General features: G+C 68.0%; 60 protein-coding genes (1 of these 60 running past the window's edge). 24 read left to right on the plus strand and 36 right to left on the minus strand.

Annotated features, from left to right (window positions below):
* The first annotated feature begins 68 nt into the window (after positions 1-68).
* From TY25_RS15110 to TY25_RS15125, 4 genes are all read left to right on the plus strand, one after another.
* A complete protein-coding gene (locus TY25_RS15110) occupies positions 69-1,022 on the plus strand; it encodes a glucosyl-3-phosphoglycerate synthase (protein ID WP_042256764.1) in 954 nt (317 codons plus the stop codon).
* 223 nt (positions 1,023-1,245) lie between these two features.
* A complete protein-coding gene (locus TY25_RS15115; RefSeq protein WP_370466188.1) occupies positions 1,246-1,779 on the plus strand; it encodes a (2Fe-2S)-binding protein in 534 nt (177 codons plus the stop codon).
* The gene (locus TY25_RS15120; protein WP_042256768.1) at positions 1,776-2,774 is read left to right on the plus strand and encodes an FAD binding domain-containing protein; all 999 of its coding nucleotides are present in this window, start codon (positions 1,776-1,778) and stop codon (positions 2,772-2,774) included. The genes TY25_RS15115 and TY25_RS15120 overlap by 4 nt, the downstream gene beginning before the upstream one ends.
* Positions 2,771-5,014 carry a xanthine dehydrogenase family protein molybdopterin-binding subunit gene (locus TY25_RS15125; RefSeq protein ID WP_042256769.1) on the plus strand — a complete coding sequence of 748 codons (2,244 nt, stop codon included), beginning with the start codon at positions 2,771-2,773 and terminating at the stop codon, positions 5,012-5,014. Before TY25_RS15120 ends, TY25_RS15125 begins: the two co-directional genes overlap by 4 nt.
* A 215-nt stretch (positions 5,015-5,229) precedes the next feature.
* Here the strand turns inward: TY25_RS15125 and TY25_RS15130 are convergent, their stop codons facing one another.
* From TY25_RS15130 to sigE, 8 genes are all read right to left on the minus strand, one after another.
* Positions 5,230-6,306: an XdhC family protein gene (locus tag TY25_RS15130; protein WP_042256770.1), complete on the minus strand. Its 1,077-nt coding sequence runs from the start codon at positions 6,304-6,306 to the stop codon at positions 5,230-5,232.
* A gap of 143 nt (positions 6,307-6,449) precedes the next feature.
* Positions 6,450-6,665, minus strand: coding sequence for a hypothetical protein (locus tag TY25_RS15135; RefSeq protein ID WP_042256773.1), 216 nt, complete (start codon positions 6,663-6,665; stop codon positions 6,450-6,452).
* Between the two features lie 22 nt (positions 6,666-6,687).
* Positions 6,688-7,260 (minus strand): hypothetical protein, encoded by a 573-nt coding sequence (locus TY25_RS15140; protein WP_146154143.1) that lies wholly within the window; start codon positions 7,258-7,260, stop codon positions 6,688-6,690.
* A 150-nt stretch (positions 7,261-7,410) separates the two neighbouring features.
* On the minus strand, positions 7,411-8,268 hold the full coding sequence (locus TY25_RS15145) for a hypothetical protein (RefSeq protein ID WP_014987956.1): 858 nt from the start codon (positions 8,266-8,268) through the stop codon (positions 7,411-7,413).
* Positions 8,269-8,369: 101 nt separating this feature from the next.
* Positions 8,370-8,786, minus strand: a complete 417-nt coding sequence (tatB, locus tag TY25_RS15150; protein WP_014987955.1) for a Sec-independent protein translocase protein TatB — start codon at positions 8,784-8,786, stop codon at positions 8,370-8,372.
* 293 nt (positions 8,787-9,079) lie between these two features.
* Positions 9,080-10,630 carry a S1C family serine protease gene (locus TY25_RS15155; protein WP_081868885.1) on the minus strand — a complete coding sequence of 517 codons (1,551 nt, stop codon included), beginning with the start codon at positions 10,628-10,630 and terminating at the stop codon, positions 9,080-9,082.
* Positions 10,631-10,640: 10 nt separating this feature from the next.
* Positions 10,641-11,033, minus strand: coding sequence for a zf-HC2 domain-containing protein (locus TY25_RS15160; RefSeq protein ID WP_042256775.1), 393 nt, complete (start codon positions 11,031-11,033; stop codon positions 10,641-10,643).
* 62 nt (positions 11,034-11,095) lie between these two features.
* Positions 11,096-11,752 (minus strand): RNA polymerase sigma factor SigE, encoded by a 657-nt coding sequence (gene sigE / locus TY25_RS15165; protein WP_014987952.1) that lies wholly within the window; start codon positions 11,750-11,752, stop codon positions 11,096-11,098.
* A gap of 299 nt (positions 11,753-12,051) precedes the next feature.
* On the opposite strand from sigE, the gene TY25_RS15170 reads away from it, so the two are divergent.
* The 3 genes from TY25_RS15170 to TY25_RS15180 all read left to right on the plus strand — a co-directional run bounded on the left by TY25_RS15170 (position 12,052) and on the right by TY25_RS15180 (position 13,638).
* A complete protein-coding gene (locus tag TY25_RS15170; protein WP_370466187.1) occupies positions 12,052-12,684 on the plus strand; it encodes an O-methyltransferase in 633 nt (210 codons plus the stop codon).
* 130 nt (positions 12,685-12,814) lie between these two features.
* Complete coding sequence (locus tag TY25_RS15175; protein ID WP_042256777.1) at positions 12,815-13,048, plus strand: hypothetical protein; 234 nt, start codon at positions 12,815-12,817, stop codon at positions 13,046-13,048.
* 371 nt (positions 13,049-13,419) lie between these two features.
* Entirely contained in the window at positions 13,420-13,638 is a 219-nt protein-coding gene (locus tag TY25_RS15180; RefSeq protein WP_042256778.1) for a hypothetical protein, read from the plus strand.
* A gap of 40 nt (positions 13,639-13,678) precedes the next feature.
* On the opposite strand, the gene TY25_RS40585 is transcribed toward TY25_RS15180, so the two are convergent.
* From TY25_RS40585 to glgC, 4 genes are read right to left on the minus strand one after another with little or no spacing between them, the layout of a single operon-like run.
* Positions 13,679-14,830: a DUF6545 domain-containing protein gene (locus TY25_RS40585; RefSeq protein ID WP_146154144.1), complete on the minus strand. Its 1,152-nt coding sequence runs from the start codon at positions 14,828-14,830 to the stop codon at positions 13,679-13,681.
* 14 nt (positions 14,831-14,844) lie between these two features.
* The gene (locus TY25_RS15190) at positions 14,845-16,026 is read right to left on the minus strand and encodes a DUF6545 domain-containing protein (protein ID WP_042256779.1); all 1,182 of its coding nucleotides are present in this window, start codon (positions 16,024-16,026) and stop codon (positions 14,845-14,847) included.
* Between the two features lie 15 nt (positions 16,027-16,041).
* On the minus strand, positions 16,042-16,542 hold the full coding sequence (locus TY25_RS15195; protein ID WP_081868886.1) for a hypothetical protein: 501 nt from the start codon (positions 16,540-16,542) through the stop codon (positions 16,042-16,044).
* A gap of 36 nt (positions 16,543-16,578) precedes the next feature.
* Positions 16,579-17,793, minus strand: a complete 1,215-nt coding sequence (gene glgC / locus TY25_RS15200) for a glucose-1-phosphate adenylyltransferase (protein ID WP_042256782.1) — start codon at positions 17,791-17,793, stop codon at positions 16,579-16,581.
* 138 nt (positions 17,794-17,931) lie between these two features.
* Between glgC and glgA the strand changes: the two genes are divergently transcribed.
* Complete coding sequence (glgA, locus tag TY25_RS15205) at positions 17,932-19,089, plus strand: glycogen synthase (protein WP_042256835.1); 1,158 nt, start codon at positions 17,932-17,934, stop codon at positions 19,087-19,089.
* A 165-nt stretch (positions 19,090-19,254) separates the two neighbouring features.
* On the opposite strand, the gene TY25_RS15210 is transcribed toward glgA, so the two are convergent.
* The 9 genes from TY25_RS15210 to TY25_RS15245 all read right to left on the minus strand — a co-directional run bounded on the left by TY25_RS15210 (position 19,255) and on the right by TY25_RS15245 (position 27,036).
* A complete protein-coding gene (locus tag TY25_RS15210; RefSeq protein ID WP_042256783.1) occupies positions 19,255-20,106 on the minus strand; it encodes a putative RNA methyltransferase in 852 nt (283 codons plus the stop codon).
* Positions 20,093-20,260: a DUF3117 domain-containing protein gene (locus TY25_RS41660; protein WP_011211259.1), complete on the minus strand. Its 168-nt coding sequence runs from the start codon at positions 20,258-20,260 to the stop codon at positions 20,093-20,095. Before TY25_RS41660 ends, TY25_RS15210 begins: the two co-directional genes overlap by 14 nt.
* A 141-nt stretch (positions 20,261-20,401) precedes the next feature.
* Positions 20,402-21,007, minus strand: a complete 606-nt coding sequence (locus tag TY25_RS15215) for a DNA-3-methyladenine glycosylase I (RefSeq protein ID WP_042256785.1) — start codon at positions 21,005-21,007, stop codon at positions 20,402-20,404.
* Positions 21,004-21,330, minus strand: a complete 327-nt coding sequence (locus TY25_RS15220) for a DivIVA domain-containing protein (RefSeq protein ID WP_029902227.1) — start codon at positions 21,328-21,330, stop codon at positions 21,004-21,006. Before TY25_RS15220 ends, TY25_RS15215 begins: the two co-directional genes overlap by 4 nt.
* A gap of 81 nt (positions 21,331-21,411) precedes the next feature.
* Positions 21,412-22,548 carry an Mrp/NBP35 family ATP-binding protein gene (locus TY25_RS15225; protein ID WP_042256787.1) on the minus strand — a complete coding sequence of 379 codons (1,137 nt, stop codon included), beginning with the start codon at positions 22,546-22,548 and terminating at the stop codon, positions 21,412-21,414.
* A gap of 19 nt (positions 22,549-22,567) precedes the next feature.
* The gene (locus TY25_RS15230) at positions 22,568-23,419 is read right to left on the minus strand and encodes a lytic transglycosylase domain-containing protein (RefSeq protein ID WP_042256789.1); all 852 of its coding nucleotides are present in this window, start codon (positions 23,417-23,419) and stop codon (positions 22,568-22,570) included.
* A gap of 113 nt (positions 23,420-23,532) precedes the next feature.
* Entirely contained in the window at positions 23,533-24,780 is a 1,248-nt protein-coding gene (locus tag TY25_RS15235) for a lytic transglycosylase domain-containing protein (RefSeq protein WP_081868887.1), read from the minus strand.
* Positions 24,781-25,193: 413 nt separating this feature from the next.
* Positions 25,194-25,757, minus strand: a complete 564-nt coding sequence (locus TY25_RS15240; RefSeq protein WP_042256793.1) for a DUF1003 domain-containing protein — start codon at positions 25,755-25,757, stop codon at positions 25,194-25,196.
* Positions 25,750-27,036, minus strand: a complete 1,287-nt coding sequence (locus TY25_RS15245) for a magnesium transporter MgtE N-terminal domain-containing protein (protein ID WP_042256794.1) — start codon at positions 27,034-27,036, stop codon at positions 25,750-25,752. The genes TY25_RS15240 and TY25_RS15245 overlap by 8 nt, the downstream gene beginning before the upstream one ends.
* A 51-nt stretch (positions 27,037-27,087) precedes the next feature.
* Here TY25_RS15245 and TY25_RS15250 point away from each other — a divergent pair, with 51 nt between their 5' ends.
* The 3 genes from TY25_RS15250 to TY25_RS15260 are packed head-to-tail and all read left to right on the plus strand — an operon-like array spanning position 27,088 to position 29,145.
* Entirely contained in the window at positions 27,088-28,056 is a 969-nt protein-coding gene (locus TY25_RS15250; RefSeq protein WP_042256795.1) for an HpcH/HpaI aldolase/citrate lyase family protein, read from the plus strand.
* A gap of 12 nt (positions 28,057-28,068) precedes the next feature.
* The gene (locus tag TY25_RS15255) at positions 28,069-28,560 is read left to right on the plus strand and encodes a YflT domain-containing protein (RefSeq protein WP_014987935.1); all 492 of its coding nucleotides are present in this window, start codon (positions 28,069-28,071) and stop codon (positions 28,558-28,560) included.
* Positions 28,561-28,563: 3 nt separating this feature from the next.
* Positions 28,564-29,145, plus strand: coding sequence for a suppressor of fused domain protein (locus TY25_RS15260; RefSeq protein WP_172595715.1), 582 nt, complete (start codon positions 28,564-28,566; stop codon positions 29,143-29,145).
* An 18-nt stretch (positions 29,146-29,163) separates the two neighbouring features.
* On the opposite strand, the gene TY25_RS15265 is transcribed toward TY25_RS15260, so the two are convergent.
* On the minus strand, positions 29,164-30,240 hold the full coding sequence (locus TY25_RS15265) for a magnesium and cobalt transport protein CorA (protein ID WP_042256796.1): 1,077 nt from the start codon (positions 30,238-30,240) through the stop codon (positions 29,164-29,166).
* Between the two features lie 64 nt (positions 30,241-30,304).
* On the opposite strand from TY25_RS15265, the gene TY25_RS15270 reads away from it, so the two are divergent.
* The 4 genes from TY25_RS15270 to TY25_RS15280 all read left to right on the plus strand — a co-directional run bounded on the left by TY25_RS15270 (position 30,305) and on the right by TY25_RS15280 (position 35,090).
* The gene (locus TY25_RS15270; protein ID WP_042256839.1) at positions 30,305-31,159 is read left to right on the plus strand and encodes a PHP domain-containing protein; all 855 of its coding nucleotides are present in this window, start codon (positions 30,305-30,307) and stop codon (positions 31,157-31,159) included.
* The gene (locus TY25_RS41665) at positions 31,156-31,422 is read left to right on the plus strand and encodes a hypothetical protein (RefSeq protein WP_081868888.1); all 267 of its coding nucleotides are present in this window, start codon (positions 31,156-31,158) and stop codon (positions 31,420-31,422) included. The genes TY25_RS15270 and TY25_RS41665 overlap by 4 nt, the downstream gene beginning before the upstream one ends.
* 51 nt (positions 31,423-31,473) lie before the next feature.
* A complete protein-coding gene (locus TY25_RS15275; protein WP_042256797.1) occupies positions 31,474-33,273 on the plus strand; it encodes an FAD-dependent oxidoreductase in 1,800 nt (599 codons plus the stop codon).
* A 596-nt stretch (positions 33,274-33,869) separates the two neighbouring features.
* Positions 33,870-35,090, plus strand: coding sequence for an NAD(P)-dependent malic enzyme (locus tag TY25_RS15280; protein WP_052382985.1), 1,221 nt, complete (start codon positions 33,870-33,872; stop codon positions 35,088-35,090).
* 82 nt (positions 35,091-35,172) lie between these two features.
* On the opposite strand, the gene TY25_RS15285 is transcribed toward TY25_RS15280, so the two are convergent.
* Complete coding sequence (locus TY25_RS15285; RefSeq protein ID WP_042256799.1) at positions 35,173-35,394, minus strand: hypothetical protein; 222 nt, start codon at positions 35,392-35,394, stop codon at positions 35,173-35,175.
* 41 nt (positions 35,395-35,435) lie between these two features.
* Positions 35,436-36,329, minus strand: coding sequence for a glycine betaine ABC transporter substrate-binding protein (locus TY25_RS15290; protein WP_042256801.1), 894 nt, complete (start codon positions 36,327-36,329; stop codon positions 35,436-35,438).
* A 244-nt stretch (positions 36,330-36,573) separates the two neighbouring features.
* Here TY25_RS15290 and TY25_RS15295 point away from each other — a divergent pair, with 244 nt between their 5' ends.
* The 6 genes from TY25_RS15295 to TY25_RS15320 all read left to right on the plus strand — a co-directional run bounded on the left by TY25_RS15295 (position 36,574) and on the right by TY25_RS15320 (position 42,488).
* Positions 36,574-37,458, plus strand: a complete 885-nt coding sequence (locus tag TY25_RS15295; RefSeq protein ID WP_172595743.1) for an ABC transporter substrate-binding protein — start codon at positions 36,574-36,576, stop codon at positions 37,456-37,458.
* 11 nt (positions 37,459-37,469) lie between these two features.
* The gene (locus TY25_RS15300; RefSeq protein WP_042256802.1) at positions 37,470-38,621 is read left to right on the plus strand and encodes an ABC transporter ATP-binding protein; all 1,152 of its coding nucleotides are present in this window, start codon (positions 37,470-37,472) and stop codon (positions 38,619-38,621) included.
* A gap of 16 nt (positions 38,622-38,637) precedes the next feature.
* A complete protein-coding gene (locus tag TY25_RS15305) occupies positions 38,638-39,306 on the plus strand; it encodes an ABC transporter permease (protein ID WP_042256805.1) in 669 nt (222 codons plus the stop codon).
* Between the two features lie 19 nt (positions 39,307-39,325).
* Entirely contained in the window at positions 39,326-40,042 is a 717-nt protein-coding gene (locus tag TY25_RS15310) for an ABC transporter permease (protein WP_042256806.1), read from the plus strand.
* A gap of 200 nt (positions 40,043-40,242) precedes the next feature.
* A complete protein-coding gene (locus TY25_RS15315; RefSeq protein ID WP_042256808.1) occupies positions 40,243-40,935 on the plus strand; it encodes a PadR family transcriptional regulator in 693 nt (230 codons plus the stop codon).
* Between the two features lie 74 nt (positions 40,936-41,009).
* A complete protein-coding gene (locus TY25_RS15320; RefSeq protein ID WP_042256809.1) occupies positions 41,010-42,488 on the plus strand; it encodes a DHA2 family efflux MFS transporter permease subunit in 1,479 nt (492 codons plus the stop codon).
* A 51-nt stretch (positions 42,489-42,539) separates the two neighbouring features.
* Here the strand turns inward: TY25_RS15320 and TY25_RS15325 are convergent, their stop codons facing one another.
* The 5 genes from TY25_RS15325 to TY25_RS15345 all read right to left on the minus strand — a co-directional run bounded on the left by TY25_RS15325 (position 42,540) and on the right by TY25_RS15345 (position 49,440).
* Positions 42,540-44,126, minus strand: a complete 1,587-nt coding sequence (locus TY25_RS15325) for a molybdopterin-dependent oxidoreductase (RefSeq protein ID WP_042256842.1) — start codon at positions 44,124-44,126, stop codon at positions 42,540-42,542.
* Positions 44,127-44,239: 113 nt separating this feature from the next.
* The gene (locus TY25_RS15330; RefSeq protein ID WP_042256811.1) at positions 44,240-46,033 is read right to left on the minus strand and encodes an AMP-dependent synthetase/ligase; all 1,794 of its coding nucleotides are present in this window, start codon (positions 46,031-46,033) and stop codon (positions 44,240-44,242) included.
* A 118-nt stretch (positions 46,034-46,151) separates the two neighbouring features.
* On the minus strand, positions 46,152-47,066 hold the full coding sequence (locus TY25_RS15335; RefSeq protein ID WP_042256813.1) for an alpha/beta hydrolase: 915 nt from the start codon (positions 47,064-47,066) through the stop codon (positions 46,152-46,154).
* Positions 47,067-47,080: 14 nt separating this feature from the next.
* Positions 47,081-47,911 carry an SDR family NAD(P)-dependent oxidoreductase gene (locus TY25_RS15340; RefSeq protein WP_042256815.1) on the minus strand — a complete coding sequence of 277 codons (831 nt, stop codon included), beginning with the start codon at positions 47,909-47,911 and terminating at the stop codon, positions 47,081-47,083.
* Entirely contained in the window at positions 47,908-49,440 is a 1,533-nt protein-coding gene (locus tag TY25_RS15345) for a flavin-containing monooxygenase (RefSeq protein WP_042256818.1), read from the minus strand. Before TY25_RS15345 ends, TY25_RS15340 begins: the two co-directional genes overlap by 4 nt.
* 68 nt (positions 49,441-49,508) lie before the next feature.
* On the opposite strand from TY25_RS15345, the gene TY25_RS15350 reads away from it, so the two are divergent.
* Positions 49,509-50,156, plus strand: a complete 648-nt coding sequence (locus TY25_RS15350; protein WP_042256819.1) for a TetR/AcrR family transcriptional regulator — start codon at positions 49,509-49,511, stop codon at positions 50,154-50,156.
* 512 nt (positions 50,157-50,668) lie between these two features.
* Here TY25_RS15350 and TY25_RS15355 read toward each other — a convergent pair.
* Complete coding sequence (locus TY25_RS15355) at positions 50,669-51,046, minus strand: winged helix-turn-helix transcriptional regulator (protein WP_042256820.1); 378 nt, start codon at positions 51,044-51,046, stop codon at positions 50,669-50,671.
* A gap of 97 nt (positions 51,047-51,143) precedes the next feature.
* Between TY25_RS15355 and TY25_RS15360 the strand changes: the two genes are divergently transcribed.
* Together TY25_RS15360 and TY25_RS15365 are read left to right on the plus strand one after the other, a co-directional pair.
* Positions 51,144-51,551, plus strand: a complete 408-nt coding sequence (locus tag TY25_RS15360) for a RidA family protein (protein WP_042256822.1) — start codon at positions 51,144-51,146, stop codon at positions 51,549-51,551.
* A gap of 112 nt (positions 51,552-51,663) precedes the next feature.
* The gene (locus TY25_RS15365; protein ID WP_042256843.1) at positions 51,664-52,293 is read left to right on the plus strand and encodes a histidine phosphatase family protein; all 630 of its coding nucleotides are present in this window, start codon (positions 51,664-51,666) and stop codon (positions 52,291-52,293) included.
* Between the two features lie 3 nt (positions 52,294-52,296).
* Here the strand turns inward: TY25_RS15365 and TY25_RS15370 are convergent, their stop codons facing one another.
* The 6 genes from TY25_RS15370 to TY25_RS15395 form a co-directional block, all read right to left on the minus strand.
* Entirely contained in the window at positions 52,297-52,815 is a 519-nt protein-coding gene (locus TY25_RS15370; RefSeq protein ID WP_146154145.1) for a hypothetical protein, read from the minus strand.
* 237 nt (positions 52,816-53,052) lie between these two features.
* Positions 53,053-53,499, minus strand: a complete 447-nt coding sequence (locus tag TY25_RS15375; RefSeq protein WP_042256825.1) for a contact-dependent growth inhibition system immunity protein — start codon at positions 53,497-53,499, stop codon at positions 53,053-53,055.
* 6 nt (positions 53,500-53,505) lie between these two features.
* Complete coding sequence (locus TY25_RS42665) at positions 53,506-53,907, minus strand: SCO4402 family protein (RefSeq protein ID WP_146154146.1); 402 nt, start codon at positions 53,905-53,907, stop codon at positions 53,506-53,508.
* Entirely contained in the window at positions 53,883-55,250 is a 1,368-nt protein-coding gene (locus tag TY25_RS43655; RefSeq protein ID WP_081868890.1) for a hypothetical protein, read from the minus strand. Before TY25_RS43655 ends, TY25_RS42665 begins: the two co-directional genes overlap by 25 nt.
* Positions 55,251-55,253: 3 nt before the next feature.
* Positions 55,254-55,553, minus strand: a complete 300-nt coding sequence (locus TY25_RS15390; RefSeq protein ID WP_042256828.1) for a WXG100 family type VII secretion target — start codon at positions 55,551-55,553, stop codon at positions 55,254-55,256.
* Positions 55,550-55,721, minus strand: the 3' portion of a protein-coding gene (locus tag TY25_RS15395) for a WXG100 family type VII secretion target (RefSeq protein ID WP_042256830.1). The gene runs 161 nt beyond the window's last position; 172 of the gene's 333 nt are visible here — the last part of the coding sequence; the start codon falls outside the window, past its right edge; the stop codon is at positions 55,550-55,552. Before TY25_RS15395 ends, TY25_RS15390 begins: the two co-directional genes overlap by 4 nt.

Raw genomic sequence — 55,721 nt, forward strand, 5'->3', positions numbered from 1 at the left:
CGGGTAGTGGACATGATCGCCGCCATCCAGGGCATCCGGCCCCCAGCACGCACCCTGCGAGGTTTGGTATGAACTTTCACCACCCCCACAGCCGCGAGTACAGCCCGCCATGGGCCACGACGAACACCTGGGACACCCCGAGCTGGTCGGTGGACGAGCTCGTCGCCGCCAAGGCGGGCCGCACCGTGTCGGTGGTGCTGCCCGCGCTGAACGAGGAGAACACCGTCGCCGACGTGGTGGCCAGCATCCGGCCGCTGCTCGGCACCCTGGTCGACGAGCTGATCGTGCTCGATTCCGGCTCCACCGACGCCACGGCCGAACGGGCCCGCGCTGCGGGCGCCGAGGTGATCACGCGGGAGCAGGCGGTGCCCGAACTCGACCCGGTACCCGGCAAGGGCGAGGTGCTGTGGCGTTCGCTGGCCGTGACCAGCGGTGACCTCATCGCCTTCGTCGACTCCGACCTCATCGACCCCGATCCGGCGTTCGTGCCCAAGCTGCTCGGCCCGCTGCTCACCGTCGACGATATGCACCTGGTCAAGGCCTACTACCGCAGGCCGCTGCGGCAGGGCGGCGCGGTGGACGCGCACGGCGGCGGCCGGGTCACCGAGCTCGTCGCCCGGCCGTTGCTCGCCGCGCTGCGGCCCGAACTCTCGCAGGTGCTGCAGCCGCTGGGCGGCGAGTACGCGGGCACCCGCGAACTGCTCACCGCCGTCCCGTTCGCGCCCGGCTACGGCGTGGAGATCGGTCTGCTGCTCGACACCTACGACCAGGTCGGCCTGTCCGCGATCGGTCAGGTCAACCTGGGGGTGCGCACGCACCGCAACCGGCCGCTGGCCGACCTGGGCGTGATGAGCAGGCAGATCCTGGGTACCGTGCTCGGCCGCAGCGGCGTCCAGGACTCCGGCGCCGCACTCACCCAGTTCCCGCTGGTCGGTGACGCCTTCACCGCGCACAGCACCGAGGTGTCGCTGGCCGACCGTCCGCCGATGAACACGCTGCGCCCCGCCTGGGCCGCAGCCTGAACCAAGCCTGATCCGCGAACCCGGGCGCCCTCGGCCGCCCGGGTTCGCTGCTGTCCGGACCACGTGGTGCCGAATTCACCGGCTGCCGAGCCGATCTGAGGCCGCGATGTGGTTCGCGAGCAGGTTTGCTGAACAGACGCTACGATGTTTGCCAGGTCTTACGTTCGCATGCTGTATTTCGAGATACGCGTCCGCCGCGCGCTCATGAGCAGGAGATACGTTTATGACTATTGGTGAGCTACCCAAGCAGGACACGCGTCAGCCGGAGTTTGCCGGTCCCGATTACACGTTGGCCACGCTGCGGGTGAACGGTCACGATTTTCCGGTGGCCCTCGAACCCCGGGTCAGCCTGCTCGACGCCCTGCGCGAATATCTGCGCCTCACCGGCACCAAGAAGGGCTGCGACCAGGGCGCCTGCGGCGCCTGCACGGTGTGGGTCGACGGGAAGCGCGAATTGTCCTGTCTCACTCTCGCATTGAGTGTGCAAGGCCGAGAGGTCACCACGATCGAGGGGGTCGCGGAGGGGGACGAGCTGCATCCGGTGCAGCGCGCGTTCATCAGCTGCGACGGCTTCCAATGCGGTTACTGCACGCCCGGTCAGATCATGTCGGCGATCAAATGCATCGAAGAGGGCCATACCGGCAGTGACGAAGAGATCGCCGAATGGATGAGCGGCAATATCTGCCGCTGCGCCGCCTATCAGAACATCCGCGACGCGATAAAGACCGCGGAGGGTGAAATGGGGCAGACCCGATGAAGCCCATCGCCTTCGCGCGCGCCGAAACCGTGGACGAGGCGCTCATCGCGGTCGCTGCCCGTCCGAACACCGTATTCCTCGCCGGCGGTACGACTCTGGTGGATATGCTGCGCATCGGCGCGATGGAGCCGGACAACGTCGTCGACATCAACCGGCTGCCGCTGACCGAGCTGGAGCACACCCCGGACGGCGGGCTGCGCATCGGCGCGATGGTCCGGATGAGCGAGGTCGCGGCCGATCCCGGTGTGCGGGAACGCTTTCCGTTCCTGTCGAGCGCGCTGTGGAAGGGTGCGTCCGCGCAGATCCGCAATATGGCGTCGATGGGCGGCAACCTGATGCAGAAGGTGCGCTGCCCGCAGTTCCGCGATATCGCCTACGCCTGCAACAAGCGCGAGCCCGGCAGCGGCTGCGGCGCCCTCGAAGGACTGCACCGCGGCAATGCCGTATTGGGCACCAGCGAGCACTGTTTCGCGATGCACCCCTCCGATATGGCGAACCCGCTCACCGCGCTCGATGCCGTGGTGCAGGTGCAAGGGCCGCGCGGCATCCGCAGCATCCCCTTCGACGACTTCTTCCTGTTGCCCGGCGCCACACCGCATCTGGAGCATCCGATCACCAGTGACGAGCTCATCATCCGGATCGACGTGCCGCCCTTGCCGTTCGCGAAGAACTCGCACTACCTGAAGGTGCGCGACCGCGAATCCTATGAGTTCGCCGCCGCTTCCGCGGCCGTGGCACTAGATCTGGCGGACGGTGTCGTGCGCGATGTCCGGATCGGCCTCGGCGGCGTGGCGACCAAACCGTGGCGGGCCAGAATGGCCGAGGATCTACTCACCGGCCAACCCGCGACGAAAGAGAACTTCGCCGCGGCGGCGGCCACCGAACTCGCGGCCGCCGACGACAGCCACCCGATGAACCGGTTCAAAATCGCACTGGCGCAACGCACCCTGGTGCGCACCCTGGAAACCGTCGCGGCGCGAGGAGAGCGGAAATGAGCGCGCCCGCCGCCGAGAAGCTGATCGGTCAGCCGCGCGACCGCATCGACGGGTACGCCAAGGTCACCGGCGCGGCGCGCTACACCGCCGAGATCCCGATGCCGAACGCCGCGTACGGCGTGCTCGTGGGCGCCGAGATCGGTAACGGCACACTGACTTCCCTCGACATCAGCCGCGCACTGCGGGCCGGCGCGGTGGCCGTGTTCACCCACGAGAACCTGCCGCGGGTCACCACGGTGCCGCTGGTGCCCTCACTGTTCGGCCATCCCGCGCCCGGACAGACCTTCTTTCCCATGCAGGACACCACGATCCACTACTTCGGCCAGCCGATCGCCGTGGTGGTGGCGGATACCTTCGAGGTCGCCCAGCAGGCCGCCCGGTTGATCGAGGCGACTTACGACGAGCAGCCCGCCCTGGTGCGTTTGGACGACGGGCGCGACGAACAGTATGTGCCGGAGAAGATCTTCGCCGGGTTCGTCCCGGCCACTCAGTCGCGCGGCGACTTCGCCGGTGCGGCCGCAGCCGCAGCGCACACCGTCGACGCCACCTTCCGGTTCGCCGCCAACCACCACAATCCGATCGAATGCTCGGTCACCGCCGCGATGTGGAACGGGGATTCGGTCACCGTCTACGACGCCACCCAGGGCATCGTGGCCAGCCAGCTGACCATCGCGGCACACCTCGGGATCTCGCCGAGCAAGGTGCGGGTGGTGACGGACTACGTCGGCGGCGGTTTCGGCGCCAAAGCGATGATGTGGCCGCACGTTACGCTCGCGCCGCTGATCGCTCGGGAGCTGGGCCGGCCGATCCGGGTGATCCTGAACCGGGAGCAGATGTTCTACGGCACCGGGTTACGGGAAGAGCAGGAGCAGCGCGTCACGCTGGTGAGCGACGCCGAAGGCCGGTTCACCGGACTGCGCCACCACAAGCTCTCCCTCACTTCGCATTTCGACGACTGGGCCGAGCCCTCGCTCGAGGTGGCGAGCAAGGCCTACGGCATCCCGCACTGGGAGGGGCAGTATCGGCTGATCAAGGCCAACATCATGACGCCCACCTTCATGCGCGGCCCCGGCGAGGCCTCGGGCATGGTCGCGCTCGAATGCGCGATCGACGAACTCGCCACCCAGCTCGGCGCCGACCCGGTGGAACTGCGCCTGCGCAATCACGCCGCGGTCGATCCGGAAAGCGGAAACCCGTGGAGCTCCGACGGTTACCTCGATTGCCTGCGGCAGGCCGCGGAGCGGTTCGGCTGGGACGGACGTCAGCAGACGCCGGGTTCGCACGTCGACGGCAACTGGCTCATCGGCTGGGGCGTCGGCACCGCGGGGTACCCGGTGTACGAACCCGGCCAGCCGCAACGCGCGCACGCGCGGTTGCGTTCGGACGGGTCGCTCGTGGTGCAGGCGGGCACCCAGGAATTCGGCACCGGTGTCGCCACGGCGATGACCCAGGTCGCCGGGGACGCGATGGGAATGCCGTTCGACCGCATCCGATTCGAGATCGGCAACACCGACTATCCGAACGTGGCGGCGACTGTCGGGTCGATCGGCGCGAGCGCGGTGAGTTCCGCGGTGCACAACACCTGCTCCGATCTGCTCCGGCAGCTCATCGACGTCGCGGTCGCCGATATCGATTCCCCGTTGCGCGGTCGCACGCCCGACGAGATCGAAGGCGTCCACGGGAGGTTGCGGCTGCGCGACGATCCGTCGGTCAGCGATTCGTACGCCGACGTCCTCGAGCGCAATCAGCTTTCGGATATCGAGACGACCGGCGGCTGGCGGCCCGCGACGACGCCCGCGCCCTACGGAAAGATGAGCTTCGGCGCGCAGTTCGCCGAGGTCGCCGTCGATCCGGAGCTGGGGTTGATCCGGGTCCGGCGCATGGTCGGCGCGTTCGCCCCGGGGCGGGTGCTCAATGTGAAGCTGGCCCGCAGTCAGGTGCTCGGCGGCATGAATTGGGGCCTGTCCCAAGCACTCATGGAGGGCAGCGTGCCCGATATCCGGGACGGCCGGTGGGCCAACGCCTCCCTGCTGGAATACCTGCTGCCGGTGAACGCCGACGCCCCCGCCGTCGACATCTCGTTCGTAGAGGTCGACGACTCGGTGGTGAACCCTTTGGGCGTCAAGGGCATCGGCGAACTCGGCATGATCGGTGCCGCCGCAGCCATCGTCAACGCCGTACATCACGCCACCGGAAAACGCCTGCGCGACATCCCATTGCGCATCGAACACCTGCTCTGAGCACAGCCGACGCGGATCGAGCACCGGCACTTCGGGTTTCGTCCGGGTGCGGTGGATGATCCGTCGTGCTCGTGTGCGCCAGGACGGGCGGGGCTGAGTGTGGTGGGCGCGCGGCGCGGCTGAGTGTGGTGGGTGCTCGACACGGCAAGGTTCGGCGGGCAGTAGACGGCCGCGCCGGATCTCGGACGCCGAGGGCATGCGCGGTGCGGCCGGGGTCAGCGGTGGATGGGGCCGTCGAGGCGGTCGAGGGGGCGGGCTGAGGCGGCGCTGCGTTCGGCGAGGATCTGGGCGGCGATGGAGATCGCGGTCTCGTCGGGGGTGCGGGCGTTGAGGTCGAGGCCGAGCGGGCTCTTCAGGCGGGCCAGGCGGCTCTCGGTGACTCCCGCCGCGCGTAGGCGCTCGGTGCGTTCGGCATGGGTGCGCCGGGAACCGAGGGCGCCGACGAAACCGAGGTCGTCGAGGTCCAGTGCGGCCGCGATGGTCGGTACGTCGAACTTGGTGTCGTGGGTGAGCACGCAGACCACGGTGCGGCCGTCGACCCGCCCGGCCTCGTGCTCGGCGCGCAGATAGCGGTGCGGCCAGTCGACGACGACCTCGTGCGCGGCCGGGAATCGGGCTGCGGTGGCGAAGGTTTCACGCGCGTCCACGACGGTGACCCGATAGCCGAGCTGTCGGCCGGTACGGCTGAGCGCCCGGACGAAATCGTTGGCACCGGCCAGGATCATCCGGGCGGGCGCGGCGAAGACCTGGACGAACACCCGTGGCCGCGGCGAGCTGTGCACCTCGCATTCGTCCGCACCCACCAACCCGCTGCGGCCCGCGTCGAGCAGCGCGCGAGCGTCCCGGTCCACCCCGTGCCACGGTTCGGCGCTGTCCGAGTACACCAGGTGCCACGCACCGGCCGCGTCCATCCGGGTGGCCAGCGCGACCGGCGTGCCCGACTCGAGGTCCTGTCGCAGCCGGGTGAGGATCGGGATCAGGTCGCGACCGACCGGCTCGACGAACACCTCGATCTCGCCCCCGCAGGTCAAGCCGACCGCGAGGCCGTCACCGTCGGCATAGCCGAACCGGTCGGTCACCGGTTGACCGGTGTCGAGCACCTGCCGCGCGGACTCGACGACGGCCGCCTCCACGCAACCACCCGAGACGGACCCGAGAACCGCGCCGGCGTCGGTGACGATCATCGCGGCGCCCAGCTCACGCGGTCCGGGACCGGTGGTATCGACCACCCGGGCCAGCGCCACCGGACCTTGCGCCAGCGAAGCGATGAGTTGCTCGAGCATTGCGCGCATCGGCACGTACCTCCCTCGAGCTGAGCGACGGCAGTGTTGCCGCCGTACTACTCAGGGTAGCTATCCGGAAGCTATGTGACCGCTTACGCGGTTCGCCCTGCGGTTTGCGCTGCGCTGGGGCATCGGCGGGCACCGCGGCGTGGTCAGGAGGATTCTTGCAACGCCTCGGGGACCGGCAACTCGACGAGTCGTTCCTCGGCCTCCGGCGCGCTCGGCGAGTTCTCCTCGGCGAGTCGCGCCTGCAGGGCGGCGACGGTGAGCTGGCCGTACGGTGCGGTAGGTCTGCGCAGGACGGTCACGACAAGGACGAGCAGGCCGAACACCAGTACGGTGCCGCCGACGATGATGAGCGGGTTCATCACTGCCTCCTCGGGTGACGCGTCAGTCGGTCGTTTCGCGGAGCACCAGATCGGTCGGGACCGTGCCGGTGCGGAAATAGTTCGCGAAGATCGCGGCGGTTTCCTCGGCCGTCCACACTTCGTCCGGGTAGATCCACGGTGCGGGCACACTGTCGGGCACCTGGACGCAGATGCCGGGCTCGCCGTCTCGGCTGCCCGCCCGGCCGACGGTGAACCGCCGGGTGACGGCATCGACGGTGTGGCAGAGCTCGACGACCACCGCATCGGCGGAGCCGGTGCACAACAGGTAGTTCGCGCCCGGCGCGGCGCTGATCGCCGGGCTGATCTCGGTGGAGCGCATAGCGTCGGGCAGTCGGGTCAGCTGCACCGAGTAGCGGTGGTGACCGTCGAGCCTGCGGAGCGGGCGCAGGTAACTTTCGATCGTTTCGCCCGCGCCGACGAACAGTTTCAGCCGATCGCTGTAGGTGACCCGATGGGTGGTGATGGTCGGTTCGGTCGCATCGACGGCGGCCGGACTCGTCGGTGCCTGCGGATCGCGCCGCACCGTGCGGACCGTCGGCGCGGAACTGGCTGCAAACGAACCTGGAACACTCATCGGAACTTCACCTATCAACGCTTAGTTATCTTCTAGCTATTCAACCATCGCATCGAGAATTCCCGAATGGAAGAGCGGCGTGACCTGTGCCACATCTGCGGGCGCTCAGGTATCAGGCCACGGCCCCGCAAGGCGCCGGACGGGTCGCGGTCAGCGGCGCAGACCCGGTGCGGGCAAACGGGTTTCGGGGTCGTGGCGGTAGACCGGCGTGAGTAGTTCGGCCTCCAGCGGCTCACCGGTCGCGCGGTCGAACCGGCACGCGACGAGCACCGAGAACAAATGGGTCGCGGCGCGTTCGTGCAGCGTGGCCAATCGGGTGGCGAGCAAACGGATGGCACCGAGGGAACCCGGCGGGTGCATGCCGTCGATCATCAGCACCGTGCCGCGCCCGTCCGGCCGCGGCAATCGGGCCAGATACGCGATGTCGTGAGGGTCGGGACCGCCGGGCCGATAGACCCGCCGGGCCGCGCGGTCCTCGATCCCGCGCCGCGCGTCGCCCGCGCGGGCCACGGCCCGGCGCAACCGCGGGTCCGCCGCGATGAGCTGGCGCAGGCTGGGGGACAGCTCGGGGCCGCCGAGCACGATCAGGCCATCGCGACTCAGGTCGACCGGCCTGCCCGGCAGGAAGTGTTCGATCGAAGCGGTGAAACCGAGTTCGCGGAGCAGCTCGACCAGCCGGTGCGGCGCCGCCGGATCGGGCGCGCCGATCACCCGGCCCGCCCGCACCTCCGGCACCAGTACGGTCAGCGTCCCGTGCCCGAAGAACAACCCTTCCGGTGCGGGCCCCTGGGTGCTGACCTGATGGATTCGCGCGCGGGAAAGCCCGGCTGCCGCACCGATTCTCGCGAACGTCCAGCCTTCGGCGTGGAGTTCCCGGATCACCGCACGGCGAATCCTGGTGAGTTCGTTGATCGTCTGCTGGGCCGCCGCCACCCCATCGGTGGCCGCCTTCAAACGCTCGACCTTGTCTTCGATCGCGAAAACTCGCGCCACGTCATCGGCCGACATGTGCGAAGTCTAGACAGCTGGACACGCCAAGGTGTTTAGCTTTCTTGACACTGAGCCCTACTCGTGACTCGTATGGGCCAGTTCGATGATCTTGTGAGAGTTCAGGTGGCGTCGGTATCGATCGGCGGACGCTCGTTGCGCTCCAACGGTTTTTCCAGCTTGGGCATCGGATAGTCCGGCATCGCGCCGCCGGTGCCGTAGATGTCCTTCTTGTCGGGCAGCGCGCTCTCCAGATTCTTCAGGATCGAATCGTCGCCGTTGAGAAGGTGTTTGGTGACCATCGAGCGCGGAGTCATACCGCGCAGTTCGTTCAGGTCGGCCAGCGGCTTGCGCAGGTCCTCGAATTCCGGGCCGAGTTCGTCCTTCAGCTGCGCGGTGGCGCCGCTGGCGTAGTCGCGCACCTGGCGCAGGCTGCGCGTGGTCCAGCGAACCGCGCCGGGCAGTCGCTCCGGTCCGAGGATCACGAGGGCGGCGACGAGCAAGATCATCATCTCGCTCCAGCCGATGTTGCTGAACACGGTTCCAGGCTACCCGGCCATCCCACCAGCGGCTCAGTTGGATTCACAGCTGGGGAACCCCGCGGATCCGGCCGCCGCGATGCCAACGAACCGTGCAGCCGCCGTGGAGACGACTGGCCGCCCGATGCCCGGAACGACTACGCGTCGATCAACGCCCGCGCGCCGTGGTCGCGGCCGCCGGAGTGGTGAGAGCTATCTCACAGGGCCGTGGGTGAACTGGGGAGACCCCTGCGGCGGACGCCATGCGGTACTGGAAGATTCACAGTTCCGTGGGGCGGGTCGGCACCATGTTGTCAGTCCGACTGCAAGGTGACCGGCACGTCGACCCGCCTGCCGTCGCGGATCAGCTGGACGGTCACGGTGTCGCCGATCTTGTTCAGTTGCACGGCGAGAACCAGCTCGTCACGCGAGGTCACCTCGCGATCGCCGACCTTGACGATGACATCGCCCTCGACGATGCCGGCCTTGGCCGCCGGGCTGCCGGGCGTGACATCGGCGACCCGGGCGCCGGACATCACCTCGTTGGCCACGTTCTTGGTCTGCGCGCTGACGCCGAGCTGGGCGTGATGCATGACGCCGTCGCGGATCAGGGTCTGCGCCACGTTGGTCACCTGATCGATCGGGATGGCGAAACCGAGGCCGACCGAGCCGCCGGATTCACTGCGGATCGCGGTGTTGATGCCGACCAGCCGGCCCTCCATGTCGACCAGTGCGCCACCGGAGTTGCCGGGGTTGATCGAGGCGTCGGTCTGCACCGCGTCGATCACGGCCTTGGTATCGCTGCCCTCGCCCTCGAGGGCGACGGGGCGGTGCAGCGCGCTGACGATGCCGGAGGTGACCGTCTTGCTCAGCCCGAGCGGCGAGCCGATGGCGAGCACCTCGTCGCCGACCTGGATGTTGTCGGACTTGCCGAGCTTGGCCACGGTGAGGTTCTTGACGTCGACCTTGAGCACCGCGAGATCGGTCTTCGGATCCCGGCCCACGATCTGCGCGGGCACCTTCGTGCCGTCGGAGAAGGTGACCTGGATGGTGGCCCGGTTGGTCTTGTCCTGGGCGGCCATCGACACCACGTGGTTGTTGGTGGTGATGAAACCCTGGCCGTCGATCACCACGCCGGAACCGGTCGCGCCGTTGTCGCCGACGGTGACCCGGATGGACACCACCGCCGGCAGCACCGCGTTGGCCACTTTGGCGATCTGGCTGTGCGGCTGCTCGGTGTCGGCGCTCTGCTCCAGCGTGACCTTGCGCGAGGTGAGCGTCGAAGCCTGCTCGGCGGTCAGCCTGCCGACGAGGCCGCCGAGCACACCGACCGCGAGCGCGAGGACGGCGAGCAGAGCCAGCGCCTTGGGCGCGACCCGGGAGCCGAAAAGCACCTCGCGGGCGCTCAGGCGCCGCGCCTCCGGCAGGGGTTCGGCGGTGGGGGTAGGCACTGCGGGAGCGCCCAGTCGGGCGGCAGCGGCGGGATCACGCCACGGATCGACCGGGCCCGCGACGGTCGCGGTGCCCTCGGCCGCGTCGGGGTCGCGCTGCAACAGTTCGGTCGAGCCTTCCGGGCGGCCGAAAGCCTCGGCCAGCACCGCGTCCGGCGGACGGTTCTGCAGATCCGCGCCCGCGACCGGCGCGGCGCCCCGGGGCAGCGGTTCGGCGAACGAACCCGACTGCCCGGACGGCCTGCGGAAGGCGCGGGCGGTATGCGTGTCGACATGCGGGCGATAAACCGGGCGCGGACCGAGTACGGGCGCGTCCGGCGGCCGCAGGTTACCCCTGGGCGCCGAATCCGATTGCCTGCCCTGGACGCGATCCGGGGTCTCGGGCGATCCGGTATTCGTCGATTCCGTCGTCACGGCCCAAACTCTACTTGCGCCACCAGGTTGTCCACCGGGTCGCGGTGAACGAATCGGTCAGGAATCCGAAAACTGCCTCGTTACGCGGAGTCGCGTGGGAACCGTTGGTGGATTGATTCGTCGCGCCGCCCGGCAATTCGGCCAGCGGAATACGGTTCAGGCTGTCGTGCAAGCCGGTCGGCAACTGGATGGGGCCGGACTGACGCAGCGCGATCCGGGCCTGCTGCTGCGCGTCGACCTCGGCCGCGCACTCCGGGCACTGGGAAAGATGTTGGGCGGCACGCAGATAGGCATTCATCCGCAACTCGCCGTCCACATAGGCCGCGATCGCCTCGCTGGCCAGATGCTCGGTGGGACGGAATCGAGGCGGACGACGACCGGGCGTACTGGAGTCGCCACTCATTCGGTGTTCACCCTTCCAACCGACATCATCCGATCCGTAGGGCGATGCCGGCGTTGTCCGGCTCACCCGATATTCGCTTCAGCGGCGAACCGCTGCTCACTTCCATTATGCGCAAGGTGGTCACGCAATGCCTGCCGCCCACGATGAATCCGGCTGCGCACGGTGCCGAGTTTCACCCCGAGCGTAGCGCCGATCTCCTCGTAGGACAGCCCTTCGATGTCACACAGCACCACCGCGGCGCGGAATTCCGGGGCCAGCGAATCCAGCGCGGATTGCAGGTCTGGATCGAGCCGAGCGTCGTGGTAGGCCTGTTCCGGGTCGGGACCTTCGGAAGGCACCCGATCGTAATCTTCGGGCAGTGCTTCCATCCGGATGCGATTGCGGCGCCGGACCATGTCCAGGAACAGGTTCGTGGTGATGCGGTGCAGCCAGCCCTCGAAGGTGCCCGGCTGGTAGTTGGACAACGAGCGGAACACCCGGATGAACGTTTCCTGGGTGAGATCCTCGGCGTCCTGCGCGTCGCCGGAAAGACGGTAGGCCAGGCGATAGACCCGGTCGGCGTGTTCGCGGACCAGATCGTCCCAGGACGGCATCGCCGACCGGTCGCCGGTGGCATCGAAAGCAGCGGTACCGGTCAGGTCGGCAGCCTCGGCGGCGTCGGACTCGATCGGCAGGATCTGCTCGGGCAGGGTGGCGTACTCACGCGCCGCATCGACCATGTGGATGGGGCTACCTCCTACTAGGGACCGGTAAACTCGGAACCACGCTCCGATCCGAAATCTCTTTCGGACCTGGAACCGTTACGTACGGATACAACCGACAACCTGTCTGTCGTTGTTCCCGCGTCCCGCGTCGATCCGGTCGGTGGTCTTGCGTTGGCCCCTACTCTTTCCTGTCCTGATATGGCCTGTGTATGGAGATGCTGAGGGCTGGCTGAGAAAAATCGTCCCGCAGATTGCTCGGCGGGGCGTGTTGTTCGGAACGCGGATAACCGGCGGCCAGCACTAACCTCATAGGCGTGGCATCGAATTTGGAGCGAAATCTCGCCTACGTGGAGGAATCCGTCGTGGAAGACGAGATCCTCGTCAGCGCGCGTGAACGGGCCACCGAGCTCGGAGCGGTACCGGTGCCGCCCTCGGTCGGCGCGCTGCTCAGCATGTACGCCCAGCTGCTCGGGGCCAAGGCGGTGGTCGAGGTGGGCACCGGGGCGGGCATCAGCGGTCTGTGGCTGCTCGACGGCATGCGCGAGGACGGCACGCTGACCACCATCGACTCCGAGCCGGAGCATCAGCGTGCCGCCAAGGAGGCCTTCCGCGCCGCGGAGATCCCGCCCGCGCGCACCCGGTTGATCAACGGTCGCGCGCTCGACGTGCTGCCCCGGCTCGCCGACGGCGCCTACGATCTGGTGTTCATCGACGCCGCGCCGCTCGAGCATCCGCAGTACGTCGGTCAGGCGGTGCGACTGTTGCGCGAAGGGGGTGCCATCCTGCTGCACAACGCGTTGCTCGGCGGCCGGGTACCCGATGCGGCACAGCGTGATCCGGCCACCCAGGCGGTGCGCGCCGCGACCCGGGCGATCGCCGAGGATCCGGAACTCACCAGCGTGCTGATCCCGGTCGGCGACGGATTGCTCTGCGCCTCACGGGGTTAGCATTCGCGCAAAGCCGTCCAGGTGCCGCGCACTTCGTGACAGTTGCTGTGTGACTGCGTGATTCGCACTTGCTGATTCCACCGCTCGGCGCTGGGTATACCCCGATCAGCCTGGCGGCGGAGGTAAAGCAATGCGTGGGTACGAATATTTCGAAATCGGCCATGTCGGCCATGTGGTGACCGAACACCGCTCCAGTTGGCTGCGGCCGACACTACTGATTTTCGGCTTCGTCATAGTGGCCGCGATCCTCGTGATGGTGGTCGTGAGTAATACCGATTTCGATACCGGCCCGACGAAAGTGACGCCACCGCCCGGGCCGTGCGAGCCGTTCTGTACGGCGCCTGCCGCGCCGCCGGTCCGATAGTTCCGCGCTCCGGTCCGCGCGCGCCGCGGCGCCGCGCGACCCGATGCTGAATTCGGTTGTCGCACTGGGTATTGCCTGACCTGCTGTGGCGTGGATCACCAGTCCTGAAGTCCGGTCCCCGATGTACGATGTCCGGTTCGCCTTCGGGTGTTCGTGTGCGAGCAGGGAGGCCGCACACGGACGCGCCCCGTCGGCGTTCGGCACCCGTCGGTGACCGACCCGGGAGGGGTGGGCCGGTCACCGACCGCGTCGCCGTCGCAGGTGCGCGAAACGGCAGCGCCACGGCGATCCGAGGCGCATGCTGCTCACAGCACGAACCGGTACCGCACCGGTACCGCCTGTTCCGGGCCTGCGGAAGAGGTGCGACCCGAGTGATCTACTACTTCTTGAACAACAACAACGAGGACAACGATCGCCGCCCGATCCACTGGGGCGGCGCGACGATCGCCTTCGCCCTGGTCCTGCTCGGCGCGATCCTGATCGTTTATCTGGTCAGCACCGCAGACTTCGGTGACTCGTCCAGGAGCACCGTCCCCCGCACCCCCGGCTCCTGCGCCCCCTTCTGCACCGCCACCCCCGTCCCACAGTGAGCACCGGCTGATCGCCGGAAATCGGAACCCCGGATTTCTGTCACGTCGCCCTGCTCTCCATGGCGTCGCCGACCAACGCGCGGGCCCGGGACCACTGGGCCGCGACGGCGGCCAGTTCGGCGGCCTCGTCGGCCAGGCTGTCCCCGGTGGTGTGCAGCAGCGAGTGCGTGCCGGTCGGCGCCGCGCCCCGGGACTTGGCGGTGCAGGCGAGCGACAGCCGGACGGCGAGATCCAAAGCGTCGCGTTCCCGTTCGCTGCGAGCGGTCGCGGCGATCGTCGCGGTCAACCGCGGCGGTGGCGACGCGGCGTAGCGGGCGAGCAGCAGCGCGCTGTCGCGGATCTCTATCACGGTGCGATGCAACAGATACCGGCTCTGTCGCGCGCCCAACGGTACCGCGGTGCGATGCACGATCTCCGGGCAGGCGGCCGTCAACTCGGACCACAAGGGCTGCAAGCGCTTCCGGCGGCGGGACCAGGTGTCGAGCCCGACGAGTTCGAGCAGCCAGGCCACCGCGGGCATGCCGCCGATGCCGATGAACACCAAGGCCTGCAAGAAGATCGCGTCTCGATCGACCGCGATCTGCGCGTCGGTCAGCCAGTTGTCGCGTCCGACCGCGCGCTGTGCCGCGGCCACCAATGTCAGGGTCAGGATCAGGGCAACGGTGTAAGCCGTCGCCAATACCGCGATGTGCAGCGCGAATTCGCGTCGCTGCAACCGCTTCCCGATTTCCGCGGTGCAGACTCGGACGAAGAAGAACACCATCCAGTAGGACAACGGGGCCAACGCCAGCCAGAAGCCGAACTGTCCCCATCCTTCCTGCTCGTAGATCGCCTCCGGACGGGGGCCGTGCACCACGCCACCGCAGAGCAGTGCGATCGCGCACGACATCGCCGCTACGCCGTAGACGAGTGCGGGGGAATACGGGCGGTCCAGCATGGCCGCCGCCAACAGCAGGCTCGCCGCGGTGGCGAACATGAATCCGATTGCGCCACACTGGTAGATCAGTCCCTGATCGAGGCTACCTCCGGTGAGCGAGATGATCAGGTCGCGCAGGGTGGGTTCGTGGGTCAGCACGATCGCGGTGATCAACGCGAATTGCACGGTGATGCGCCGATCGATCAGTCTCGCGTGGAACCGGATCAGTCGAACCGGCAACAGCAACAGGGAGCACAGGGCAATGGGCAGAGTCACCGCCGTGGGCATCGCTACCGCCGCTCGACCACCGCGGCACCCGCCACGAGCGCGCGAGCCCGGGACCACTGGGCGGCGACGGCGGCCAGTTCGGCGGATTCCTCGGCCAGGTTGTTGCCTGCGTTGTGCTGTAGCGAGTAGGTGGCGGTCGGCGCGTCGCCACGGGTCTTCGCTGCGCAAGCACGCACCATGCGGACCGCCAGATCGAGGGCCGCACGTTCCGGATCGGTGTGCGCCGCCGCGGCGATCTCGGCGCGTAACGATGCCGGCGTGGGGGAGGCGTAGCGGGAGAGCAGGAGCAGGCTGTCCCGGATCTCGATCACGGTGCGATGCAGGAAGTAACGGCTGCGCTGTGGGCCGTCCGGGGTCGAGGCGCGATGCACGATCTCGGGGCAGGCAGCGGTGAGGTCGAACCACAAGGGCAGCAAGCGCTTTCGACGGCGCGACCACAGGTCCAGCCCGGCCGCGTCGATCAGCGAGGCCAGCACGGGGACGGCGGCGATGCCGAAGAACGGCAGGATCTGCACGAAGACGGCGTTGTGGTCGATGGCCAGATGCAGGTCCGTCACCCAGTTCTGGCGGCCGAGACCGCGTTGGACCGCGGCGATCAGGTTCAGGCTGGTGACGGCGAAAACCGAGCAGGCCGTGGCGAGCACCATGGCGTGGATGGCGCGCTCGCGGCGGTCGTGCTGCCGTTTGCGCATCTCGATCGCGCACACCCCGCCCAGGTAGCAGACCATCCAGTAGGTCATCGGCGCGAGTGCGAGCCAGAAGCCGAGCTGGCCCCACCCCGGACGCAGGTACATCGCGTCCGGGTCCGGCCCGTGCGCCAGTCCGTCGAGCCGCAGCGCCACCAGACTGGAAATCGCCGCCAGCCCGTAGACCACCGCGGCCGGCTGCGTGTGCCCGAACATCGCGGCCGCCAGCAGCAGGCTGGCGGCGACGGTGAACATGAAGCCGATCGCGCCGAACTGGTAGATCAGGCCGTTGCTCAGCAAGCCACCGGTCAGATCCGAGAGCAGTTGCCGCAGGGTCGGCTCGTGCGTGGTGGTGATCTCCGTGAGCATCGCAAGCAGGATGTTGTAGCGCCGGTCGACCAGTGTGTCGCGAAACCGGGCGAGCCGCAGCGCCAGCAGGAGCCAGGCGAAGACGGCGATCGGCAGGGTCACCGCCGTCGGTAAGAAAAAGTCCACCATCCCCCCGGCCCCTGCTCAGCGGCGGAAGATCGCGCGGCCGAGGACGGAACGGGAACGGGGAGTGTCGGTTTCGGACATCAGCAGGGAGGCGAAGAGTTCGGCCTGGCTTTCCAGCACGTCGTCGTAGTCGGTGCGGGCCAGCACGCGCAGCACGGTGTCGGTGTCCAGTTCGGTGAAGAGTTGCTCGACCATGCGGCGTTGCGCGGGCTGCGACACGTAACCGGTGTGGTCGAGCAGCAGATGCGCGATCTCATGCAGCACGATGTGGTCGGTGTGATAGCCCGAACTCGTCGCGTCGTAGGCGACCACGACGTTGTCGGGGCGTTCGATGACCACGCCGCACGGAAACCCGCTCGCCGTCAGTCCGGGTTGGGGCGAGAGCGTGATCGGTTTGCCGAGCAATTCTTCGATGTGCCGGATGAAGGCCGGCAGATGCCACGGCCGCGGCACTTCGAGCGAGGCCGCCAGCGTTCGGACATGGTCGAGCGCGGGATCTCGGTCAGCGCGCCTCATCATCGGTACATTTTCGGGCCGGACCGGGCCGCCTGTCCACTACACCCAGACGCCCTTGCCCACCGTGACCACACCGCCGTTGCTGACAGCAAATCGTTCGCGATCGCGCTCCAGATCGACGCCGATGATCTCGCCCTCGCCGACGACCACGTTCTTGTCCAGAATGGCCCGCCGGACCACCGCGCCCCGCCCGATCCGCACGCCGGGCATCAGCACGCTGCCCTCGACGGTCGCCCCGTCGTCGACCACGACATTGGAACTGAGCACCGAATTGCGCACGGTGGCGGCCGACAGGATGCTGCCCGCGCCGACGATGCACTCCTGGGCCAGCCCGCCCTGCGCGAATTTCGCGGGCGGCAGGTTCTCGGCGGCGCCGCGGATCGGCCAGTGCCGGTTGTAGAGGTTGAACACGGGGTGCACCGATACCAGGTCCATGTGCGCGTCGTAGAACGCGTCGATGGTGCCGACGTCGCGCCAGTAGCCGCGGTCGCGCTCGGTCGCGCCGGGCACCTCGTTGTCGGCGAAGTCGTAGACACTGGCCTGGCCCGAGGCGACCAGCGACGGAATGATGTCGCCGCCCATGTCGTGATCGGAGTCGGAGTTGTCGGCGTCGGCTTTGATCGAATCCACCAGCACCTTGGTGGTGAAGACATAATTGCCCATTGACGCAAAAGTGACATTGGGGTCGTCGGGCGTGCCCGGCGGGTGCGCGGGCTTCTCCAGGAACTGGGTGATCCGGCCGGACTCGTCGGAGTCGATGCACCCGAACGCGCTCGCCTCACTGCGCGGCACCCGGATTCCGGCGACCGTGACGCCCGCCCCGGAGTCGATGTGGTGGGCGACCATCTGTTCCGGATCCATCCGATACACGTGGTCGGCGCCGAAAACCACGATGTAGTCGGGGTCCTCGTCGAAGATCAGGTTGAGCGACTGCATGATCGCGTCCGCGCTGCCGGTGTACCAGCGGGGACCGAGGCGCTGCTGGGCGGGCACCGGGGTGATGTATTCGCCGCCGAACCCGGACAACCGCCAGGTCTGCGAGATATGGCGGTCCAGCGAATGCGACTTGTACTGGGTCAGCACGCATAATCGCAGAAAACCGGCGTTGACCAGGTTGCTGAGCACGAAGTCGATCAGTCGATACGCACCACCGAAGGGCACCGCAGGTTTCGCGCGGTCCGCGGTGAGTGGAAAGAGTCGCTTGCCCTCGCCACCGGCGAGCACGATCCCGAGTACGTGCGGCTGGCTCCTCACACCTGCCAAACTACCGGGTAACCGGCGGGCGAGTGGCCCCTGCGGAGTTGAACGTCTACTTTGAAGCGGGTGAGTTTCGGCACGGACACCGGGAGGTCGACCGTGGAACCCGGCGCACCGGACCGGCTTCGGGTCGCGATGCTGACTCGGGAATACCCGCCGGAGGTGTACGGCGGTGCCGGGGTGCATGTGACGCAGTTGACTGCGCAGTTGCGCCGGCTATGCGATGTGACCGTGCACTGTATGGGTGTCGCGCGCACCGATGCCGTGGTGCACCAACCGGATCCGCAGCTCTACGCCGCCAACGCCGCGCTGCAGATGATGTCGGCGCAGTTGCGCATGGCCGACGCCGCGGGCCAGGTCGACGTCGTGCACTCGCACACCTGGTACAGCGGCCTGGCCGGACATCTGGCGGCCACCCTCTACGGCATCCCGCACGTGCTGACCGCGCATTCGCTCGAACCACGGCGGCCGTGGAAGGCCGAGCAACTCGGCGGCGGCTACCGGCTCTCGTCGTGGTCGGAACGCAATGCGGTGGAGCACGCGGACGCGATCATCGCGGTGAGCGAGGGGATGCGCCACGACGTGCTGGACGCCTACCCGTCCGTCGACCCCGATCGGGTGCACGTGGTGCACAACGGGATCGACGCGAGCGTCTGGTACCCGGGGCCGGTGGCGGCGGGCGCGCGGCCGGTGCTGGCCGTGCTCGGCGTGCGGCCCGACCGGCCGATCGTCGCGTTCGTCGGCCGGATCACCCGGCAGAAGGGCGTCGGGCATCTGCTCGCCGCGGCCCGCGATTTCGATCCGGATATTCAGCTGGTGCTGTGCGCGGGCGCGCCGGACACCAAGGAGCTGGAGGCCGAGACGGCCGCGGCGGTCGAGGAATTGCAGCGGCGGCGCGGCAACGTCTTCTGGGTGCGCGAGATGCTGCCCACCGAACAGATCCGCCAGATTCTCGCGGCGGCCACGGTGTTCGTCTGCCCGTCGGTGTACGAGCCGCTCGGCATCGTCAACCTGGAGGCGATGGCGTGCGCGACCGCGGTCGTCGCCTCCGATGTCGGCGGCATCCCCGAGGTGGTCGCCGACGGCACGACCGGACGCCTGGTGCACTACGACCCGGCCGCGACCGAGGCCTACGAACAGGCCCTCGCCGCCGCCATCAACGAGGTCGCCGGCGACCCCGTGCTGGCCGCCGAATTCGGCGCGGCGGGCCGGTCCCGCGCGATCGCCGAATTCGACTGGTCCCATATCGCCACCCGCACCGTCCAGGTCTACGACCAGGTCCGCAAACTCTGACCTGCCGCGCGGCCATCCACGGAACCTGCACGCTGCTCCGGCCCCGCATCGAGCGGTGCGAAAAGATCACCCGGCGTGACCGAGAATCCCAGCGTCGCGACCGGGCGCAGGTGGCAGTGCCCGGGCGGCCGCGAGGCACAGCGTTGCGGGGCGTGCGAGTGGTGACTACATCGGGCGATAGGTGGAGACCAGGACCGAGGCGGTGACTTCGGTGGGGTCGGGGAGGGTGGCGACGGGGGAGTGTTCCGCGGTGGCGTGGTGTGCGGAGGGCCCCATGCCGACGACGTTCGCTATGTCGGCGTGGCCGAGTTTCATCGGGTACTCGACCAGCAGGCGGTCGGTGGCGGTGAAATAGCCGGACATCGCGGCGTCGAGTTTGCGGTCCTTGTCCGGATCGACGGTCACCATGGCGAGCGGGCCGATCAATTCGCCGAGATGGCGCTCGGTGGGAGTGACGACGACGAAGACGCCGTCTCGGGCCAGCACCCGCGCGACCTCCGCCGGGTTGCGCGGCGCGAACACCGACAGCACCGTGCGCAGGACGCCGTCGCGGACCGGTAACCCACGCCAGGCGTCGGCCAGCACCGCGGCGGCCCGCGGGTGGGCGCGCGCACAGCGCCGGGCGGCGGGCTTGGCCACGTCCAGCGCGATGCCCCGGGCCGCGGGCATGGCGTCGAGCGCCCCGGCCAGGTAGTAGCCGGTGCCCGCGCCTACCTCCAGCACCGTGGCGAGCGCATCCTCGTTCGGCTCGATGGCCGCTGCGGTCGCGGCAGCAATCGGCGCGAAATGTCCCCCACCCTGAAAGGCGGCACGCGCGTCCAGCATGGTCGCGGTGTCGCCGGTCATTTTGGTCGAGGCGCCCGTCAGCAGGCTGACATAGCCCTGCTTGGCAATGTCGAAACTGTGCCCGTGTCCGCAACGCAACGCCCGGCCGTGCGCCTCGAGACCGAGCGCGCATTCCGGGCAGGCCAGCAGATCGGCCACCTCATCGAGTGCCTGCTGGTTAGCTGGTGACACTCTTCAGTTCGTCGCCGAGTGCCGCGGCCTCGTCCGGCGTGAGTTCGACGACCAGACGCCCGCCACCCTCGAGTGGAACCCGCATGACGATTCCACGCCCTTCCTTGGTTGCCTCGAGGGGACCGTCCCCGGTACGGGGCTTCATGGCCGCCATCCTCTGCTCCCTCCAGATCTGCGCGATATGCTGCGCACTTTCTTGGAACTCCAGTTGTCACCAACCAGCGAGCTCGCCGGCATTTGGCGAGCTACACCCGTCCCATTCTTCCCTATCGCGGATGTGGACGGATACCTGAGTTCAAAAAGTGACCGGTCGGCCTGTGTCGGGCACCTCGCTACCGACCCAGCAATCGGCCAGGTGATCATCTACCATCCCGGTCGCCTGCATCAGTGCGTAGGCGGTGGTCGGGCCGACGAAACGGAACCCTTTCCGCTTCAATTCTTTTGCCAGAGCTACGGATTCGGGTGTGGTGGCGGGCACATCGGCACCCGTCGCGGGGCGCGGCCGGGGCGGCGGCGCGAACGACCACAGCAGCTTGTCCAGTCCGTTATCGAGTTCCCTGGCAACCCGGGCGTTGCTGATCGCCGCGTCGATCTTCAACCGGTTGCGGACGATGCCCGGATCGGCGAGCAGCCGGGCCACGTCCGCGTCGCCGAACTCGGCGACGCGCTCGATCGAGAAATCGGCGAACGCCGCCCGGAACGCGGGCCGCTTGCGCAGGATGGTGATCCAGGACAGCCCCGATTGGAACGCCTCGAGGCACAGCCGCTCGAACAGCGCGTCGTCGCCGTGCAGCGTCCGGCCCCACTCGTAATCGTGGTAATCGCGATAGAGCTTGGTTTCCAGCGGCCAGGCGCAGCGGACGCGACCGTCGTCCTCGGCCAGCTCGGCGGGGCTGGTCATTTCGGCTCGGGCGCGACCGGTGTCTGCCACCGTCCGGTGTTGGCTTGCGCCTCGGCCAGTTGGTGTTGCAATTCATCGATCCGGGCGGCCAGCCGGGCCAGTGCCCAGTCCACCTCGCCCGTCTTGTAGCCGCGCACCACCTGCTGGAAGCGCAGGGAGCGGACGTCGGCGCCGCTGATGCCCTCGGCGGGCAGCACGGTCGCGGTGGTCCCCTCCGGCAGCGGGCCCAGCTCCTCGGACCGGCCGAACACCGCACTGGCGAGCAGGAACAGCACCGCGGCCACCAGACCGACGATCAACACGTACAGCAGTAACGTGAGCATGCCGCAAGCTTATTGGCACCCGCCGACACCCGGCACGCGTCCTCGCGCGGGAATCGGACTTCGCGCTACCAGGGCCGGTGCCTACATATGCCGGGTGGTGTCGATGCCGAGGGACATGCCGGCGAGCCCGCGGCGCCGGACCGCGAGTTTGTCGGCGACCGCGAGCAGCGCCTTGGCGGCGGGGGTCTCCGGATCGCGCAGCACGATCGGGTTGCCTTCGTCGCCGGCTTCCCGCACGCCCTGCTCGATCGGGATCTGACCGAGCAGCGGCACCTCGGCGCCGACCGCGCGGGTCAGCCGCTCGGCGACCACCTGTCCGCCGCCGGCGCCGTAGAGCTCCATCCGGCTGCCGTCGGGCAGATCGAGCCAGGACATGTTCTCCACCACGCCGGCGATCCGCTGCCTGGTCTGCAACGCGATCGCGCCCGCGCGCTCGGCCACCTCGGCGGCCGCGATCTGCGGGGTGGTGACGACCAGGATCTCCGCGCCGGGGATCAGCTGGGCGATCGAGATGGCGATATCGCCGGTGCCGGGCGGCAGGTCGAGCAGCAGCACGTCCAGATCGCCCCAGAACACGTCGGCGAGGAACTGCTGCAGCGCCCGGTGCAGCATCGGGCCGCGCCACACCACGGGCGTGTTGCCCTTGGTGAATTGCGCGATCGAGATCATCTTCACGCCGTGCGCCTGCGGCGGCATGATCATCTTCTCGACCTGGGTCGGGCGGGCGTCGGTGCCGAGCATGCGCGGGATCGAGTGCCCGTAGATGTCCGCGTCGAGCACGCCGACCGAGAGGCCGCGGGCGGCCATGGCGGCGGCGAGATTGACTGTGACGCTCGACTTCCCGACCCCGCCCTTACCGGACGCGACGGCGTACACCCTGGTCAGCGAACCGGGCTGGGCGAAGGGGATGACCGGGTCGGCCGAGTCGCCGCGCAGCTGCTTGCGCAGATTGGTGCGCTGCTCGTCGTTCATCACGTCGAGCTCGACGGTGACCGCACCGACCCCGGCGACATCGGCGACCGCCCTGGTGACCCGCTGCGTGATCTCGGTGCGCAGCGGGCAGCCCGCCGTGGTCAGGTAGATCTCGACATGGACGTTGCTGTCGCTGCCGATCGCGATGCTCTTCACCATGCCCAGTTCGGTGATCGGCTTGCGGATCTCCGGATCGTCGACCTTCGCGAGGGCGCCCCGCACATCCGATTCCGTAACTACTGGCATGGCAGGAATTTTAGGCGTGTCAAATTTTGGGCAGATCCCCGGGCCGGGGTGCGACGCCGTTGGCGTAGGAGGTCTCCCAGGCCATGACGTTCGCGACGTAGGCCATCGAGTTGTTGTAGCGCAGGATCGCCTTGGACTGCTGAGACAGGTCGCGCATGTTCAAACCGCCGTCGCACAGGTACTTTCCGGCAGTCAGCGCCGCGTCGAAGAGGTTCTGCGGATCGGCGATGCCGTCGCCGTTGCCGTCGGCCGCGTAGTGCTTCCACGTCTGCGGCAGGAACTGCATCGGCCCGATCGCGCGGTCGTATCCGGCCAGGCCGTCCAGCTCGCCGTCGTCGGAATCGCGAATCACGTTGTTGCCGTAGAGCGATCCGTCGAGCACGGGCCCGTAGACCGGGGCGAGCGAATTGCCGTCGCCGTCGGCCTTGCCGCCGTAGTCGTGAGTGGACTCGACCCGCCCGATGCCGGCCAGCATGGTCCACGGCATATTGCACGTGGGGTTCTCGGCGCCGAGCACCCGCTCGGCGTTCTGGTAGGCGGCGACCGCGATGCCCGGCACGCCCATCGGCCCGGCGGGCAGCTCCGCCTTCTGCCTACCTTCCGGCAGCGCAACGGTTTTCACGATCGGCGGCGGTGCCACCCGCTGCTGCGCCATGGCGTGCATGACGAATTCGATCGGCTCCTCGCCGGGCTTGGCGCCCAGCGCGTTCTCATCCCCCGGGAGCTGCTGGACCGCCGCGGCGGCATGAGTCCCATTTCCCACATCGGACGCGGCGCCGACGGCCGTGAGGCCAGCGGGAACCAAACCGGTAAGAGCAAGAACCGAACTGCGCCGGATGGTGACAGTCGGTGGTTTTCGGTGACGCCCCACTGTGCGGTGACCCTCCAATGGCTCGTGTGAGCCCTTCGTGATCTGACGAAGAGAAGGCTACCGCATTCGAGACCTGTTTGTTACTCCTTCGTGACCTGTCCCGATGTGTATTTTCAGCCCTGGGGGGCAGGCAACGGGATCACGACACCGAACGGCAGCGTGATGCCGGGCGGCTGGGTCGGCGCGGCCGCGGGGGCCGGCGCGGGCGGCGGGTCACCCGCGACCGTGGGCGCGGACTCGACCGCGACCGTGGGCGCCGAATCCGGCCCCGGCTGGGCCTGCTCGGGCGCTTGCACCTGCTGCTGCGGCGCCTGGGTCTGCTGCTGGGCCTCCGGGCCGACGGGCGGCGTCGTGCAGACCGGTGCGACCGGCGCGACGGCCCGTTCCGGATGCGCCGGGTCCGCGGCCGGATCCGGGAGCGCCGGATCCTTGGGTGCCGCCACGCCCGCGCCGAAGGTCTGCTCGGGCGCGCCGGGCACCGCGACGGTCGGGGCCGGGTCGCCCGGGCGCGGCATCGGCGCCGGAACGGTCACCGGGTCGCAGGGGTTGAGTGGCTTCGGCGGCGGCGGGCAGAAGATGCCGCAGGGGATCGGGGGCAGGCCGGGGATGTTGATCATCACCTCGGTCGGCGTCGGCGCGGCCGGGGTGGTGGCGGTGGTTTCCGGGGCCGAGCGCGGCGACGTGTAGGTCACCTTCGTGGTGTCGACGGCCTGCATGTCCGCCACCTGGATCGGGGCGCTGCCCGGCGGGATGATGTCGGGGGCGATGGTCACCTGGGTCGGCGAGCCGCCGGTGCGGTACGCCGCCGCCCAGCTGAGCACGTTCGCCGCGTAGGCGGTCGAGTTGTTGTAGCGCAGCACGGCGCGCAGTTCCTGCGCCTGGTCGCGCAGGTCGAGCCCGCCGGAGCACAGATACTTGGCCGCGCCGAGCGCGGCGTCGAAGACATTGTTGGGATCGGAGACGCCGTCACCGTTGCCGTCGGCCGCGTACTGGGCCCAGGTGCCGGGAAGGAACTGCATGGGTCCGACCGCGCGCACGTAACCGCCGCTGGCGGCCTTGATGATCTCGTTGCCGGGCAGGGTGCCGTCCAGCGCAGGCCCGTAGATCGGGGTGACCGTGGTGCCCGCGGCATCGGTGCACCCGCCGCCGGCGTGACCCGATTCGATCCGGCCGATGCCCGCCAGCAGGCTCCAGGAAACCCCGCAACCAGGGGTCGAGGATTCCATCGCGAGCTCGGCGTTGCGGTACGCGGCGAGCACGATCTCCGGGATGCCGAGCGCCCCGCCGACCAGTGGGAGCGAGATCTCCTGCAGCGGGATCGTCCCGGCGAACGGCGCGGTGCCGTTGGCGGATGGTGTCATAGCTCGAAGTTTGCGGGGAACGTCCTGGGTGACCGGAAGCAGGCCGACTGTCCGAGACAGACCGGTCTGGCTTGCGCTGTCCGAGCTACCGGAATTTGCTGGGTTTGTGGACGCGGCCAACAAAGCCTCGGGAGCTTTGGGCGTGGTGCTCGAGGTGGCGAGGTTGGAGGCCGAGCCACTGGCTACAAGACCAGCGACGACCAGGGCCGAGACGGTTATCGGGGTAGAAATTCGCATTCGGCCACACCAATCCTCTACGTCGTGGAAGCGGCGTCGGTGGGGTGCCCGCGAGGGTCGGATGCCCGTCCTCGCCCAGTCCCTGGCCTGCCGCCGCTCAGGACAACGCTGTCCAGGTTACCCACCAGTCAGGTAGTTGTTCGCATTTCCAGCAGGTAGTTGTTACGTAATGCCGGTCAATCGTCAGCTACAGGCGGCGAAACCGGGATCGGAGCCTGCTTTCGGGCGGAGTTTTTCTTGCGTCTAGGCTTCTCGGCGCCTGCGCCTTCGATCCGATCGAGTATCTCCTTCAGCTCCTCCAATTCCCTGCGCAGATAGTCGCGAGTCGCCACTTCGCCCACCGCGATCCGCAGCGCGGCGAGTTCGCGGGCGAGAAATTCGGTGTCCGCCTTGGTCTGCGCGGCCCGCATCCGGTCTTCCTCCAGCGAGACCCGATCTCGATTGTCCTGCCGGTTCTGCGCCAGCAGGATCAACGGCGCGGCGTAGGCCGCCTGGGTCGAGAACGCCAGATTCAACAGAATGAACGGATACGGATCCCAGCGCAACGCGATGACCGAAACATTCAACACGATCCAAACAATTACGACGATCGTCTGAATGGCCAGGTAGCGGCCGGTGCCGAGGAAGCGGGCGACGCGTTCGCTGCTGCGCGCGAGCGCCTCGGCGTCCCAGTCGATCCGGAACCGGCCCTCGACCGGCGTCTCCAGCCGTTGCCGGGCGCCGCCGGGTTTTTCACTCATGTCCCGGTATCCCCTCGTGCAGCTCTTCCTGGTCGCGCCAGTCGTCGGGTAGCAGATGGTCCAGCACGTCGTCGACGCTGACCGCGCCGAGCAGATGGTTCTCGTCGTCCACCACCGGCCCGCAGACCAGGTTGTAGGTGGCGAAGTAGCGGGTCACCGCGGTCAGCGGGACGTCGGGCCGCAGCGGAGCCAGATCGGCGTCGAGAATGCCGCCGATCAGATGGGCCGGTGGTTCCCGCAGCAGCTGCTGGATATGCACTGAACCCAGGTATCTCCCGGTCGGGGTGGCGGTCGGCGGGCGGACCACGAACACCATCGAGGCCAGCGCGGGCGTCAGGTCCGGGTTGCGCACCCGGGCCAGCGCCTCGGCGACCGTGGTGGACGGGGTCAGAATCACCGGCTTGGGCGTCATCAGACCGCCAGCGCTGTACGGGGAATGCTCGAGCAGCCGGCGGACCGGTTCGGACTCCTCCGGGTCCATCAGCGCCAGCAGTGATTCGGCCTCGCCGACGGGCAGTTCGCCGAGCAGGTCGGCCGCGTCGTCGGGGTCCATCGCCTCCAGCACGTCGGCTGCTCGCCGCACCTCCAGCCGGCCGAGCAGGGCGACCTGCTCGTCGTCAGGGAGTTCCTGCACGACGTCGGCGAGGCGTTCGTCGTCCAGCGCGACGGCCACCTCCAGCCGTCGCTTCTCCGGCAGTTCGCGCAGCAGGTGCGCGACGTCGGCGGGCCGCATGCCCTCGAACTGCTCGAGCAGCTGGGTGACGTCCTGGCCGGGCCTGCCGATCTCGTAGGGCGTCAGCCCGGCGACATGAATCCAGTCCACCACGTGCACGGTCCGGCGGCGGCCGAGCCTGCGATGCCCGCGCACCGCGACCCGATTCACCCGCCAGTCCCTGGTGCGGGTCAGTTCGATGCCGAGATCGACCACGAAGACGTCCACCCCGTGCAGGTCGGGCAGGTCGGGATCTTCCACGCGCACCGACGAATCCACGATCTGCGCGAGAGCGAGCAACTCGCCCGGGCGTTGATTGAACCGGCGCAGGCTCACCGTGCCCGTATTGAGCGTGACCACCCCCGGCTCGATCGCCGTGACCCGCAGCATGGGCACGAAAATGCGGCGCCGGGTTGGTAATTCGACGACGAGGCCGTGCACCCGGGGCTGCTGGCGGTCGTAGCGGATGGCCACGACGACGTCGCGGACCCGGCCGATAGACTCGCCGTCCGGCCCCAACACCACCAGGCCGGCCAGCCTGGCGACGTACACCCTGGTAGCTGCCATGCTTGCCAGGCTAGAGGTTCGCGGCCGGGTGACGTACCCGCGCCACGATCGATGGGAGTGATCTTGAAGCCGCGCCGCTCGGTGCTCGCCTGTCCCGGCAGCAGCAAGAAAATGATCGACAAGGCCAAGGGGCTGCCCGTCGACGAGGTGTTTCTCGATCTGGAGGATGCCGTCGCGCCCGCCGCCAAGGCCGAGGCGCGCGCGAATATCGTGGCGGCGCTCAACGATTCCGACTGGGGCGCGCAACTGCGCGTGGTCCGGGTCAACGACTGGACGACTTCGTGGACCTACGCGGACGTGATCACGGTGGTCGAGGGGGCGGGCGCGCACCTGGACGCCATCCTGCTGCCCAAGGTCACCGACGCCGGTCAGGTCCGCGCCCTCGATCTGCTGCTCACCCAGCTGGAAAAGGTGTGCGGACTGGAACAGGGCCGGATCGGCATCGAGCCGCAGCTGGAGAACGCGCTCGGCCTGCGCAATATCGACGAGATCGCCACCGCGAGCCCGCGGGTGCAGGCGCTGGTGTTCGGTCCCGCCGACTTCATGGCCAGCCTCAACATGCGCACCCTGGTGGTCGGCGAGCAGCCGGAGGGCTACGACACCGGCGACGCCTATCACCACATCCTGATGACCATCCTGCTCACCGCCCGCGCGCACGGGTTGCAGGCGATCGACGGCCCCTACCTGCAGATCCGCGACGTGGACGGATTCCGGCGGGCCGCCGGGCGCACCGCGGCGCTCGGATTCGACGGCAAGTGGGTGCTGCATCCCGGGCAGATCGCGGCCGCCAACGAGATCTTCAGCCCGCGCCAATCCGATTACGACCGGGCCGAACTGATCCTGGACGCGTACGCCTACCACACCTCGGCCGAGGGCGGCGCCCGCGGCGCGGTCATGCTCGGCGACGAGATGATCGACGAGGCGAGCGCGAAGATGGCCCGGGTGATCGCCGACAAGGGCCGGGCCGCGGCAATGACACGGACCACGCGTTTCAGTCCACCCGGAAACCGGGCGGAATAGCAGAATAGAGACATGACGAATCCCTTGGGGAACTCGAATCGCGGACGGCAGGGCCTGCCGACGCCGCCGTCCGGCTGGCCGGTCGGCTCCTATCCCACCTATGCCGAGGCCCAGAAGGCGGTCGATTTCCTCGCCGACGGACAGTTCCCGGTGCAGGACGTGACCATCGTCGGTGTCGATCTGATGCAGGTCGAGCGGGTGCTCTACCGGCTGACCTGGGGCAAGGTCATCGGCGGCGGGGTGGTGAGCGGGGCCTGGCTCGGCCTGTTCCTCGGTCTGCTGCTGAGCCTGTTCACCACCAACGGCGCGTTCGGCCCGCTGCTGGTCGGTCTGGTCGGCGGCATCATCTTCGGTGTCATCTCCACCTCGATCCCGTACGCGGCGACCAAGGGGCAGCGCGACTTCGCCTCCACCATGCAGTTGGTGGCCGGACGCTACGACGTGCTGTGCGACCCGAAGTCGGCCGAGCAGGCGCGGGACATGCTGGCGCGGCTGGCCATCTGACGCATGGGTGTGGTGGAGACGGTCCGCACCGGTGTGCTGGACCATTTCGGTGTGGCGGCGACCGGCGTCGATTCGGCGTCGGTGACGTTCCTGGGGTTGGAGCCGATCGAGATCCTGCGGATCGTCGGCGACGATGTGGTGCACTACGCGACGGTGGGCGGGTCTCGTCATCCGATGACCGATCCCGCTGCGCTGCTTGCCGATCCGGTGCGCGGGCCCCGGGCCGAACTGGTGCTCACCTTGCGGGCGGGTGCCGGGGCGGCCTCGGGTCTGGCGAAGACGCTCGGCGTGCTCGCCGCCGCGCCCGCGGTGGAAGGCGTTGTGCTGCAAGCGGACGCGCTGATGGACCTGGGTGAACCGATGTGGCACAACGCGCCGTTCACCGCGGTTCTTCTGGGCGACAGCGGGATTCCCGAGGTGGTGCTGCCCGAGCCCGCGGAGCCGGTTCGCTATTTCGCGGTCACCCCCGTGACGGCCACCGAGGCGGCCTGGGTGCGCGTGCGCGGCGCACAGGCGCTGCGCGAGGCGTGGGCCGAGGCGGGTATCGATGTGCGCGACCCCGGCCGCGGCGCGGCGAGCCTCTAGCCACCGCGCAGTTCGTGCTCAGAGCCAGTTGTTGCGGTGGAAGGTGAGGTAGAGCCCGCCGCAGATGCCCAGCGTGACCACGATGACGAGCCAGAAGCCCCAGCTCGCTTCCAGTCCGGGCATGTGCGTGAAGTTCATGCCGTAGATGCCCGCGATCATCGTCGGCACCGCCGCGATCGCGACCCAGGCCGAAATCTTGCGCATATCGGTGTTCTGCTGCACGCCGACCTTCGCCAGCGCGGCACTGATCAGCGCGCTGAGCGCCTCGTCGAAATCGGTGATCCGCTCGGCCACCCCGGCGTGGTGATCGGCCACATCACGCATGTAGCGCCGAATCTCCTTGGGCAGCGGGATCTCCGGCTTGTGCCCGAGCAACTGCAGCGGGATCGCGAGCGGGTTCACCGCCCGGCGTAGCTCGACCACCTCCCGCTTGAGCTGGTAGATCGATTCGATCGCGACCCGGTTGCCGGGTGTGAAGACCTCTTCCTCCATCGCGTCGATATCGAGCTCGATCGATTGCGTCACCTCGATATACGAATCCACCACGTGGTCGGCGATCGCGTGCAGCACCGCGCCGGTGCCCAGCATCAGCTTGGCCGGATCGGCCTCCAATTCCTTACGCAGCGTGGCGAGTTCGGAATGTTCGCCGTGCCGGACCGTCACCACGAAGTCGGGTGCGACGAAGACCATGATCTCGCCGGTCTCCACGATCTCGCTGACACTGTGCAATTCGTGCTCGACGTAGGCGACCGTGCGCATCACCAGGATCAGGGTGTCGTCGTAGCGTTCCAGTTTCGGGCGCTGATGCGCCGAGACCGCGTCCTCGGCGGCCAGCGCGTGCAGCTCGAAAGCCTCGGCGATATCGGCCATCTGGGCCTCGTCCGGATCGCGCACGCCCACCCAGACGAAACCCGCGCCGCGGTTGCGCACCTCGGCCAGCGCGTCGCGATGGGTGAATCGGCCGGGGAGCCGGCGACCTTCGACATAGACGCCGCAGTCGACGATGGCCCGCGCGGTCGGAATCGGGATGCGCGGCAGCTTGCGCTCCGCGCGACCGGAACCGCGGAAGGACGGAAGCGGCGGAATGGACGGCACATCGGCGATGCTACGTCGCCTGCGGCGTGCGGGGCCGGTCGGCGGCACTGTAAGACTGGAGGGCGTGCGCATCGACCTGCATACCCATTCGACCGCGTCCGACGGCACCGACTCTCCGGCCGAACTGGTCCGGAACGCGGCCGCCGCCGGCCTGGACGTCCTCGCGATCACCGACCACGACACCACGGCGGGCTGGGCCGAAGCGGTCGACGCGCTACCGAAGGGGCTCACGCTGGTTCGGGGCATGGAGATGTCGTGCATCGGGCTCGGCGAGGACGGTTGGCCGGTGCCGGTGCACCTGCTGGCCTACCTGTTCGATCCGGCCGATCGCTGTTTCGCCGAGGAGCGCGAACGGTTACGCGGCGAGCGGGTCGAGCGGGTGCGCGCGATGGCCGACCGCATGGTTGCCGACGGTTTGCCGATTGATCCCGACGCGGTGCTCGCCTCGGCGGGTCCGTCGGCGGGTCGCCCGCATCTGGCCCGGGCGCTGGTCGCGGCGGGCGTGGTGCCCAGCGTGGACGCGGCGTTCGAGGAGCTGCTCGCGCCGCACGGTCCCTACTACGCCGAAAAGGCCGACACGCCGTTGGCCCGGGCGGTCGAGATGATCGCCGCCGCGGGCGGGGTGAGCGTGCTCGCGCACGCGCGGGCCCGCAAGCGCGGCCGGATGCTGGCACTGGACGCCATCCGGGAACTCGCCCCGCTCGGGCTCGGCGGGCTCGAGGTGGACCACATCGACCATTCGGCTGCCGACCGGGCGATCCTCGGCGACCTCGCCGCCGAACTCGGCCTGCTGACCACGGGCTCGTCGGACTATCACGGCGCGAACAAGACCATCCGGCTCGGCGAGTTCACCACCGATCCCGAGCAGCTGGAGCTGATCGTGGGCAAGGCCACCGGCGTGCCGGTGATCGCCTCGTGAAGGTGTGGCGCGGGCTCAGCGGCCTCGTGGCCGCGGGCACCTTCGCACTGATGCTCGTCGTCGTCGGTACCGCGGTCATCGCGGCCCGGCGCGACTTTCCCGGTCCCGGCGCCGAATCGGTCACCTGGCATGTGGCGGCGACGGTGATTGCCCTTGCGGCACAAATTTATTCGGATAAGCGTCGGGGTTTGGCCGCATTTTCTGGATCAGCGGTTGTTTTCGTTGCGGCTGGATTGCTGCTTTGGACACAATGGTGGAGTTGAAATTGCGGTAATGGTTGCGGCTTCGTGAATTGTGGCCGAATATTTCTCATTGTGACGCAACTCGAGACGGACGTACTGGTTCTGGGTGGAGGTCCCGCCGGAACCTGGGCCGCCGTCTCCGCCGCGGCGAACGGCGCGCGAGTAGTACTCGCCGACAAAGCGCGATGCGGCACCAGCGGACCGACCGCGCACGGCACCACCTCGCTGTGGAACATTCCGCCCGGACCGGCCCGCGACGAAGCCGTCGACCGCGGTTACGCCCACGGTGGCGGGCTCGGCGACCCGGCGTGGATGCACCGGGTGCTGGACGAGACCCACCACCGCGTCGAGCAATTGGCCGGTTGGGGATATCGCTTTCCCGGCCCGGACCCCGGCTCCGCGCTGCGGGTCTACCTGGACGGTGCGAGTTATCTGCGCCGGATGCGGCGCAGCGTGCTCGCCGCGGGCGTGCGCGTGCTCGATCACCATCCGGCGCTGCAACTGCTCGTCGACCGGGAGGGCCGGGTCGCGGGCGCGGCCGGGGTGCGGCAGCTCGATCAATATCGGACGTGGACCGTGCGCGCCGGCGCCGTGGTGGTGGCGACCGGCGGGTGCGCGTTCCTGTCCGGCGGCGCGGGCACCGATGTCGACACCGGTGACGGTCTGCTGTTCGCGGCGGAGGCGGGCGCCGAACTCTCCGGCATGGAGTTCTCCAGCGCGTACGGCTTGGTGCCCGCGCCGCAGGCGCCGCTGCCCGCCGGGGCGGTGCATTCCAGTGGTCTCGCACTGCATTTCGCCACCTATTACGACGAGTCGGGGGCGGTCCTGGAGGGCCATCGCGCCGCCGCCTTCGCCGCGATCGCCGACGGCAGGCGCGTGTTCGCGGCGCTCGACGAAGTGCCCGCGCTGCTGCGCGGCGGGCTCGCGAAACTGGGCCTGGTCGATCACGCCGGACGGGTGCCGCTGCGGGCCGTGCTGGAGGGCACCGTGCGCGGCACCGGCGGGCTCCGGATCACCGGCCACGACTGCGCGACCACGGTCGACGGACTGTTCGCCGCGGGCGACGTGACCACGCGGGAACCGATCACCGGCGCGGTGAGCGGGTTCGGTGGGCAGGGCGGTGCGTGGGCGATCGCCTCCGGGGTGTGGGCCGGTGCGGGCGCGGCCGCGTACGCGCGTACGGCCGAACGCGACGCCCCGGTCCTCGAGGTCCCGGGCGCCGGGCTCAACGCCGTGGCACGGATCGATCCGCGCGCGGTCGTCGGCCTCGTCCAGGAGCACACGCTGCCGCTGCGACGCAGCTACTGGCGCAGCGGCAGCAGCCTGCGCGACAGCATCGGCGAACTCGACTCGATGTGGCCCGGCGCCGAATTCGACCTGGGTGGCACCGGCCTGGACCGGCTGCGCGCCCGCCAGGCAGCAGCCCTGCTCGCGGTCGCCCGCTGGACCAAATACAGCGCCCTCGCCCGCACCGAAACCCGCGGTATGCACCGCCGCACAGACCATCCCGGTGCCGAGGCGGACTGGCGGGTTCGTCTGACGTCCGGCGGCCTGGACACAGTCTGGGTCCGTCCCCACCCACCCGAGCCCGAACCATCGACTGCGCACGGTCCTGTGCCGTCCACTGCGCACGCGCCCGCAGCGTCCGCCGCGCCTGAGCCGGTCTCGGTACCCTCCCCGCGCGAGCCCCGCACTTGGAGCAGACGGAACGTCGCCGTCATCAGCACGCAGGACGACGGCATGGTCCTGGCCCACCCCCGCGAGCCCGGCATGCTCACCGCCCGCTCCGCGGCCATCCCAGATGCCCCGGAGATCGTCCCCGAGCCCGCGCCCACACCGGTCGCAGCAAAGCTGACGTCACCGTCCCGCTGAGATCCCCGCCCCGGCAACACCTCCGCTGCGGCCAGCGCCGGCCCCGCGTCTAGCGCCGGACCTGCGGCCAGCGCCGGGCACGCTGCGGTCAGCACCGCACGGGCGCGACGCGGGGTCTCCAATGACGCGCTCACACCGGTCGACCTGGCCGGGTTGGGACAACTCACCGGTTGGGCGCGGGGAGGTGCGAGTTTTCGCTTACGGCTCGGTAATTCCGGGCCGCTAGCCTGGAGACAGGCGCGCGACACGACGCAGACCCGACCGGTTTGGCAAGTCGCGGATCATGCTGGCAGAATGTGTCGGATTCCTTACCCAAGCCACCGCCGGGTACTGGGATTACGGAGATCTCCGCCTCGCGACGCACCGTCGTGACCCGAGGATCACGCCGCATGTTCTGTCCGGACCCACCCGTCCGGCTCTCGCTCCGCGGATCAGTGCCGCGCCACGTCAGCGAAATCGGCAACGAGTTTTCGTGACTCGCCGATCGCCGCGAAACGTACCGGTCAGCGCACTCGATGAGCGAAATGAATCCCTAATACCTATATACCCGGCGGTAACCGTCCACCGGTTTGTCCGATCCGAGCAGGAGTGAAATCGTGTCACCTGTGACTGACGCACCGAATGCCACCACGGCCCCCCGCGCAGACGACGCAGCGAGCCTTTCCGCTATTACGCACGACGAGATTTTCGCGGGACACCTTGGCGGCAAGCTCTCGGTGGAACTCAGCTCGCCGTTGGAAACCCAGCGCGACCTTTCGATCGCGTACACCCCGGGCGTCGCCCAGGTGAGCCGGGCCATCGCGCAGGACGAGGAACTGTCCAAGCGCTACACCTGGACCGAGCGGCTGGTCGTGGTGGTCAGCGACGGCACCGCGGTGCTCGGCCTCGGCGATATCGGCCCGCGCGCCTCGCTGCCGGTGATGGAGGGCAAGGCGGCGCTGTTCAAGAAGTTCGCGGGCCTGAACTCGATCCCGATCGTGGTGGACACCAAGGACGTCGACGAGATCGTCGACCTGCTGGTGAAGCTGCGGCCGAGCTTCGGCGCGGTGAACCTGGAAGACATCTCGGCGCCGCGCTGCTTCGAGATCGAGAAGCGCGTGATCGAGGCCCTGGACTGCCCGGTCATGCACGACGACCAGCACGGCACCGCCATCGTGGTGCTCGCCGCCCTCAACGGCGCGGCCAAGGTGCAGGGTCGCGGCATCGAGGACCTGAAGGTCGTCGTGTCCGGCGCGGGCGCGGCCGGTGTCGCGTGCACGAACATCCTGCTCGCCGCGGGCGTGCGGGACGTGACCGTGCTCGACTCGAAGGGCATCGTCAGCCGCGAGCGCACCGACCTCAACGAGGTGAAAGCCGAGCTGGCCACCCGTACCAACCCGCGCGGCCTCAATGGTGGTGCCGCCGAAGCGCTCGACGGCGCCGATGTGTTCCTGGGTCTGTCCGCCGGCCTGATCGCCGAGGAGCTCATCGCTTCGATGGCGCCGGAGTCGATCGTGTTCGCCATGTCCAACCCGGACCCGGAGATCCACCCCGAGGTCGCGCGCAAGTACGCCGCGATCGTGGCCACCGGCCGCAGCGATTTCCCGAACCAGATCAACAACGTGCTCGCGTTCCCGGGTGTCTTCAAGGGCGCGCTGGACGCGGGCGCCCGCCGGATCACCGAGGGCATGAAGATCGCCGCCGCCGACGCCATTCTCAGCGTCGTCGCCGCCGAGCTGGGCCCGGACAAGATCGTGCCGAGCCCGCTCGACCCGCGGGTCGCCCCGGCCGTCGCCGAGGCCGTCGCGGCCGCCGCGCGCGCCGAAGGTGTTGCGTAGCAGTAGCTGTCACAGATAAAAGAACGCCTCGTTCAACGGCGAACGGGGCGTTCTTTGGTGTGTGGCCGAGGAGTTGCTCGGGCTATTCGCCGGACGGCACCGGTTTCCGATCGGCGCGCGCCGCCTTGCGTGCTCGCTCTTGGCGGCGCGCGGAGATCCGGATCCAGAGGTTCAGCGCGATCATCGCGCCGAGCGCGACCAGCAGCGCCACCGCGAACAGCGGATTCTTGTCGGGCAGGGTGGACCAGACGTAGAGCAGCAACGCCACGATCGCCACATAGCCGCCGATGAACCTGATACTCACCGATCAGACGTTATCCGCAAACCGTGCCGCCGCGGACGAATTCACAGCGCGTGGTCGTCCAGCCAGGCCCGCGCCACGTCGGCGGGGTCGCGACGCTCGTCGCGGACGCGGCGGATCAGCTCGGCGAGGTCTTCGGTGGTGAGTTCGCCCGCAACGTAATTCAGCTTCTTGATCTGCGTCTGGTCGAGCGTGCCTTTGCGGAACAGGGGCAGCACGTTCTCGGCGCGCACGGCGTAGTCGTCGTCGGACAGGATGGTCAGCCCGTCGGTCGAGTCCGCGCCCGCGGCGGGCGGCCCGAGCAGCAGCCCGGCTTGGATCTGCCCGTCCAGCAGGGCTTTTCGCAGCGCGGCCAGGTCAGGGAACGGGATCGTCGCGGCGAAAGCGCAGCCGGTCACCGTGTTCGCGGCGGGCGGCGCGGTCAGCAGGCCCGCGGCGGGCGCCACCCCCGCGGTGCGGGTGCCGCAGCTCGGGCCGAGGTCGTGGACGGACTGCACGCCGTCGTGCGTTGCCGCCTCCGTAGTGAGCAGCACTCGCGCGCGCAGGTCGGTGCCGTCGGCGATATCGGAGACCAGCAGTCCCTCGGGCAACGACTTGCTCAGTGCGTCGGCGACGTTCTTCGGCGTGCGTTCGGGAGCGTGCGCGTCGAGATGAGTCAGCAGTGCGCCGCTGTGCTCGCCCAGCAGGGTGATCCGCCCGGCGTCGAGCGCGGCCAGATAGTCGGCGCGCTCACCTAATCCGGTATCGACCGCGGTCCGCGCGCCGGTGCGCGCCAGCGCGCCCGCGTAGATTTCGGCGAGCACCACCGACTCGACAGCGTCGCCCGCGCCGACCGTGATCCGCGCGTCCTGATCATCGTTACCGCAGGACACGGTCGTGACGGCGGTTGCGACGAGCACTATTCGAGCCAGCATCCGCAGCGACGCGGCCAGCATCATCCGGCGACACCAACTCTCCGAGAGATCGACAGAGCCAACAGGAACACCCTGAAGCGGGCAGTATGGACACCCAGAATGTACCGGTGGCTCGGTTGCGCCGGGACCTCGCATTGCTCGTCATGCCGGAAGGACTCCAGTGAACACCTCGATCACCCCCGATGCCGCGCGGCACGGTCGGTCGGCGCTGCGGCTGGCGCTGCGCGCCACCCGGTTCATCTTCGCCGCCGCCGCGTTGGCCGTCGCCATGATCCTGTCCGCCTGCGGCAACTCCGATCCACTGGCGAGCAAGGGCGACTGCGCCGGCGACGGGCTCGTCGTCGGTTCCGCGAACTTCCCGGAGTCGGAGACGGTCGCGGAAATCTACGCGGAGGTGTTGCGCGTCAACGGCTTCAAGGTCGACACCAAACTGAATATCGGCAGCCGGGAAGCCTACGTCCCGGCCGTGCGCCAGTGCGCGATCTCGGTGATCCCGGAGTACAACGGCAACCTGCTGCAGTACCTGGACAAGAACGCCACCGCGACCAGCGCCGCGGACGTGAACAGCGCGCTCGCCGCGGCGCTCGGCAGCGAACTCGCGGTCGGCGCCCCCGCGCCCGGCGAGGATTCCGACGCGGTGGTGGTGACCAAGGCGACCGCCGAGCGCTGGAATCTGCGCTCCATCGCGGATCTGGCCGCGCACTCGGCCGAGGTGAAATTCGGTGCGCCCGCGGAATTCCAGGAGCGGGCGGGCGGACTGCCCGGCTTGAAGAAGAACTACAACCTCGACATCGCCGCGAACAACTTCGTGCCGATCGCCGACGGCGGTGGCCCCGCGACCGTGCGCGCGCTGGTCGAGGGCCAGGTGACCGCCGCCGACATCTTCACCACCTCACCCGCCATCACGCAGAACAACCTGGTGGTGCTGGAGGATCCGAAGCACAACTTCCCGGCGCAGAACGTGGTTCCGCTGTTCAACGCGGCGAAGAAGACGGACAAGGCGCTGGCCGCGTTGAACGCCGCCTCGGCGAAGCTGACCACCGCGGAGCTGATCAAGCTGAACGAGGCGGTCTCCGGTACGGCCAAGACCGAACCGAAGGCCGCGGCCGTGGCCTGGGTGGCGGCCCAGGGGCTGAACACGCCGGCCGGATAAGAGGTAACACGTTGTCCGATATCGAGTTCCGCGGTATCAGCAAGACCTATCCGGACGGCACGCACGCCGTCACCGATCTCGATCTGCGCATCGAGTCCGGCTCGTTCACCGTGTTCGTCGGCCCGTCCGGCTGTGGCAAGACCACGTCGATGCGGATGATCAACCGGATGATCACGCCCAGTTCGGGCACGATCACCATTGCCGGACAGGATATTTCGCAGGCCGACCCGGTGAAGCTGCGGCTCGGTATCGGCTATGTGATCCAGAGCGGCGGGCTGCTGCCGCACCGCACGGTCGTGGACAACGTCGCGACCGTGCCGGTGCTGCGCGGTGATTCGCGCAAGGCGGCCCGGGCCGCGGCGTTGGAGGTGCTGGACCGGGTCGGCCTGGATCGCTCGCTGGCGGGCCGGTATCCGGCCCAGCTGTCCGGCGGGCAGCAGCAGCGGGTCGGGGTGGCCCGGGCGCTGGCCGCCGACCCGCCGGTGCTGCTGATGGACGAGCCGTTCAGCGCCGTCGATCCGGTGGTGCGGGCCGAGTTGCAGATCGAAATGCAAAGGCTGCAAGCCGAATTGCGGAAGACCATCGTGTTCGTCACCCACGACATCGATGAGGCGATCACCCTCGGCGACCGGGTCGCGGTATTCGGCCGGGGCGGGGTGCTGCAACAGTACGCTCCGCCGGACCACGTACTCGCCCAGCCCGCCACCGATTTCGTCGCCGATTTCGTCGGCCGGGACCGCGGCTATCGCGGCCTGTCCTTCCGCACGGCGAAAGAGGTTCCGCTGCACGAGGTTCGGACCGCGACCGCCGCGGAGGTGCCCGCCCTGCGGTTGGATCGCGGGGACTGGGTGCTGATCGTCGACGCGCAACGCAAGCCCGCGGGCTGGATCGATGTCACCGGCGTGGAGTCGGTGCGTGCCGGACATGCCTTGGCGGACAGCACATCCGCGGGCGGCTCGCTGTTCACGCCGACCGGCGACCTGCGCCAGGCGCTGGACGCCGCGATCTCCTCGCCCTCCGGTATCGGGGTGGCCGTGGACGAGGCGGGCGCGGTGCGCGGCGGCGTGCTCGCCACCGAGGTGCTGCAACAGCTGGCCGGCCAGCGCGCCACCGAGGACGCCGAACGCAACCGGCACTTCTTCGAACAGGAAGAAGCGCGGTGACCCGCGGGAGGCCTGCGTGCGATACCTGATCGACAACTTCGCCGAGATCTGGGGCTTCACCAAGACCCACCTGTACTTGGCGCTGGTGCCGCTGCTGCTCGGCTTGGTGATCGCGATTCCGTTGGGCGCGTTGGTGCGTCGGGTGACCTGGCTGCGCCGGGTGACGGTGACCGTGGCCAGCCTGGCGTACACGATTCCGTCGCTCGCGCTGTTCGTGATCATCCCGCCGCTGGTCGGGATCTCCACGATCGACCCGTTGAACGTGATCATCGCACTGACCATGTACTCGACCGCGCTGCTCGTGATCGCCGTGCCGGCGGCGCTGGATTCGGTGCCCGCCGACGTGGTCGACGCCGCCGACGCGGTCGGGTTCAGTTCGCTGTGGCGCACGTTGACGGTCGACATGCCGTTGGCCATACCGGTTTTCGTGTCCAGCCTGCGGGTCGTCGTGGTGACCAATATCGCGATGGTGTCGGTGGGCGCGCTGATCGGCGTCGGCGGCGTCGGCAAACTGTTCACGCAGGGCTACCAGCGTGACTACCCCGACGAGATCGTCGCGGGCATCATCGTGATCCTGGCGCTGGCCTTGATCTTCGACCGCCTGATCTACGTGCTCGGCCGCTGGTCGACGCCGTGGGTGCGGGCCGACGTCCGGACCGCGCAGACGAAAGGCCGGCGCTCGTGACGGCGAAAGGCGCAGCCTCGTGAACCTTTTCCTCGACGCGTGGCACTACTTCACCGACAGCGCGAACTGGAGCGGGCCCGCGGGCATCGAAACCCGTATCGCGCAACATCTCTGGTACAGCTTCCTCACCATCGCGCTGTCCGCGGCGATCGCGCTCCCGCTCGGTCTGGTGATCGGGCATACCGGGCGTGGTTCCGCGCTGCTCGTCGGCTTCGCCAATGCCATGCGCGCGCTGCCGACCCTGGGCCTGCTCACCTTTCTGGTGCTGCTGCTCGGACTCGGCCTGATCCCGCCCCTGCTCGCCCTGATCACCGTGGGTATTCCGCCGCTGCTGGCCGGCGCCTACGCGGGCATCGCCAATGTGCCCGCCGACGTGGTGGACGCGTCCCGGGCGATGGGCATGACCGAGCGGCAGATCCTGTTCCGGGTCGAGGTGCCCAACGCGCTGCCCATCCTGCTCACCGGCCTGCGCGGCGCGACGCTGCAGGTGGTCGCCACCGCGACCATCGCGGCCTACGTCAACCTCGGCGGGCTCGGCCGCTACATCTTCGACGGCATCAGCCTGTACCGGTACGACCGCGTCCTGGTGGGCGCGCTGCTGGTGGCGGTGCTGGCCATGGTCCTGGACGGCTTGCTCGCCTTCCTCGTCTGGGTGAGCACGCCGGGGACCGGCCGGTTGCGCCGGACCAATGCGTTGCCCGCCGCCCCCGATCTGAACGCGCGCTCCGCGAACTGACCTGTCGCGCACCGCGCTGAGCTGCTCATTCGAGCCTCGGCGCGGGTCGGTTGTGCCTGCGATCACCTATTTCGCCGTACCGGGCACCTTGCGGCCGCCTTGTTCCGCGCCGTATATTCCACGTGGAATATACGAAACGGGGCATAGCGCTCCTGGTTCCGGCGGTGACGCCGTGAGCGTTCGACGGGAAGGCGAAGGACATGGGGCAGCAGGCGCGTCCGGCGGTGACGCCGCTGGGGATCGCCGTGCTGGCGCTGCTCGAGGAGCGGCCCATGCATCCGTACGAGATGTATCAGCTGCTGATCGCGCGCCGGGAAGACGTGCTGGTCAAGGTGCGGCCCGGCTCGCTGTATCACACGGTGGCGCGGCTGGCCGAGCAGCACATGGTGCAGTCCGAGGGCGTCGATCGGGAGGGTAACCGGCCCGAACGCACCACCTACCGGATCACCGAGGGCGGCCGAACAGCCTTGCGCGCCAGGATCGCCGAGATCGTGCGGTACCCGGCACCGGAATATCCGATGTTCCCGGTCGCGCTGGCCGAGGCGCACAATCTGCCCAAGGACGACGTGCTCGCGCTGCTGCGCGAGCGGGTCGGCCATCTGGAGGCCGATCGCGCCGATGTCGCGACGATGATCACCTGGGCCGACGAACGCCGCGTGCCCCGCCGCTACACCGTCACCCTGCCGTATCTGCACGCCATGCTCGGCGCCGAGATCGAGTGGGTGAACCGCTTTCTCGACGAATTGGCAAGTGGCGCACTGGAATGGGAGACCTTCGACGCGCACACCGGCGTGCGCGAGGCCGACCACGAGCACCACTACATCTGGTCGTCCGGCACCGAGGGCGAAGTGCCCGCGGTGCGGCGCGGCGCGGTCGGTACGCCACCGCCTTGAGGCCGGCCGCGGGCCGCACCGAACTCCGGTTCCCGCCCGACCGGGAACCTCGCACGACAGGAACTTCGAATCCCATGACCACTCAACGCAATCCGTGGCTGGCGCTGACCGCGCTGGTCGTCGGCTTCTTCATGATCCTGCTGGACATGACGATCGTCGCGGTCGCCAACCCGGCGATCATGACCGACCTGCACGCCGACATCTCGAAGGTGATCTGGGTGACCAGCGCCTACCTGCTCGCCTACGCGGTGCCGCTGCTGGTCACCGGCCGGCTCGGTGATCGCTTCGGCCCCAAGAACATCTACCTGTTCGGCCTCGCGATCTTCACCGTCGCCTCGGCCTGGTGCGGACTGTCCGGCAGCATCGAGATGCTGATCGCCGCGCGAGCGGTGCAGGGCCTCGGTGCCGCACTGATGACGCCGCAGACCATGGCGGTGATCACCCGGACCTTCCCGCCGGACAAGCGCGGCGCCGCCATGGGCCTGTGGGGCGGGGTGGCCGGACTCGCGACGCTGGTCGGGCCGATCCTCGGCGGCGTGCTCGTGGACGGGCTCGGCTGGGAGTGGATCTTCTTCGTCAACATCCCGATCGGCGTGCTCGCCTTCGCGCTGGCGATGTGGCTGGTGCCCGCGCTGCCGACGCACGAGCACAAGTTCGACATCCCCGGCGTGCTGCTCAGCGGTGTCGGCTTGTTCCTGCTGGTCTTCGGCATCCAGGAGGGCAACACCTACGACTGGTCGCTGCGCATCTGGCTGATGATCGCCGCCGGTCTCGTGGTGCTCGCCGTGTTCCTGGTGAACCAGTCGCGCAGCCGCGGTGAGCCGCTGCTGCCGCTGAGCCTGTTCCGCGATCGCAACTTCTCGCTGTCCAATATCGCCATCGCGGCGATGGGCGCGACGGTCACCGCGTTCATGGTGCCCGGGTACTTCTATCTGCAGGCGGTGCGCGAGCTGTCGCCCACCGAGTCGGCGCTGGTGTTCGCGCCGATGGCGATCGTCACCGGCGTCTGTGCCCCGTTCGTCGGCAAATTCGCCGACCGGCTGCACCCGCGGATCGTGCCCGCCTTCGGGTTCGCGCTCTACTCGGTGTCGGTGTTCTGGTTCGCCGCGCTGATGAAGCCGGACTCGTCGCTGGCCTGGATCGTGGTGTCGGCGGTGTTCGCCGGTTTCGCGAACTCCTGCATCTGGGCGCCGCTGGCCTCGACCGCCACGCACAACCTGCCGGTCCAGCTGGCCGGTGCGGGCGCCGGTGTCTACAACACCACCCGGCAGGTCGGATCGGTGCTCGGCAGCGCGGCGATCAGCGCGCTCATCGCCGCTCGCATGTCCGCGCAGGGGCTCGGCGGCGGCCAGGTCGGCGAAGGCGGGGCGGGGCAGGGGCCCATCCCGGAGTTCGTCAAGGACGGCTTCAGCACCGCGCTGAGCCAATCCATTCTGCTCCCCGCCGGCATCCTGCTGATCGGCTTCGTGGCTTCCGCGCTCTTCGTCCGCCACGGGCAGAGCGCCGCCGCCAAGCCGGCGGCCGAACCCCGCAAGACCGCATCCATCGCCTGAACCACGTTGCCCTGCAAGTGGATTCACTTGCAGGGCAGCGTGCTGTCCGGCTCAGCTCACCTGGAGGGTGACGGTGGGGTGGCCGGTGGCGCCGTCGGGGACGACGTCGCGGCGCTCGGCGGTCTGGGTCTCGCCGGTGGCATCGGTGGCACGGGCGCGCAGGGTGTGGGTGCCGGGGGTGGCATCCCAGTCGTAGACCCACTGGCGCCAGGTGTCGACGGACCGCTCCTCGGCGAGGCGGGCGGGTACCCAAGGGCCGTTGTCGATTTGGACTTCGACGCCGCGGATGCCGCGATGCTGGGCCCAGGCCACACCGGCAACGGCGATGCGGCCCTGCTTGATTCGGCTGCGCGGGCGCGGCGTGTCGATGCGGGTGCCGGTTTTGATCGGGCCGAGCGCCGACCAGCCGCGGCGAGTCCAGTAGGCGGTGGCGCGGTCGAAACGGGTGACCTCCAGTTCGGTGACCCATTTGGTGGCGGAGACATAACCATAGAGTCCGGGCACTACGAGCCGCGCGGGATAACCGTGCACGACGGGCAGCGGTTCGCCGTTCATGCCGACCGCGAGCAATGCGTCGCGGCCGTCGGTGAGCACGGACAGCGGGGTGCCCGCGGTCCAGCCGTCGGTGCTGTGCGAGAGCACCATGTCCGCGTCGGGGTGCGGGCCGGCCTCGGCCAGTAGTTCGTCCAGCCGGTAGCCGAGCCAGCGCGCGTTGCCGATCAGGTCGCCGCCGACCGGGTTCGACACGCACGCCAGCGTCACCATGCGCTCCACCGCGGGGCGATTCGCCAAATCGGCCCAGGTGAGCCGGATTTCGCGGTCCACCATCCCGTGGATGCGCAGCGACCAGTCGTCCTTGGACACCTGCGGCACGATCAACGCGGTGTCGATGCGATAGAAGTCGCTGTTCGAGGTGAGATACGGGGTCAGTCCGGGCACCCGCAGATCTACGCCGGGTGCGACCGGCGCCTCCGGCGCGCTCGGCTGCGGTAGCTCGACCGCCGCCCGCTCGCCGGACACGTCGCGGCGTCCCGTGCCGAGCAGCCGCCCCCCGACCCCGGTGACCACGGCCAATCCGCCGACGAGCGCCAGACCCTGCAGCACCCGGCGCCGCTCCGGGGCCGCCGTACCCGCCGGCTCGGCCGGCGCGCTGGCCGGCAAAGTGATGGGTCTACTTGCGGCGCTGGGCGTTTCACTCGCCTGCCGGGCGGAGGCGGCGGTCTCGATCCGCTCCGTCAGCAGGCGTAGCGCATAGCTGCCGACCGCGACGCCGACGATGGTCGGCAACGCACCGGACGCGCTGGTGCGCGCGACGGCGGCGATCGCGGCCAGCACACCGAAGACCACCAGCAGCGCCGAACCCGCCGGGCGCGCGGTCCGTTCGAGCGCGCCCGCGAGCCCGGCGACCAGCACCGCGACCACACCCATGCAGAGGTACAGCACCGCCTTGTCGTTGGTGCCGAAGGTGTCGATCGCCCACTCCCGCACTCCGTCGGGCGTGTGATCGACGACGGTCCCGCCGAGCGCGGCGAGCGGCGCGCTCTGCGCCTCGAAAAAGGCCGCGAGCAGTTCCGCGACACCTAGCGCCGCGCCTGCCGAGACGATCCCAGCCAGCACACGCAGTCGCAGATCGGCCATGAATTCGAGCGTACTGCCGGGCAGGCCGCAGAATATGACCATTCGCTGACGCCCGGCCCCGGACACAGCAAAGCGGGCCCGGCGTACCGGGCCCGCCTGTACTGAGCAACCTGCTAGCTGTAGATCTTCGCGACGTCGTCCGCGTACTGCTTCATCACGACGGCTCGCTTGAGCGACATCTTCGGGGTCAGCTCGCCCGTCTCCTGGGTCCAGTCCACCGGCAGGATGCGGATCTTCTTGATCTGCTCGGCGTGGGAGACCTTCTTGTTGGTCTCGGCCACCGCCGCGTCGATCTCGGCGACCAGTTCCTGGTTCTCGATGAGCTTTTCGATCGGGGTGTCCGCGGGCACGTTGTGGTTCTTCTGCCAGCCCGGCAGCGCCTCGGGGTCGAGGGTGATCAGCGCGCCGATGAACGGCTGGCCGTCACCGACCACCATCACCTGGCTGATCAGCGGGTGTGCCCGCAGCGAATCCTCGAGCAGCGCGGGAGAGACGTTCTTACCGCCCGCAGTGACGATGAGTTCCTTCTTGCGGCCGGTGATCGTGATGAAACCGTCCGCGTCGATGGCGCCGAGGTCGCCGGTCTTGAACCAGCCGTCCGCGAAGGCGTCCTCGGTGGCCTCGGCGTTGCCCCAGTACCCGTCGAACACGACCGAGCCGCGCAGCAGCAGCTCGCCGTCCTCGGCGATCTTGGCGCTGTGGCCCTCGATCGGCCTGCCCACCGTGCCGACCCGGATCTTCTCGGGGGTGTTCACGGTGACGGCCGCGGTCGTCTCGGTGAGCCCGTAGCCCTCGTAGATGGTGACGCCGACGCCACGGAAGAAGTGGCCCAGGCGCGCGCCGAGCGGGCCGCCGCCGGAGACCGCCGCGTCGCACTGGCCGCCGAGCGCGACCCGCAGCTTGCTGTAGACGAGCTTGTCGAACAGCGCGTGCTTGAGCTTGAGCACCAGCCCGGCGCCGCCGTTGTCGAGCGCTTCGCTGTAGGCGATGGCGGTCTCGGCGGCCGCGTCGAAGATCTTGCCCTTGCCGCCGTCGTGCGCCTTCTGCTTGGCGCCGTTGAACACCTTCTCGAATACGCGCGGCACCGAGAGGATGAAGTGCGGCTTGTAGCTGCCGAACTGGTCGACCAGGGTGGACCAGTCGGAGGTGTGCGCGACGATCACCTTGGCGTCGAACGCGACCAGCGCGACGGCACGCGCGAACACGTGCGCCAGCGGCAGGAACATCAGCGTCTTCTTGCCCGGCTGGATGAACTTGGCGAGCGCGATCCGGTCGGAGCGGGATTCGGCGTACAGGTTGGCGTGCGAGAGCATGACGCCCTTGGGCCGCCCGGTGGTACCGGAGGTGTAGATCAGGGTGGCGGGCGAGTTCGCGTTGACCTGCTTGCGCCGGTCGTGCACCACCTGGTCGTCCAGGTCGGTGCCGCGGCTGGTGAGCTCGTCGACCGCGCCCTTGTCGATCTGCAGGGTTTCCTTCAGATCGGGCAGCGAACCCGCCTCGATCTCATCGATGGTGGCGCGGTGCTTGTCGCTGTCGACGATCAGCAGCTTGGTGGCCGAGTCCTGCAGGATCCACTTGGCCTGCTCGGCCGCCGAGCTGTCGTAGATCGCGACGGTGCAGCCGCCGACGGCCCAGATGGCGAAGTCCAGCAGCGCCCACTCGTAGCGGGTGGGCGCCATGATGGCGACCCGGTCGCCGAGTTCGATGCCCGAGGCGATCAGGCCCTTGGCGACACCGGTGACCTCGGTCGCGAACTCCGCGGCCCGCACATCCAGCCAGCCGCCGTTGCCGTCCGGCTTGTTGAACAGCACCGCGTCGGGTGACTGCTCGGCATGACGGAAGACGTTGTCGGAATTGTTCGCGTCTTCCGGGATGGTGTAGGAAGCCGGGACTTCGAACTCTCGCATCAGTGCCCTTCCACGTGGGTTTACTCGTCAGTAATCTACGACACCTTGGTCAGGGCCGTGAGGTCGACCACCAGAAACGGACCCGTGCGTGACTGCCCGGCGCGGATCCGCTTCGTGGCTATCCTAAATCCCGCAGTGCGGCAGGTTGAATCGCTTCGCGCAGGAATTCGGCCAGCTCGCTGAGCACCGCGGCGGCCGGTGCGACCAGCCCCGCCTGCAGCTGGGCGACATGCCACAGATTCCGGGTTTCGGTGTACCGGACCGACACGCCCGCGGTCCGCAAGGCGGCAACCAGATCCACGCATTGCGGGTGCAGCAGCTCGCTGACGTCGACCTGCACGTAGGTCGGCGGCAGACCGGCCAATTCGCCGGTGAGCGGGGCGTAACCGGGATCACTCGCATCGCCGTCGCCGAGGTAGGCGGCCGCGCAGGCACGCGACCACGGGCGGTTGATCACCAGGTCGGCGGCGCGCTCGGGGATCTGGTTGGGGTCGGTCCACGGCGCGATCAGCCCCAGCGCGGCCGGGGTGTGCCCGTGGCGCGCGATCAACCGCTGTGCGGTCGCCATCGACAGGCCACCACCGGCCGAATCGCCGGACAGCGCGATCTGATCCGGGCGATAGCCCGCGCTCTGCACGAGCTCCAGGAACGCGGCCTCGGCGTCGTCGAGTGCGGCCGGAAACGGATGCTCCGGTGCCAACCGGTAGTCGAGAACGTAGACGGCGCAACCGGTTTCATGAGCGAGCCGAGCGGCGAGGGAGCGGTGCGTGGTCGGCGAGCCGATGGTGTAGCCGCCGCCGTGCAGATAGAGCACCGCGCCCGTGGGATGCGCGGTGGCCGTGAGCTTTTCGGCCGGGCGCCCGCCCAGGCGCAGCCGGTGCACGGTGGTGCCCGCGGGCACCAGTTGGGCTTTCGCGCCCGCATCCAGCAGCAGACGCTGCAGTGGCCACGGTGTCCGGACATTCATCGAGACACGAAAAATGGGCCACAGCAGCGTCCGTGCGACGGGCAGCGGAAGGTTGACATCCCGCATGGGTGATTCTCGAATCAGGGTAGGATCTGGCGGTTTACGACGGTCGCGAGGCGCTGATAGCCGGACGCGGTGACGCGCACGAACAAGTCGAGCAGCTTGGCCTCGAAGCCGATCAGCACCCGGCCGTGGCCCTTGCGCACGCCCTCCGTGATGGTCTGCGCGGCCATCTCCGGGGTGTGAATGGCCATCTTCGAATCGAACATCGAGGCGGCCTGCTTGCCATCGATGCCCTCGGCGTAGCCGGCGTTGCGCGCGACCGCGGTCTTGATGCCACCGGGATGCACGCAGGTGACCTTGACCGGCTGCCGGCCGACCAGCATCTCCTGGCGCAGTGCCTCGGTGAAGCCGCGCACCGCGAACTTCGCTGAGTTGTAGGCACTTTGGCCCGGCACCGCGATCAGACCGAACAGGCTGGACACGTTCACGACATGGCCGTCACCGGACTCGATCAGGAACGGCAGGAACGCTTTGGTGCCGTTCACGACGCCCCAGAAATCGACGTCCATGACCCGATCGAAGTCCTTGAACTCGGTCTTGACCACGTCACCGTGGTAGGCGATGCCCGCGTTGTTGTAAACCTGGTGCACCACACCGAAATGCGCCTTCACGGCGTCGGCGTAGAGCAGGACCGCTTCGCGCTCGGCCACGTTGATCCGATCGGATTTCACCTCGGCGCCGAGCTTTTCGCAGCGGGCCACGGTCTCGGCGAGACCATCGGTGTCGATATCGGAGAGCGCGAGCTTGGCGCCGCGCTTGGCGAGATTCTCGGCGAGTGCGCGTCCGATGCCGGAACCGGCACCGGTGATCACACAGACTTTGCCTTTGAAGTAAGCATCATTGCTCACTGTGCAGCTCCCACTTTCAGGTCGGCTCGGGCGGAGGTCGTTTCATAGGCGGACAGGTCGAAATTGCGGGTCAGCCTACGGAATTCGAAGGTGAAATCGGGCCACAGCGTGGTGTTGTTGCCGTGCTTGTCCAGATACCAGCTGGCGCAGCCGCCGTTGAGCCAGACGCTCTTGCTGAGCTTCTTCTGCAAATCGACGTTGTATTCCTGCTGCGCGTCGCGGCGGACCTCGACCGTGCGCAGCTTCAGCCGGTCGATCGTGGCCAGCGCGTCGGCGACGTAGTTGAGCTGCGACTCGATCATGAACACCATCGAGGTGTGGCCGAGGCCGACATTGGGGCCGAGCAGTGTGAACATGTTCGGGAAGTTCGCGGTGGCAGCACCCTTGTAGCCCTGCTGACCGACCTCGTCGTACACCTCGCTGAGCGTGCGGCCGTCGCGGCCGACGATGGTGTTGAACGCGGGGGAGTCGGTGACGTGGAAGCCGGTCGCCACGATGAGGACGTCGATCTCGCGCTCGGTGCCATCCTTGGTGACGATCGAGTGGGCGCGGACCTCGGCGATGCCGTCGGTCACCACATCTACATTGTCCCTGCTCAGCGCGGGGTAGTAGTTGTTCGAGATCAGCATGCGCTTGCAGCCGATCCGGAAGTTCGGGGTGACCTTGGCGCGCAGTTGCGGATCGCGCACCTCGTACTGCAGCTTGGCCTTGGCGATCAGCTCGAACGCCTGCATCAGCGCGGGGAACTTCGCCAGGCCGACGACCTGGGTCTCGCGGGCGGCGTAGATCGCGGCCCGGGACAGGCGCTGGAAGCCGGGCACGTGTTTGAAGGCCAGCCGCTCGACCTTGGTGTACGGGCGGTCCATGCGGGGGAGCAGCCACGGGGCCGTGCGCTGATAGACGTCCAGGTGCGCGACCTTCGGCGCGATCTCCGGGACGATCTGGATCGACGAGGCGCCGGTGCCGATGATCGCGACCCGTTTGCCGGTCAGGTCGAGCTCGTGGTTCCACCGCGCGGAGTGGCAGACCTCGCCCTGGAAGTCGTTGATGCCCTTGATATCCGGCAGCGCGGGTTCACACAGCGCGCCGATCGCCGAGACCACGGTGTCGGCCACGAAACTGCCCTGGGAGGACTCGATCTCCCATCGCGCGTCGTCGTTGTTCCAGCGCGCGCTGGTCACGTCGCAGTCGAAGATGTGCTTGTCCAGCACGTCGTACTTTTCCGCGACACCCCGGATGTACTGCTGGATTTCGCCCTGCCGGGAGAACGAGCGCGACCAATCCGGGTTCAGCGCGAAGGAATACGAGTACAGGTGTGAGGGGACGTCGCAGGCCGCGCCCGGGTAGGTGTTGTCCCGCCAGGTGCCGCCGACATCGTGGCCGCGCTCCAGCACCAGGTAGTCGTTGCTGCCCTGCTGACTCAACCGGATCGCTAGACCGAGGCCCGAGAACCCGCTGCCGATGATGATCGTCTTGACCCGGCGGACGGACCGGTCGCCGACAGCTTTGTCTGTAACCTTGCGACTCATGTACCCGAGCGTAGATGCTTATTGAGCAGCAGTCAACAGTATTGAATCACGTTCAGTAGGATGTCGATGTGAGTTCCAGTAGTTCAGGAGAGACCAAGCGCGTCCGGCTCAGCCCGGACGAGCGCCGACTGCAACTGATCACCCTGGGCGCCGAAATGCTCGCCGAACGAGCGCTCGAAGACATCTCCGTCGACGACATCGCCAAGCAGGCCGGCATCTCCCGCGGCCTGCTGTTCCACTACTTCACCTCGAAGAACGAATTCCACGAGGCCATCGCCCGGCAGGTCAGCGCCGAATTCCTCACCGCCACCGCGCCCGACCGCAGCCTCGGCCTGTTCGACATGCTGCGCGACTCCGTCGAACGCTACGTCGACTACGTCGAAGACAACCGCGCCGCCTACCACGCCATCCTGCGCGGACCCTCCAGCTACAACCCCGGCGTGATGACCTATGTCAACGAATCCCGTTCCGCCATCGCCGAAATCGTGCTCACCGAAATCCCCATCCCGCTCGACGATCCCGACCGTCCCCGCCTGGCCCTCGCCGTCCGCGGCTGGATCGCGTTCGTAGAGGAAACAATTCTCACCTGGATGAGCGACAAACCCGTCTCCCGAGAACAACTCGTCGAATTGATCGTCGACTCCCTACCCGCCCTAGCGCTTAGCCCAGAGTTGTCCGCGGCGTTGCGCGACAGTCAGGTCGACTCCACGCGCTGAGGGATGGGACGTTTCGGGCCAGGACGCGCTCAGTAGGCGATTTCGTGGGCGTGCGCGGGCTTTGCCTGCGCGAGGGCGCTTTCGGGACGGCGGCGGCGCGCTCATGAATGACCGCTCAGATGAGGCATCAGGGGCGGGCGGTGGGTGGGCGCTTGCTCGGGAGGCTGGATTTGCTCAGCCGTCGGATGGGGAGGCCATCGTGGGCGTGAGCCTGCTCGGGAGGCGGACCTGCTCGAGCGTCGGATGCGCGAGGGCGCCCTCGGGAGGCGGCGGCGTGCTCGGGAGACCTTTTCGGGACATCGGATGGGAGTGTGTTGAGGGGCGCGAGGTGCGCTCGGCGCGTGGGCTTGCTCGGCAGGCTGGGTTTGTTCAGCCGTCGGATGTGCGAGGGCGGTCTCGGGAAGTAGCGGGCGCTCAGGAGACCCGCTCGGGAGACGGGGGCGTGCTCGGGGTTTGGGAGGTGAGGTTTGCGCAGCCGTCGGATGCGCGGGCTCGCAGGGGGCCAAATGTGCTCAGGTGTCGAAGGCTTGGCGGGCGGATTCGATGTGGGACAGGTGTTTCTGGGTCCAGTCGCACATGCGGTGCACCGTTTCGCGGAGGTCCTGGCCGGGTTGGGTGAGGGTGTATTCCACCCGCGGCGGCACCGTCGGATAGACGCGGCGCGCGAGCAGTCCGTTGCGCTCGAGCATGCGCAGATTCTGGGTGAGCATCTTGTGACTGATGCCCTCGACCTCGTTGCGCAACTCGCTGAAACGGAGCGTGCCGTCGCCGACCGCCTCGATGATCAGCAGCGCCCACTTGTTCGCCACATCGGAGAAGATCTCGCGGGCCAGCGAATCCGCGCGCCGCAGATCCGCCGCGTCCGGGCCGCTGTACTGCTTGGTCACCATCAGGTTCTCCAGTCACCGAAAAGTGCGTTCTTCCACGTCAGCTCGCACTCTCCTACGGTTTCCGAGTAACCACAAGAGACCACGAGAGGTATCGAGCATGACCATCACCCTGGTGAACCCCGGCGGCCTCCCCGCCGTCGACGCCTACCACCACGTGTCGATCGCGACCGGCTCGAAGCTGGTCTTCCTCGCCGGTCAGGTGGCCTGGGACGCCGACGGTACGACAGTCGGCGCGGGCGACCTCGCCGCCCAGGTCGAACAGTGCTACCTCAACGTCGCCACCGCACTCGCCGGGGTCGGCGCCGGCTTCGCCGATGTGGCCAAACTGACTGTCTACGTTGTGGACTGGACGCCGGCCAAGATGCCCCAGTTCCTCGACGGCGTCACCCGCGCGGCCGCGAAACTCGGCGTCACCCCCGCCCCTCCCGGCACACTGATCGGCGTCGCCGCCCTCGACATCCCCGAACACCTCGTCGAGGTGGAGGCCGTCGCGGTCCTCGCATGATTCCAAGCTGGTCGCTTGATCACCAGGTAACCCTGGCGGTGGCCTCTCGGCCGATGCCGCCACCATTACCTGGTGATCAGCTGACCAGATGTTTCCGGGTACCTTTGAGCCGATGCGGACCGTCTACGTCGTGCAGCACCCCGAGTCCCGGCATCACCTCGACGGTGTGGTCGGCGGCTGGTTCGACTCCCCGCTCACCGAAGCGGGAATCCAAGCGGCACAGTCGATCGCGCGAGCGCTACGCGAGCAGATCCCCGAAGACGTTGCCCCGGAACTGTTCTCCTCCGACCTGAGGCGCTGCACTCAGGTCGCCGACACAATCAGCGAATCCTTCGCCGTAACACCAATACTCGACCAGCGACTGCGCGAGAAGTCCTACGGCGAAGCCGAAGGCAAACCCCAATCCTGGCTCCGCGAACGCTTCCTCCCCCCACCCGCCACCGGCGACCGCCTACGCCACAATGAGGGCATCCCTGGAGCCGAAACCATGCACACCTTCGGCGAACGCGTCTACGCCGCAATGCATTCGATCCTGCACCGCGACTCCGCACACCAAATCATCGTCACCCACGGCGGCACAATAACTTTCCTCCTCGCCGCCTGGGCAAACCTCCCCCTCGACTCCCTCGCCTACGCCCGCTTCCAAGCCACCCCCGGCAGCATCACCGAACTCCACGAAGACCCCTACTTCCGCAACCGCCAAATCCGCACCCTAGGCTCCACCACCCACCTCCCCCGGTAACCCTCAGTCATCGGACATCACGACGAGCAGAACCCGCCGCCCCGGCCGATCGATCAGTACGATCTCATGGAACTCCCGATGCAGATCACCGTAGTCATTCGCAGCGGACGGTCCGAGGTCTTCGAGCAAGTATCGACTCGTGGCGGAATGTGCGGGTTCGATAACGCGACGCCGAATCGCCTCCCGCAGCTGATTCGGGATGGACCCACAACCTTGCGTCCACTGCGACAGGATGTCGATGACAATGTGCTCCTCGACGGCGGTGAAGGATCCACTCGAGATCTGATCGAGCCAGTACGGTCCGTGGCGGATGCCACGCGGATCGACTCCACCACCGACATAGTCGTCCCGATACTCGACGCTCGCGATGAGCTCGGACAAGATTGCCCGGTCCGCCGCCTCCGCTGCTGCCAACGCGAAGTCTTTCGAATCAATCCATTGGAAGCAATGTCTGCCCCCGGCGCCGAACTCGAATTCGCGAAAATTGGTGAAAAACCGCTCCCTGTAGTTGACGATCCTCACCACGTCACCGTCCCCTCCAGCATCTCTCTGCTCGCTCTGCTACGCCACGTCAAGGTGAAGTTTCATGAATTCGACCAGTTCGCTGAGTCTTTCCTCGATCCCGATACGGGTCGGCTCTTCCGTCGGTCGCCCTGCAGCGATGTCTGCTCGAAGCGCGACCACGCCGGCCAGTGACGCGCGTTCGACGCGCGCTCGTTGAGCAAGAGGCAGGCAACCACAGCTGATGTGCGCAACATGCTATTGCGCTGTAGCGGTACGAAACTTTTCTATTGCTTCCCAGATATCGTTAGGAGGGGCATAGCGATCACCGAGATCGCCCATCGCTTCGACCTTTTGGATCACCTGGCGTATCTGAGCGATGTGCTCGGGATTATCGCGCCAGAATGATGCGGGAACTCCAAGAGCGGCTACGAGTAGGTCTCCGGGATAATAATCTCCCTCTGCCAAAGGATTCTCGCTCAGGACGCGCAGTGCGCGGGGCAGCAAAGCGGCGACGCCTTCACTCTGCCCTAGCAGAATTCTCGAGTCCTCCGGGGTCAATTCACGGATCGGTCTCCGGCGAAGCTCGTACACCGCCCGCATGAGACGCGTGGCGTCCTCGGGAGGCTGCGGCCAGACAACGCCGTCGAGCTGCTCGATCGAGAAGCCGTCGCTATCCATGATTGCCTGTTCCCTAGCAGTCATGGTTGCTCACAGCCCCCCGGAGAGCACCATCGCTGACAGAACCGCGCCCGCAGTACGAGCGACCACCGTCCACTGCTGATGAGCCAAGTACCGTGCGTCCGGGCTGTCGCCGAGTTCTTCGATCACGGGATCCAGTACTCGGCCGAGGGTACGAAGACGTTCTATTTCGTCACCGGGCAACAGCACATCGCCCAGTGCTGATTCCGGGTCCGGCAATATTCGATAGTCGTCGTAGAGAATATGGACGTTTGTATCGAGATCGTCATAGAAATTCGCATGCGGATATACTCGGTCCAGCCAGACCCTCTTCTGGTACTCGAGATCCGAAAGCGCTGCTACCGCGTCGATTACAGCTCTCCGCGCGTCTGGGTAGCGTACTTCTGTCACGGGTGATCCCAACTCTTCCATTTGAGCCACTCTTCGAGAGGTATGTGTGCTTCTGGGTGGTCTTTGATCGATGAGCCTGGCGGTATCGGTTGACCATCCGGCCCTAGGACCTTACCGTTCGAACGTACGACTACATGGTCTACTCGTTGAGATGGATTCGGGCTGTCCGGATCCCCCTTATCGATCCGGACGCCTGCGCCGTTCGGGTTCTCCGGGTCGTGCCACCGTTCGCCGTCCTTCTTCCTATTAGGCTGACCTTCGCCCCACTCGGTCGGAATCTTGTCGACCGCTTGCTGCGGTGGAAAGGCGGACGTCGTGGTCGGGGGCGTCGTGCCGGAGGTCGGATCTCCATCATCATCGATCAGCACCCGCATGGCGATGATGGTGGCGAGGGAGGTGAGGGTGGTGGTCAGGTCGGGGACTTTGTCGAAGGATTTGACTACGCCGACAGCGCCGGCGGCGGCGGTGGCCAGGCCTACGGCTTTGAGGAGGTTGCTGCCCTGGTAGACGGTGCGGATGGTGTTGATGGTGTTGGTGACTATGGCGCCGACACCGCCGGCGCCCGCGGCGGCGCTGCCGCCGAAGGTGAACCAGGCGGCGGCCGCGGCGGCGACCACAGTGAGGCCGATGGCCCATTCGGCTTGGGTGATCGAGGATTCGATGTTGCCGCGGACCTCGACGGTTCCGGCGTGATAGTCGGCGACGGGGGCTGCGAGGTTTTGGGCGGCGGCCGCGACTTGGCCTGCGCCGCCGCGCAGGGTTTCGAGGTGGGCGAGCAGTGGGGGCAGGTTGGTCTTGTCTTCGATGGCGTCGAACAGGCCGATGATGCTGGTGATGTGGGCGGCGGCGCCGGTGACGGTCTCGTGGTTGGCGAACGTCGTCCAGGTGGACGAGGCTTTCTGCAGTTTCTCGAGATCGCCGTTGGGCAGTTTCCCGAACGTGGACAGGATTTTCGCGATCAGCGCGTCGAAGAGTTCTTGGACGCCGCCGTGATGTTCGATGCCGATTCCGTTGTTGCGCACCGAGGTCGGGATGGTCACCCGGTATTCGGTCATCTCGCGAACGTCCGGCCGTTCGGGTGCCGGATTGCTCTTGTTGCTGATGCCGTAGTTGTAGCCGACGGCGTAGAGCACGTAGCCGAAGTTGGTGAGGGCGTCGGCGAGGTTCGTGCACGACTGCATCGTGTCGCGCGCGGTGCTGTCGTACTTCTCGCCCCATTCTTTGCAACCGGGCGCATCTCCGGCCATCCCGGCGCATTCGCCTTTGACCGCGTCGTGCACGGGTTTGTCGGCGCGGCGTAGATCGGCGGCGAGGTCGTGGCACCGCTTGGCGGCGTCGTAGTAGACCTGCCAGTCGATGCGCATGGGTCAGGCTCCGCCCAGCATCTTGCTGTTGAGTTCGATGGCGCGGGTGTAGCGGACGTGGGCTTGTTTGGCCGCGTCGCTCATCTCGCGTACGCCTTCGACGAATTCGCGTGCGCCTGTGGACCATTGGTGGTGGGCGTCGGTGTAGGCCTGGGCCGCAACACTTTCCCAGCCGGTGCCGTGTAAAGCGGCTATGCGATCGTCGATTTCGTCGAGGTGTTCGGCGACGAATCCGGCGAGGCCGGAGAGACGGGCGACGATCTGGTCCAGGTGCTCGAGGTCTACCGAGAATTCGGAGCTCATGGCAGATCCAGGCTGGAGGTGTGCAGCGCGGCGGCGTTGCTGTCGTCGCGGTGCTGATAGGTGTCGGCGGTGACGCCGAGCTTCTCCGCCATGCCGGTCAGCGCGGACATGATCTGCACGCCGCCGTCGCGGACGTCGGTCCAGCCGGTTGCGAATTCGGTGGCCGCG

The organism is Nocardia brasiliensis NBRC 14402 (assembly GCF_000308475.2).
In the GTDB taxonomy this organism is placed as follows: Bacteria; Actinomycetota; Actinomycetes; order Mycobacteriales; family Mycobacteriaceae; genus Nocardia; species Nocardia brasiliensis.

Coding starts and splice junctions, on each gene's coding strand:
- TY25_RS15125 (WP_042256769.1), top strand. CDS start 2,771: ATGAGCGCGCCCGCCGCCGAGAAGCTGATCGGTCAGCCGCGCGACCGC.
- TY25_RS15235 (WP_081868887.1), bottom strand. CDS start 24,780: ATGACACCATCCGCCAACGGCACCGCGCCGTTCGCCGGGACGATCCCG.
- TY25_RS15220 (WP_029902227.1), bottom strand. CDS start 21,330: ATGCTCACGTTACTGCTGTACGTGTTGATCGTCGGTCTGGTGGCCGCG.
- TY25_RS15175 (WP_042256777.1), top strand. CDS start 12,815: ATGCGTGGGTACGAATATTTCGAAATCGGCCATGTCGGCCATGTGGTG.
- TY25_RS15260 (WP_172595715.1), top strand. CDS start 28,564: ATGGGTGTGGTGGAGACGGTCCGCACCGGTGTGCTGGACCATTTCGGT.
- TY25_RS15140 (WP_146154143.1), bottom strand. CDS start 7,260: ATGAGTGTTCCAGGTTCGTTTGCAGCCAGTTCCGCGCCGACGGTCCGC.
- TY25_RS15355 (WP_042256820.1), bottom strand. CDS start 51,046: ATGGTGACCAAGCAGTACAGCGGCCCGGACGCGGCGGATCTGCGGCGC.
- TY25_RS15215 (WP_042256785.1), bottom strand. CDS start 21,007: ATGACCAGCCCCGCCGAGCTGGCCGAGGACGACGGTCGCGTCCGCTGC.
- TY25_RS15365 (WP_042256843.1), top strand. CDS start 51,664: ATGCGGACCGTCTACGTCGTGCAGCACCCCGAGTCCCGGCATCACCTC.
- TY25_RS15245 (WP_042256794.1), bottom strand. CDS start 27,036: ATGGCAGCTACCAGGGTGTACGTCGCCAGGCTGGCCGGCCTGGTGGTG.
- TY25_RS15290 (WP_042256801.1), bottom strand. CDS start 36,329: ATGATGCTGGCCGCGTCGCTGCGGATGCTGGCTCGAATAGTGCTCGTC.
- TY25_RS15295 (WP_172595743.1), top strand. CDS start 36,574: ATGATCCTGTCCGCCTGCGGCAACTCCGATCCACTGGCGAGCAAGGGC.
- TY25_RS15190 (WP_042256779.1), bottom strand. CDS start 16,026: ATGGTGGACTTTTTCTTACCGACGGCGGTGACCCTGCCGATCGCCGTC.
- TY25_RS15240 (WP_042256793.1), bottom strand. CDS start 25,757: ATGAGTGAAAAACCCGGCGGCGCCCGGCAACGGCTGGAGACGCCGGTC.
- TY25_RS15320 (WP_042256809.1), top strand. CDS start 41,010: ATGACCACTCAACGCAATCCGTGGCTGGCGCTGACCGCGCTGGTCGTC.
- TY25_RS43655 (WP_081868890.1), bottom strand. CDS start 55,250: ATGCGCATCGACTGGCAGGTCTACTACGACGCCGCCAAGCGGTGCCAC.
- TY25_RS15390 (WP_042256828.1), bottom strand. CDS start 55,553: ATGAGCTCCGAATTCTCGGTAGACCTCGAGCACCTGGACCAGATCGTC.
- TY25_RS15325 (WP_042256842.1), bottom strand. CDS start 44,126: ATGGCCGATCTGCGACTGCGTGTGCTGGCTGGGATCGTCTCGGCAGGC.
- TY25_RS15360 (WP_042256822.1), top strand. CDS start 51,144: ATGACCATCACCCTGGTGAACCCCGGCGGCCTCCCCGCCGTCGACGCC.
- TY25_RS15115 (WP_370466188.1), top strand. CDS start 1,246: ATGACTATTGGTGAGCTACCCAAGCAGGACACGCGTCAGCCGGAGTTT.
- TY25_RS15160 (WP_042256775.1), bottom strand. CDS start 11,033: ATGAGTGGCGACTCCAGTACGCCCGGTCGTCGTCCGCCTCGATTCCGT.
- TY25_RS15120 (WP_042256768.1), top strand. CDS start 1,776: ATGAAGCCCATCGCCTTCGCGCGCGCCGAAACCGTGGACGAGGCGCTC.
- TY25_RS15195 (WP_081868886.1), bottom strand. CDS start 16,542: ATGATGAGGCGCGCTGACCGAGATCCCGCGCTCGACCATGTCCGAACG.
- TY25_RS15330 (WP_042256811.1), bottom strand. CDS start 46,033: ATGCGAGAGTTCGAAGTCCCGGCTTCCTACACCATCCCGGAAGACGCG.
- TY25_RS15135 (WP_042256773.1), bottom strand. CDS start 6,665: ATGAACCCGCTCATCATCGTCGGCGGCACCGTACTGGTGTTCGGCCTG.
- TY25_RS42665 (WP_146154146.1), bottom strand. CDS start 53,907: ATGGAAGAGTTGGGATCACCCGTGACAGAAGTACGCTACCCAGACGCG.
- TY25_RS15130 (WP_042256770.1), bottom strand. CDS start 6,306: ATGCGCGCAATGCTCGAGCAACTCATCGCTTCGCTGGCGCAAGGTCCG.
- glgA (WP_042256835.1), top strand. CDS start 17,932: ATGCTGACTCGGGAATACCCGCCGGAGGTGTACGGCGGTGCCGGGGTG.
- TY25_RS15345 (WP_042256818.1), bottom strand. CDS start 49,440: ATGAGTCGCAAGGTTACAGACAAAGCTGTCGGCGACCGGTCCGTCCGC.
- TY25_RS15375 (WP_042256825.1), bottom strand. CDS start 53,499: ATGACTGCTAGGGAACAGGCAATCATGGATAGCGACGGCTTCTCGATC.
- sigE (WP_014987952.1), bottom strand. CDS start 11,752: ATGGTCGATGCGGCGCGTGAGTACGCCACCCTGCCCGAGCAGATCCTG.
- TY25_RS15145 (WP_014987956.1), bottom strand. CDS start 8,268: ATGTCGGCCGATGACGTGGCGCGAGTTTTCGCGATCGAAGACAAGGTC.
- TY25_RS15110 (WP_042256764.1), top strand. CDS start 69: ATGAACTTTCACCACCCCCACAGCCGCGAGTACAGCCCGCCATGGGCC.
- TY25_RS15315 (WP_042256808.1), top strand. CDS start 40,243: ATGGGGCAGCAGGCGCGTCCGGCGGTGACGCCGCTGGGGATCGCCGTG.
- TY25_RS41660 (WP_011211259.1), bottom strand. CDS start 20,260: ATGGCGGCCATGAAGCCCCGTACCGGGGACGGTCCCCTCGAGGCAACC.
- TY25_RS15335 (WP_042256813.1), bottom strand. CDS start 47,066: ATGCGGGATGTCAACCTTCCGCTGCCCGTCGCACGGACGCTGCTGTGG.
- TY25_RS15225 (WP_042256787.1), bottom strand. CDS start 22,548: ATGCCAGTAGTTACGGAATCGGATGTGCGGGGCGCCCTCGCGAAGGTC.
- TY25_RS15255 (WP_014987935.1), top strand. CDS start 28,069: ATGACGAATCCCTTGGGGAACTCGAATCGCGGACGGCAGGGCCTGCCG.
- TY25_RS15250 (WP_042256795.1), top strand. CDS start 27,088: ATGGGAGTGATCTTGAAGCCGCGCCGCTCGGTGCTCGCCTGTCCCGGC.